Source organism: Variovorax cryoconiti (assembly GCF_051216395.1).
Taxonomy (GTDB): domain Bacteria; phylum Pseudomonadota; class Gammaproteobacteria; order Burkholderiales; family Burkholderiaceae_C; genus Variovorax.
The window spans coordinates 1-55,710 of record NZ_JBPJZI010000012.1 but is presented as its reverse complement, the minus strand read 5'-3'; the positions used below and the strand labels follow the sequence as shown (position 1 = coordinate 55,710).

Here is a 55,710-nt window from a genome sequence, read left to right as displayed (position 1 = left end):
GGCGTGCCGGTGACCGAGAGGAAGCCGGCCTCGCTCTGGATCAGCAGGTCGTAGGCCTTTTTGTCGCGGTACGGCCCGTCGCCGCCGTAGCCCGAGATGTCGCAGACGATGAGCGACGGGTGCCTCGACTGCAACGCGTCATAGCCCAGGCCCATGCGCGCCGCGGCGCCCGGCGCGAGGTTCTGCACCAGCACGTCGGCACCCGCGAGCAGCTCCTGCAGCACGGCCAGCGCCGCCGGTTGCTTGAGATCGAGCGTGAGGCTCTCCTTCGACCGGTTGACCCAGACGAAGTGCGAAGCCTCGCCATCCACCCGCTGGTCGTAGGCGCGCGCGAAGTCGCCGGCGCCGGGGCGCTCGACCTTGATGACACGGGCCCCGAGGTCGGCCAGCTGGCGGGTGCAGAACGGTGCCGCGATGGCGTGTTCGAGCGAGATGACGGTGATGCCGTCGAGCGGTCGGGTCATGGTGTGTTCTCCTCCCGCGTTTCAGAACGAGCGTGGCAGCCCGAGCAGGTGCTCGGCCACGTAGGAATGGATCAGGTTGGTCGAGATCGGCGCCACCTGGTAGAGCCGCGTCTCGCGGAACTTGCGCTCGACGTCGTATTCGCAGGCGAAGCCGAAGCCGCCGTGCGTCTGCAGGCAGGTGTTGGCGGCCTCCCAGCTGGCCTTGGCTGCCAGGTACTTGGCCATGTTGGCTTCGGCGCCGCATGGCTGGCCTGCATCGAACAGCGCGCAGGCTTTCCAGCGCATCAGGTTGGCGGCCTCGGTTTCGATGTAATCCGCCGCGATGGGAAATTGCACGCCCTGGTTCTGGCCGATCGCACGGCCAAAAACCTGGCGGTCAGTGGCATAGCGGCGCGCCTTGTCGACGAACCAGTAGGCGTCGCCGATGCACTCGGCCGCGATCAGCGTGCGCTCTGCGTTGAGGCCGTCTAGGATGTACTTGAAGCCCTTGCCTTCTTCGCCGATCAGGTTCTCCGCCGGGATCTCGAGGTTGTCGAAGAAGACTTCGTTGGTCTCGTGGTTCACCATGTTGAGAATCGGCCGTACCGTCATGCCGTTGCCGATCGCCTGCTTCAGGTCGACGATGAAGATCGACATGCCCTCCGACTTCTTCCGCACTGAGGCCAGCGGCGTGGTGCGCGCCAGCAGGATCATCAGGTCGGAATGCTGGATGCGCGAGATCCACACCTTCTGACCGTTGACGACGTAGCGGTCGCCCTTGCGCACCGCGGTGGTCTTGAGCTGCGTGGTGTCGGTGCCCGTGGTCGGCTCGGTCACCGCCATCGACTGCAGGCGCAACTCGCCGGTCGCGATCTTCGGCAGGTACTGGCGTTTCTGCGCCTCGCTGCCGTGGCGCAGCAGCGTGCCCATGTTGTACATCTGGCCGTGGCAGGAGCCCGCGTTGCCGCCGGAGAAGTTGATCTCTTCCATGATCACCGAGGCCTCGGCAAGCCCGAGGCCGGAGCCGCCGTAGTCGGCCGGGATCAGCGCGGCCAGCCAGCCGGCCTGGGTGAGCGCGTCGACGAAGGCCTCGGGGTAGCCGCGCTCGTGGTCGACCTTCTGCCAGTAGGCGGCGTCGAAGCCGCTGCACAGCGCGCGCAGCGCCTCGCGCATCTCTTGGTGGCCATCGGGGGTGGGGATCTGTGTCTTCATCGGTGGTGTCGATTCGTTGGGCGCGGCGGCCTCAGGCCAGGGTGGCGGTCGCCTGCATGGTCAGCCAGCCGTCGGCGTCTTCGCCCCACAGGCTGAAGCGCTGGCCATCGGCGTCAGGGCGACCGTGCAGCCGGAAAGGAGCGATGTCGAAGGTCGGTCGCACGGCGCGGAACTCGAAGCGCGACAACGTCGCGTCGGGTCGCTCGCGGCGCAGCAGGTCGACCAGCAGCGTCGCGATCAACGGGCCGTGCACGATCAGGCCGGGGTAGCCCTCGACCTCGGTGACGTAGCGGCGGTCGTAGTGGATGCGGTGGCCGTTGAAGGTGAGCGCCGAGTAGCGGAACAGCAGCACGTCGTCCGGGACGAGCGTGCGGCTGAAGGTGGCGTCCGTGGGGGCCGGTGTCGGCGCGGGGGCCGCCTCGCCGGGCGCAGCGGCGGCGCGGTAGACGATGTCATGCTCCTCGGTGAGTGCCAGGCCGCGCGCGTTGTGCACCTCGTGCCGCACCAGCACGAACACCAGTTCGCCGCTGCGGCCGGTCTTGTGCGTGACCGAGGCGATGGTCGACACGCGCTGGCTCGCATCGCCGACGCGCAGCGGGTTGCCCGGCTCCCATTGCAGGCGGCCGCCCGCCCACATGCGGCGTGGCAGTGGCACCGGCGGCAGGAAGCCACCGCGCTTCGCATGGCCGTCCGCGCCGATCTCCGACTGGCGGTGGTGCGGCAGGAAGTAGAGCCAATGCCAGAGCTCGGGCAGCCGCGTGCCGGCCGCGGGCGCCCCATCGTCGCGATCGAGCGTGGCCGACAGCGCGCGCACGGGGGCGGCGGTGATGTCGTCGTGCAGCGTTTCGCTGCGGCCTTGCCACGCCTGCAGCGCGGCGATGTCGTCGGGGGTCAGCTTGGCCATCAGTCCACCGCCGCGCCGGACGACTTGACGATGCGCGCCCATTTCGCGAGGTCGGTCTGCAGCAGCGCCGCGAACTGTTCGGGCGTGGTCGGCGCCGCGATCTCGACGCCCTGCTGTTCCAGCTTCTCGCGCAGCTCCGGCGTGGCGAGCGCCTTGCGCGTGCCGTCCTGCAAGGCGGCCTGCACGTCGGCCGGCAGCCCGGCGGGTGCGAACAGGCCGATCCACAGCGTGCCGTTGTACCCCGGCACCGACTCCGCGATGGCGGGCACGCCGGGCAGCGATGGCGAGCGCTTCTCGCCGCTGACGGCCAGCGCGCGCAGCTTGCCGCTCTTGATGTGCGGCAGCGCCGACGGCAGGCTGGCGAACACGATCGGCAGCTGGCCGCCGAGCACGTCGTTGATGGCCGGTGCCACACCCTTGTAGGGCACGTGCTGCAGCTGGATGCCGGCCATGTTGTTGAGCATCTCGCCCAGCAGGTGGTTGAGCGTGCCGTTGCCGGCCGAGGCGTACTGGTAGTTGGCGTCCTTGCGCTTGGCCAGTGCGAGGAACTCGTTCATCGTCTTCGCCGGGAACGCCGGGTTGACCAGCAGCACGTTGGGCACCGCGCCGATCAGGCCGACCGGCCGGAAGTCCTTCACCGGGTCGAAGCCGGGGTTCTTGTAGAGCGCCGGGTTGATGGCCTGGCTGCTGCTGATCGTCATGAGCAGCGTGTAGCCGTCCTTCGGCGCCTTGGCCACCAGCTGCGTGCCGATGTTGCCGCCCGCACCGGGCCGGTTGTCGACCACCACGCTGGCATTGATCACTTCGCCCAGCTTCTGGCCGACCAGCCGGCCGACGATGTCATTGGTGCCGCCGGCGGCCTGTGGCACGACCAGCGTGACGGGGCGCGACGGGTAGGCGGCCTGGGCCGTTGCCGGGGCGGCTTGCAGCAGGCTGGCGCTGACGGCCAGACCCAGTGCGATGGCGCGAAGTTGCATGGTTCTTGTCTCCTTGTGCTCCGCATGGTGGCCGCTGCGATGGCGTGGCGCAATCTGCGAATTCGGAACCGAGCCTTCGGGGATTCCGAAGGCTCGTCTACGATGCCGCATGCATTTCGACATGAACGACCTGCGCCTGTTCGTGGCCGCCGCCGAGCAGGGCAACCTCACGCGGGCGGCCGAACGCCAGCACTTGTCACTGGCCGCGGCGAGCGCGCGCATCAAGGCGCTGGAGGCGCAGTGCGGCCTGCCGCTGCTCACGCGGGAGGCGCGTGGCGTCAGGCTGCTGCCGCAGGGCGAGGCCTTCCTGCATCACGCGCGGCTGATGCTCAACCAGACCGATCGCCTGCGCGACGAACTGCTGGCCTACGGCGGCGGGTTGCGCGGCCATCTGCGGGTTTTCGCCAACACCACGGCGGTGACCGACTTCCTGCCTGAACTGCTGCCCGCGTTCCTGGCCGCCCATCCGCGCATCAACGTCGACCTTCAGGAGAAACCGAATGCTCAGATCCCGCGCGGCGTGCTGGAGGGACGGGCCGACATCGGCATCGTGGCCGGCGACGTCGACACGCTGGGCCTGGAGGCGATCCACTTCAGTACCGACCGGCTGGTGCTCGCCACCTCACGCCGGCACCGCTTCGCACGGCGTCGGCGCATCGCCTTCGCCGAGACGCTGGACGAAGACGCGGTCGGCATGCAGCCGGGCAGCACGCTGCAGGCCTTCCTGGCGCAGATCACCGAACACCTCGGCCGCCGCCAGAAGCTGCGCATCCAGCTCGCGAGCTTCGACGCCATGTGCCGGATGATCGGCAGCGGCGTCGGCATCGGCGTGGTGCCCGAATCCGCGGTGCGCCGCAACCAGCAGAGCATGCAGCTCGCGCTGATCGAGTTGAGCGACGCATGGAGCGTGCGCGAGCGCTACCTGCTGATGCGCGACCGCGCGAGCCTGCCGATCTATGCGGCTGCGCTGGTCGATGCGCTGTGTGCGCACTATGCGCAGCCGACCGTTCATCCGTGACCGCCTGACGCATCGCGACCGGGGTTGCTCAGCGCATCACCTCCCCGCAGCCGCCGCCACGCCATCGCCCTTGAGCAGCGCCACCTGCCGCGCATAGGTCTGCTCGATGAGCTGGAGCCGCGCCTGCTTCGCGGCGTCATTCACCCAGGCGGCATTCATGGCGCGCTGCCAGGCCAGCTGGTATTCGAGCTCGGCGGCGGGCAGCAGCGCGGTGTCGTCCTCGGCTTCGTAGCCGAGCGTGGCACGCAGCGACTTGAGCACGGCGCGCTCGGCGTCGCCGCGCGGCCCGCTGGCGCGGCCATAGCCGGTCAGGAAGGCCTGGAGTCGCCGATGGAGTTCGGGGGGCGCGTCGCGTCGCAAGACGAGCTGCGCCGGCGGCGTGGGGGCCGATGTCCAGATCACCTGCAACCGTGCCGCCTCCACCGGGAACTGTTCGCGAAAGCGCTCCAGGTCGGTGGTGTTGTTGGTCGCCACGTCGGCGTCGCCATTGGCAACGGCCAGCGCCGTGGCCTGGTGCGTGTCGACCAGTTCGCTGCGGAACGCCGTCTCGATGGCGATCCGGTTCGGCAGGAACAGCTCCACCTGCGGCAGGATGAAGCCCGACACCGATCGGCTGTCGCTGCGGGCCAGTCGCCAGCGGCCGGGGTTGCCCAGCAGGTCGGCCAGGCTGGTGAGCGTGCCGTCCTTGCGCACCAGCAGGACGGCGCGATGGTCCGGCTCGCCCCCGTGCCGCCGCACCTCCGCCAGCACGCGCATGCGCCGCTGCGTGACCGCGTCGAGCGCCATCTTGGCGGTGAGCATGGCGATGTCGACCTCGTCGCGCTGGAGCGCCTGGCCGAGCGATTCGTACGACGTGACCGAGAACCCCGTAACCGGCCGGCCGATGGCACGGCCCATGTCGGCCAGCAGCGGCGCCCACCGGTCGCGCGACTCGACCGCGCCCCCGAAGGGCAGGATGCCAAAGCGCAGCGGGGTCGACGACGACGCCACCGGCCGCGCACCGCCCTGCGCCCACGCGGCGCCGGCCCACGCCAGCGACAGCGACAACGCGCAAGCGCCTCGGCACAGCGCGATGCGCCGGGTCGGCAGGCGACGCGATGCCGGGCGGCTAGCGCTCGGCACGCAGGGCTTCCCGTTGCTCGGCATAGCTGCTCTCGATGCGCTGCAGGCGCGTCTGCCTGGCCGACTCGTTGACCCACTGCGCGGTGTTCGCGTTCTGCTTGGCCAGCTGGTAGGCCAGCGTCGCCGCGGGCAGCAGCGAGCTGTCGTCGGCGGCGACGAAGCCGGCGAGGTCGTGCAGGGCCTTGAGGTAGCCACGTTCGGTGTCGCCGCGCGGCCCGGCGCTGCGCGCGTAGTCGACCAGGAAGGCCTGTACCTTGCGCCGGAACTCGGGTGGGTCGTCGCGCCGCACCACGATCTGCGCATGCGAAATGATGTCCGACTCCCAGATCACCTGCAGCCGGCCGGCCTCGGCCGGGAACTGCAAGCGGAAGCGCTCGAAGTCGGCCGAGTTGTTGGTGGCGACGTCAGCCTCGCCGTTGGCCACGGCCAGCGCGGTGAACTGGTGCGTGCCCACCACCTCGCTCAGGAAGCGGGTTTCCATCGCGATGTGGTTGGGCAGAAAGAGTTGCAGCTGCGGCACGATGAAGCCCGAGACCGAGCGGCTTTCGCCCCGCGCCAGGCGCCAGCGCTCCGGCTCGGCCAGCAGCCCCTTGAGCGTGGTGAAGGGGCCGGTCTTGCGCGTCAGCAGCAGCGCCCGGTAACCCGGCAAACCATCGTGCCGCGTGACCTGCGCCACCACCCGCATGCCGCGCTGGGTGACGGCATCGAGCGCCATGCGCCCCGACAAAAAGGCCATGTCGACCTCGTTGCGCTGGATCGCCTGCTCGAGTGCCTCGTACGAGGTGACCGACAGCACCCTGATCGGCCGCCCGACGGCACGGCTGAGATCGGCCAGCACCGGATCCCAGTCGTTGCGCGATTCGAAGGCGCCGCCCAGCGGCAGGATCCCGAAGCGCAGCGGCACCGGTGCTGCATTGCCGCCCTGCGCCCAGGCGCCGGCCTGACAGGCTACCGCCAGCAGCAGGCCGGCAAGCGCGCGCCACACCGCCTGCGAACCGTCGCGGCGGCCCCCAGAGGTCGTGAAGCGGAGGGAATCTGCAGACATCGGACGGGAAGACAGGTCCGCCAAACGGCGGACTGGTCAATGCAGGGTGTCAGGAACACAATTAGAAACCAACTCTGCGCCAGATTTGTGACCTTTTTCACTGCGTCATGGCCGCCGTTCATCCATTGAACACGGAAACCGCCTCGGGAGGCCCGCACCCGCCGCCCTGGCATTGGCGCGTCCTGCATTGCCTGGCGCACCTGTCGCTGGCGCAGCAACTGATCCTGCTGGCGGTGCTGCCGGCCACCGTCGCGACGCTGGCCGCGATCGCCGTGCTCACGCGCCAGCACCTGGACAACGTGACCGAACTGATGCGCGCCAATGCCCAGACGGTGGCCTTGCAGGTGGCCACCGTGGCCCAGGGGCCCCTGGCGCACATGGACCGCCGGGCGCTGCTGCGCATCGCCCAGTCGGGCACCTACCAGCCCCACGTGCAGCAAGTGCAGATCTGGTCCGACGACGGCGAGATCGTCGCCAATTCCGAAACCACCGACCGCGCCCGCGCCGAGGGGCTGCAGGTGGTGGTGCCGGTCCCGGCCGAAGACGGCCGCCGCGCCGGGCAGGTGATGGTCGAGATCAGCCTCGACGCGGTGGAGCGCGCCCGGCGCTCGGTCGGCATCAACGTGATCCTGGTGCTGGCGGCGGCGCTGTTCGGTGTGGGCCTGTCCGGCTGGTGGGCCGCACGCCGTATCAGCGCCCCCATCGGCGCGTTGGGCGAAGCGGTCGACCGCCTGGGCGCGGGCGAGGAAGCGAGCGTGGCGGTCGAGGGCACGGCCGAGGTGCGGCGCCTGCAGAGCGGCTTCAACCAGGCGGCCGGCGCGCTGGCCGAGAGCCGGCGCCTGCTGGAAAGCCGCATCGCCGACGCCACCGCCGAACTCGCGCACAAGAACCAGCAACTCGAAGTGGCGAGCCAGGCCAAGACACGTCTCCTGGCTGCGGCCAGCCACGACCTGCGCCAGCCGCTGCATGCGCTCACGCTGTTTTCCGACGGCCTGGCCAACGGCGAAACCGACCCGGTGCGGCTGCAGCGCATCGGCCACATCCGCGAATGCGTGGAATCGCTCGACCGGCTCTTCTCCGAGCTGCTCGACCTGTCGCAACTGGACGCCGGCGTGCTGCAGCCGCAGTGGTCGGACTTCCCGCTCGACCGGCTGTTCGACGAGATCAGCCGCAACTTCCGCGCGGTGGCCGAGGCGCAGAACCTGCGGCTGGTGGTACGCAAGACCGACGTGTGGGTGCGCTGCGACTACGTGATGCTCTCGCGCATCCTCAACAACCTGGTGTCGAACTCGCTGCGCCACACCCACGAAGGCGGCGTGCTGATCGGCGCGCGCCTGCGCGGCAACGGCGTGCGCATCGACGTGGTCGACACCGGCGTGGGCATCGCGGCGCAGCACCAGTCGCGGGTGTTCGAGGAGTTCTTCCAGATCGATGCGCACAACCGGTCCGGCGAGCGCGGCGCCCGCGGCATGGGCCTGGGCCTGGCCACGGTGCAGCGGCTCGCCAGCTTGCTCAACACCTGCGTCGAACTCAGTTCGCGGCCGGGTCGCGGCACCTGCGTGCGCGTGCTGGTGCGCCGCATCGCGCCGGTCCTCACACCACCGATGATCGCGACGCCCGGCCTCGTCGACGAGGCCGTGCCGTGCCTCGAGGGCGTGCGCGTGCTGGTCATCGACGACGAGCGCACCATCCTCGAGGGCCTGCAGGTCGCGCTGTCGAGCTGGGGCGCCGAGGTGATGGCCGCGCAGAGCCGGGCCGAGGCGCTGGCGCTGGCCGACACCTGGACGCAACCGCCGGACGTGGTGGTGAGCGACCTGCTGCTGCAAGGCGGCGACAACGGCCTGGACGTGCTGGCCGCGCTGCAGCGTCATCCGCACGGCATCGGTGCCGGCACCGCACGCCTGCTGGTGACCGGCGAAACCAAGCCCGACCGCCTGCGCGAAGTGGCGGCTTCGGGCGTGGCCGTGCTGTACAAGCCGGTCTCGCCCCGGGTGCTGCGCCAGGCGATACACACGCAGCTGGCCCGCGTGCGGCAGAACCTCTAGGGCTGGCGGCCCCCGTCCCCACCGCGCATCACCGGCTAGGCCGTTCGCGCTAGGCCGATCGGCCGGCCACCTGTGCACAGCAGCACAGGGCAGACCGGTGCCGGGGGCCGACATAAGCCCTCTGCCTTATCGCGCCGCAAGAGGCGCTTCCGTACATTGGGCAGTCCCCTCTTCGCTGCTCGTGCAGTCCCCTTCGTGACCCTTCTTCTCCCATGCCTCCGCGCGCTGCGCGTGGCCCTGTGGTGCCTGGGGCCGGCGTGCGCCGCCCTGTTCGGCAGCCACGCGACAGCGGTCGGCCTCACCGTGCTGCTGGCCGACGACTCGGCACCGCACGCCGAGTTCGCGCGCCAGATGCGCGCCACGGTCGATGACGCGCCTCTCACCATCGCCGTCGGCATGGCGGCGGCACGCACGGCCATCGACCGGCCGGGCGCCGAGCCGCTGCTGCTGGCGATGCTGACCCATCTCGACTACGAAAGCCTGCGCGGCGACCCCGGCCTGCTGCGGGCCGACCGCCGTGTCGGCGTGCTGCTGCGCGACCCGGCGATGGCCGACCAGCTGGCGCTGATCGACGCGGTGCTGCCGCAGAAGCGGCGCCTCGGCGTGGTCGCGACCATCGAATCCGAGCCGCTGGTGCGCGAGCTCGAACGCGCCGCCGCGGGCTGGGACCTGAAGGTGCAGTACGCCCCCAACCCGACCGCGCTGGCGGCCGCGCTGCGCCTGGTGGTGGCCCGCAGCGACGCGCTGATGGTGCTGCCCGACCGCATCGGCGACAGCCAGGCCGCCACGCTGGCCGTGCTGCACGCCGGCGCGGGCGCCACGCTGCCGGTGTTCGGTGCGAGCGACGGGCTGGTGCGCTCCGGCGGGCTCGCGGCGGCGGTATCGACGCCGACCCAGCTGGCGGCGCAGGCGCGCGCCATCGTGCTGAAGCTCCACCGCGGAGTCGGGGGCGTCGTGCTGGTGGAGGCGGCCACGCCGGCCACCGTACGGATCAACACCACGGTGGCGCGCGGGCTGGGCCTGCGCCTGCCCGACGAACGCGAACTGACCGAGCGGGTGACGGCGCCGCGATGATGCGCACCAGCAGCCGCCTCCTGCCACCGGTGCGCGTGCCGTTGCACGCGATGGTCGACAGCCCGTCCGAACGCGCCTCGCTGCCCGAAACCGTGCGTCCGCTGCAGGTGCGCGGCAGCCTCCGGCGCGACCTGCTGCGCCTGGGCATCGGCCCCTGCGCCGTGCTGGCCTTGGCACTGACGGCGTGGTTCACGCACGGCCGCCTGGCGACGCTCGACGCCGCCTTCGACGCCGAAGGCCAGGCCGTGGCGCAGCAGGTGGCGGCGATGTCCGACCTGAGCCTCTATGCCGGCGACCTGCCTGCCCTGCAGAACGTGGCCAACGCCGCGCTGCGCGGCAGCCAGGTGGCGCGCATCGAGATCAGCAACAGCGCCGGCGTGTACGTCACGGCCGGTCCACCGGCTGCGGCTGCAGGCGCCGGCACCGCGCTGCGGGTGTTCACCGCGCCGGTCACACTGCGCGAGGCCTCGCGGGCCAGTGCCTTCGCGCCGGCCGGCTCCACCGCCGGCGCCACGCCCATCGGCCTGGTGCAGGCCTTCCGCGACTCGACCGCGCACGCGCGGGAACGCACCCGGTCGCTGTTGGCAGGCATCGGCATCGCGCTGATCGCGCTGCTGGCCGCCTGGGCCGCTGTGCGGCACATGGCCCGCGCCGTGGCCCAGCCGCTGCGCCGCATCTCGCGCACCGTGGCCGCGCTGGAAGCCGGACACTTCGAGGCGCGTTGCGACGTGGTGGGCGAGCCGAGCCCTGCGACGCCTGCTGCGGGCCGGCACGAACTCGCAGCGCTGGCCGGCGACGTCAACCGGCTGGCCGAGCGGCTGCAGCACAACCAGCAGGTCAGCGAAGAACGCGTGCGCGAAGCCACGGCCGTCGCGCTGCAGCGCATGGCCGAAGCCGAGCAGGCCGCGCTGTCGCGCGCCCGCTTCCTCGCCGCCGCCAGCCATGACCTGCGCCAGCCGCTGCATGCGATGGGCCTCTTCATCGACGGCCTGCTGCCGAGCGCGAGCCAGGCGCAGCGCCCGGCCGTGCTGCGGCTGCAGGAAGGCACCGCCTTCATGGGCGTGCTGCTCGACGACCTGCTGGAGATCTCGCGCCTCGACGCGCAGGTGCTCACGCCGGCCATCACCGCGCTGTCGCTCGCCGCGCTGTTCGACCCCGTCGCCGCGCAGCACGCCGCCGCGGCGGCCGAGGCGCAGGTGCGGCTGGTCTGGGACGACCGCGGCCTGGCCGTGCGCAGCGACGCGGCGCTGCTGCAGCGCATCGTCGGCAACCTTGTGAGCAATGCGATCCGCCATGCGCCGCCCGGCGGCACCGTGCTGGTGACGGCGCGCCGACGGGCCGGCGGCGTGCGCATCGAGGTGCGTGACAACGGCGTGGGCATCGCGCCCATCCACCAGGCGCGGATCTTCGAAGAGTTCTACCAGGTGGCCAACACCGAACGCGACCGCCGCCAGGGCTTCGGCCTGGGCCTGGCGATCTGCGCGCGCATCGCGGCCCTGCTGGGCACGCGCATCACGCTGCGCTCGGGGCTGCAGGCCGGCAGCACCTTCGCGCTGCTGTTGCCCGAAGTCCCGCTCGCCCACGTCGCGCCGCCGGTGCCCGAACCGGGAGCGCCGGCCCCCATGGCGGGCCTGCGCTGCCTGGTGGTCGACGACGACCCGGCCATCCTCGACGGCAGCCGCGCGCTGCTCACGCAGTGGGGCTGCCATGTCGACACGGCCGACTCGGTGGCCGCCGCCATCGCCTGCCTCGACATGCCCGGCGTGGCCTACGACGCCGTGCTGTGCGACCTGCAGCTGGCCGACGAGGACGACGGCATGGCCGTCATCGACGCCGCCCGCCGGCTGCAGCCGGACGCGCTGTCGGTGCTGGTCTCGGGCGCCACCGGCCCCGAGGTGCTGCGCCGCATCCGCCACGGCGGCGTGATGCTGCTGACCAAGCCGGTCGCGCCGGCCAAGCTGCGGGCGCTGCTGTCGACCAGGCGGCGGGCGGGGTGACGCCCCACGACAGACGTCACCGTGCTTCCGCACCACGCGATTGCGAACCCTGCTCGAGGATCCAGGCGCGAAAGGCTTCGAAGCCCGGCATCGTCAGCCGATCGGGTCGATAGCACAGATAGTGGCCCTGATCGACCATGACCGGTGACCCGCAGGGAATGACGAGCGAGCCTTCCGCCAGTTCGGCCTGCACCAGGATGCGCGGGACCAGTCCGATGCCCAAACCGTTGACGGCCGCCTGAATCAGCGAGGCGTACTGTGCGAAGCGCGGTCCGGAGAGGATGTGGTTCTCCGCCACGTCGTGCTGCCCCGCCCATTGGCGCCAGGCGGTCGGCGCGCCTTCGTGGTGCAGCAAGGTGTGGCCGCGCAAATCGGCCGGCTGCGCGATGCGGTGAACGTCTTCCACCAGCGCACGTGCGGCGACCAGCACGAACTCGCGACCGGCGATGTACTCGGACACCACGCCGGGCCAGCCGTCGGTCCCGTAACGGATGGCGGCGTCCACGCCCGGCGGAATGCCGTCCGTGGGTTCCAGGTGTCGGCTGAAGCTCAGGGTCACTTGCCGGCTCTTCTGGCTGAAGGCGGGCAGCCGCGGGATCAGCCATTTGGTGAGAAAGGTCGGCACGCTCGCCAACGTCAGCAGGCCCGCACCTGCATTGCCCGAACGGGCCTCGAAGGTGGCAGTCTCGATGGCACGCAGGCCGCCGGCGATCTTCTGCCAGTACACACGGCCCTGCGGCGTGAGTTGCACGCCGCGGCCGTTGCGCTGCACCAGTGCGCGCCCACCGAGAAAGGCCTCCAGCCCTGCGATCTGCTTGCTGACGGCACTCACCGTGATGCACAGCGCACCCGCCGCCAGCGTGATGCTTTCGTGCCGCGCCACGGCATCGAAGGCCAACAGTTCCTGGATGGTCGGGCAGTCGCGTTTCATGCGGGAACCCCGCAGGCCTGCGTGAAAGTGCGATGACAAACACTTTCCAATCGCTCAACAGACGTCATCCAATATTCGCCCATCTTTGGCGCCTCTCTTCCTAGAATTTGCGGGGTCGGTGCTGCCGACACGGCCAACACTGGCGCAGCCGGAAAGTATGCCGGCCTTCCATGTCAGACGGAGACTTTCACTTGATACGCGGCGTCGCCTTGTTCTACGGGCTTTACCTGTTGCTGCCGATCGCCCTCCTGATGGTGGGCAGCGCCGGCGACAGCTGGACCAACACGCTGCTGCCGACCGGGCTCACCGGCCGCTGGTACCTCGATCTGTGGCAGGACCCGTCGTTCCGCAAGGCCTTCGTCAACAGCCTCGTGGTGGCGCTGGCCGCCTGCGTGATCAACACCGTGCTGGCCATGCCGCTGGCCTATGCGCTGTACCACGGGGCGCGCCGCGGCGGCAGCCTCACCGCGCGCATCGTGAGCGCCATGCCGATCGCGGTGCCGACGATCACCCTGGGCTTCGGCTACATCATCGTCTTCAACAGCGAGGGGTTGCCCTGGCTCGGCTCGATGCCGCTGCTGATCGCCGCGCATGCCATCTACACGCTGCCCTACCTCACGAACACGCTGCTGACCGACCTGCGTCACCTGGGCCTCGAACGGGTCGAGCAGGCCGCCGCAACGCTGGGTGCGTCGAACTGGCAGCAGTTCACCAGCGTCGTGCTGCCCAGCCTGCGCCAGAGCCTGATCAGCGGGCTGGTGATGGTCGCGGCGCTGTCAGTGGGTGAGTTCGGTCTGTCGAATCTGCTGACCAGCTTCCAGAACCGGACCTACCCGGTCGTGCTGCTGCAGGCTTTCTACGGCGCGACGGGCTTCGCCTGCGCGGCCACCGTGATCCTGCTGCTGCTCGCCGGGGCCTCGGCCTTTTTGTCTTCCTCTCTCGTCAAACCCCGCGCATGAGCCTTGTTCTCGACCACGTCAGCTACAGCTACCCCGGCACCACGCAGGGCCTGCACGACATCTCGCTGGATGTGCGCACCGGCGAACTGGTCGCGGTGATCGGGCCGAGCGGTTCGGGCAAGTCGACCCTGCTCAAGCTCGTCTCCGGGCTGGAGACCGGCCACAGCGGGCGCATCGCGCTCGACGGCCAAGACCTGTCGCGCAAGCCGGTGCACCAGCGCCACATCGGCATGGTGTTCCAGAGCTATGCGCTCTTTCCGCACCTGAACGTGCTGGACAACGTGGCCTACGGCCTCAGGCTGCGGAAGGTGCCGACGGGCGAGCGCCATCGGCGCGCCCAGGAACTGCTCCACGTGGTGGGCCTCGGCGACTATGCGCGGCGCGCCGTCGCGCAGCTCTCGGGCGGCCAGCAGCAGCGTGTCGCGCTGGCCCGCGCGCTGGCCATCGACCCGCGCGCGCTGCTGCTCGACGAACCGCTGTCGGCCCTCGATGCCAGCGTGCGCGGCCACCTGCGCGATCAGATCCGCGCGATCCAGCAGCGCTTCAATGCCACCACGCTGCTGGTCACGCACGACCAGGAAGAGGCCCTCACCATGGCCGACCGCGTGGCCGTGATGCAGGACGGACGGCTGCTGCAGATCGCCACCCCACGCGATCTCTACGAGCGTCCGGCCAGCCGTGCGGTGGCCCAGTTCGTCGGCCTGTCGACCTTGCTGCCGGGCACCGTGTCCGCCAGCGACCGGGTGAACGTCGGCTTCGCAGAGCTGGCTGCACCGACCGGCGCACGCACGCTGGGCACCGCCGTGCATGTGCTGATCCGCCCCGAGCACATCGAGGCCGACCCGCCGCCGGGCAGCGTCAATCGCCTCGCGGGCCGCACCGGTGCACAGCGCTACCTGGGCGCGCTGACGCGCTACGACTTCGAGGTGGCGGGCGCCAGCGTGCCATTCCTCGCCGAATCCGCCTGGCCGGCGCGCGAGGCGATCGGCGTCGCGCCTGCGCACGTGCGGCTGCTCGACGACTGATCAGCCCACCCATCGATCCTTTTCCCTCTCATCGCACCCAAGGAGTTCCTCCATGCAACGCAGACATCTGATCCAGGCCGCCGGCGCCTTGCCCGCACTGTCGCTGGCCACGCTGGTGGCACGCACCGCCTTCGCCTTCGACGGCCCCGAGCTCTATGCGGGCGAGAAGGCGCTCTATGCCGAAGCGCAGAAGGAAGGCCTCTGCGTCTCCTTCGACACCGGCCCCGAATGGGCCAACTGGAAGTCGCTGTTCCGTGACTTCAAGAAGCGCTACCCGGAGATCGAGCTCACCTACAACGACATCGGTTCCGCGGCGACCGTCGTCGCATTGGACAAGACCCGTCGCCGCCCGCAGGCCGACACGGCCTACTACTTCGCCGCCTCCGCGGTCGATGCGGTGAAGAAGGACGTGGTCGCGCCCTTCAAGCCGGTCAACTTCGACAAGCTGCCGCCGGTGTTCCGCGAGGCCGACGGCCGCTGGTTCACCATCCACACGCTCAACATCGCCTTCCTGGTGAACAAGAAGCTGGTGAAGAACACGCCCACCGGCTGGGCCGACCTGCACAAGCCCGAGTTCAAGAGTTCGGTGGTGTACCTCGACCCGCGCTCTACCGGCATCGGCCAGGTGCTGACCTTCGCCGCGGCGTACGCCAACGGCGGCGACGTCGACAACGTCAAGCCCGGCACCGACTACCTGGGCAAGCTGCATGCGGCCGGCAACGTGCTGCGCGTGGAAGGCACCACGCCCTACGCCAAGTTCCTCAAGGGCGAGATCCCCGTGTGGATCAGCTACGAGAACGACGGCCTCAAGGCCAAGCACGTCGACGGCATGGGCGATGCGGTCGAGGTCGTCATCCCCAAGGAAGCGAGCGTCGCGGCGCCGTACGCCATCAGCCTGGTGAAGAACGGCCCGAACCCGAACGCCGGCAAGCTGTGGCTCAACTTCATCATGAGCGAGGCCGGCCAGTCGCTGTTCGCGCAAGGCTTCGTGCGCCCGGCCGTGCCCGGCATCGCGCTGTCGGCCGACGTGGCCGCCAAGATGCCGCCGGCACCGCAGGTCCGGCCGCTCGACGTGGTGAAGGCGTCCGAACGCAAGGCCGAGCTCGACCAGCTCTGGGCGCAAGCCACGGTGGGCAAGTAGGCCATGCGGCGTTTCGGTGCCTGGCCCGCCTGGGTCTTCATGGCGCTGTTCTTCGCGGCGCCGCTGGCGGCGCTGCTGCCTGAGGCTTTCTCGGACGGCGGCAGCGCCTTCGGGCGGCTGTTCGGCCAGCCGCTGTTCCTCGGCGCGCTGCGCAACACGCTGCTGCTGGGGCTGGCGGCGGGCACGGTGTCGGCCGTCGTGGGGACTTGCATCGCGATCGAACTCGCACGGCAGCCCGCGCACCGGCGCCAGTGGATGATGACGCTGCTCGGCCTGCCGCTGGCCTTCTCTGGCCTGGTGATCGCCTATGGCTTCATCCTCGCGTTCGGGCGTGCCGGCTTCGTGACCCAGCTGCTCGCGGGCCTGGGCGCCGACCCGGCCGTGGTCGGCAGCTGGATCTACAGCGTGACGGGCCTGGGCTTTGCCTATGCCTACTACCTGATCCCGCGGGTGGCGCTGTCGCTGTACCCAGTGTTCGCCAACCTGGACCGGCGTCCGGCGCTAGCGGCACGCACGCTGGGCGCGTCGCGTGCGCGTGCGTTCTGGGACACCGTGGTGCCCGAGGTCGCGCCTTCCGTGCTGGCCAGCGGCTGCGTCGTCGCCGCGCTCGCCATGGGCACCTACGGCACGGCGCTGGCGCTGGTCGGGACGCAGTTGAACATCCTGCCGCTGATGCTGCTCGCGCAGGTGAGCGACGGGGGGTCGGATTTTCCGGTGGCATCGGCGCTGTCGCTGGTGCTCATGGTGGTATGTGTGATCGTGATGGGAGTGGGTGATGTCGTTACCAGAAGGCGTGAACGCGGTGCCCTCGGCGCCGGTCATTGAGGCGCTTGCACGCCTGGCGCAGCGTCAGAAAGGCGTCGATCGCCACCGCCAGCCGGTCGCGATGATCGGGCCGGGCGACGGCGGGGCGCGTGAGTGCGATGCGGCGCGCACCGTCGCCTATCACCTCGCCAGCGCTGGCGTGGCCGTGATCTGCGGCGGCCGGGGCGGCGTGATGGCGGCCGCTTCGCGCGGTGCGACGGAGGCCGGCGGCATCGCCATCGGCATCCTGCCCGAGGACGACGACCGCAACGCCAACGAGTGGCTCAGCGTGGCCGTGCCGACCGGCATGGGCGAGCTGCGCAACGGCATCGTCGCGCGCAGCGGTGTCTGTCTGGTGGCCATCGGCGGCAACATGGGCACGCTGTCGGAGATCGCGATGGGCCTGAAATGGGGCAAGCCTGTCTTTGTGCTCTATGGCGATGTGGCACTTCCCGATGCAGTCGCGGCCACCGACGTGGATGATTTGCTGGAGAGGGTCGTGAATTCGCTGCTGACCTAGCGAATGCGCCGTCGCGCAAGGAGGCCGTGGAACTGGCCTCGGGCCGGGCACACTCCCTGTCTCAATGCCTCTCACCTCCGACGACTTCCTGGCGATGGCCCGGCGCAACCCTGTCAACGTCGCGTTGCTGGCGCGACTTCGCACGCTCGACCTGCCCCAGTGCCACCTTACCGCGGGGTGCCTGTTCCAGGCCGTGTGGAACCTGCGCACGGGTCGTGCGGCAGACGCCGACGTCAAGGACTACGACGTCTTCTACTTCGACGACAGCAACCTGTCGTGGGACGCGGAAGACGCAGCGATCCGGCGCGTGCAGACCGCGACGGCCGACCTGGACGTGACAGTCGAGGTCAAGAACCAGGCACGGGTGCACCGGTGGTATGCGGCGCGTTTCGGTGCGGCCTACCCAGTGCTGCGCTCGGCACGCGACGGCATCGACCGCTACCTCGTGGCCTGCACCTGCGTCGGCATCGACGTGGCCGATGGCGCGCTGTACCTGCCCGACAGCCTGCAGGACCTGGCCGACGGCATCCTGCGGATCAACCCACGTCATGCGCTGCCGGACCTGTTCCGCGCCAAGGCCGCGAGCTACCAGGCGCGCTGGCCGTGGCTCAAGGTCATCGCACCCGGTGCGCCCCCTGCTTGAAAGACGGACGGCAGAATTCACCGTTCCGACCAGCGCATCGCGTTCGACGCCGCACCCCGTTTCCCAAGGACACCGCCATGACCGATCTCTCCGCCTTCCCCATCACCCAGAAGTGGCCCGCGCAGGACCCCGACCGTCTCCAGCTGTATTCGCTGCCCACGCCCAACGGCGTGAAGGTGTCGATCCTGCTGGAAGAACTCGGCCTGCCCTACGAGCCGCACCTGGTGCGCTTCGACAACAACGACCAGATGTCGCCGGCCTTCCTGTCGCTCAACCCGAACAACAAGATCCCGGCCATCCTCGATCCGCACGGGCCAGGTGGGCAGCCGCTGGCCCTGTTCGAATCGGGCGCCATCCTGGTGTACCTGGCCGAGAAGACCGGCCGGTTCATCCCGCAGGACGCGGCCGGCCGCTACGAATGCCTGCAGTGGGTGATGTTCCAGATGGGCGGCATCGGGCCGATGTTCGGCCAGCTCGGCTTCTTCCACAAGTTCGCCGGCAAGGAGTACGACGACAAGCGCCCGCGCGACCGCTACGTGGCCGAATCGAAGCGCCTGCTCGGCGTGCTGGACAAGCACCTGGCCGGACGCGACTGGATGATGGGCGCGGAATATTCGATCGCCGACATCGCGATCTTCCCGTGGGTGCGCAACCTGATCGGCTTCTACGAGGCGCGTGAGCTGGTCGGTTTCGACGAATTCACTCATGTCGATCGCGTGCTCGCTGCCTTTGTCGCCCGCCCGGCGGTGTCACGCGGGCTGCTGATTCCCAAGCGCGACTAGCGTCTGGTCACGCTGTGGCGCCTGCCCCAGTGCGACCGAACTGCGCTGCGGGCCCTTGGCCTACACGGCAAAGCGGGAACAGCTAGCAATTTAGTTCGCATGCGGCGGGCACGCTCGCCGCTTCTGATTGCTTTCGTTGTATGTCCATGCGCCCGTCCCGTCGTTTTCGCCCCGCGCCGATCGCGCGGCCGTTCCCCCTGTGCGCCGCGCTGATCGGCACGGTGCTCGGCCTGAGCGGTTGCGGCGGGGGTGGGGGTGGCGCGGGGGACGGCCAGGAGGCTGCCTCGTCCGGGGCGCCCGCAGTCCAGGCGACCGTCCAGGCGTCGGTCGACGAACTTCCGTCCTCAGGCTATCCCGCCGGTTCCGGTGAGCTGGCGGCCTGGACCTATTTCCAGTCGGCGCGCACGCAATGCGGCTTCGGCGCGCTCGAGCAGAACACACGGCTCGACGCAGCCTCGCGTGCCCACGGCAAGTACCTGCTGTCCGAAGGCAGCGACGGCGCCTATGCCACCGGCCACGACGAAGCCAACGTCAACAACCCTTTCTATACCGGCGCGCTGGCGACCGACCGTGCCCAGTTCGCGGGCTACGGCCCCTACGTCGTCGAGTTGCTGACCGCATCGACCGAGACCTACGTCTCGGCCGCCCCCATGTCCCAGCCCACGGCGGCAGCGCGCGGCGAACGCGACATGCGTTCGCTGCTCAACTCGGTCGCGCACCTGCGCGGCGCGATGGTCGCCGCGCGCGTCGGCGGGCTGGCGGCGGTCACGAAAGAAGACCGGAAGACCGGGTCGGACGGCCTGACGACGCTCGTGGTCAACCAGCGTCTGGGTGTGCTCCTGGGCCGCCAGGAAGCGCTTCCGCTGCTCGGTGCCGGCAAGGTGGCGAGCTACCCCTGCGAGGGCAGCGTCGACATCGACTACGCCTTCGCGCCGGCGACCGAAGAACCCAACCCCTTCCCGCGGATCACCGACCCCACGGTACAGATGGGGCCGCCGATCTACCTGCGCGCCGACGAGGGCGCCGAGTTGCACGTCACCAGCTACACGCTCAAGGACAGTGCCGGCACCGTCGTGCCCGTTCGGACCAATGCGGTGCCGCAGAGCGGCCACGAGTTCTTCATGGTCCCGCGGCGTGAACTGGCGCCCGACGCGCGCTACAGCGTCGACCTCGAGGGCACGGCGAACGGTGTGAACTTTCACCAGCAGTTCGACTTTCGAACCCGCTCCTGAGGCTCGCGGCCCGTCGCGGCGCCGACTGACAACCCCTGTCGGCGTGGGATGCAAAGATCCAGAGTCGTTCACATCCTCTGGAGCACCCATGAAGAAGATTCTTTTCGCCACGATCACCTCGCTCGCGCTGCTGGGCGGCGCTCATGCACAGGTCGGCAAGGCCGCCTCGGAGGCGACCGACGCGGCCAAGCACAAGATCGACGAAAAACGCGCGGACAACGAAGCGAAGAAAAGCGGCCCCGTGGGCAAGGCGGTCAACAACGTGAAGTCCGGCTATCACAAGAACCGCGCGCAGAACTCCGGCGAAAAAGCCAAGAAGGCGCTGAAGAACGCGGGCTGAGCCCGCCCCGATGCGCGCCGCCCGGTGCGCATCGGGAAAACCTCGGACAGAGGCGTCAGGCGGGCACGGCGTCGATGTTCGCGCGGTCCCAGTGCCGATGCTTGGCGATTGCAGCGATGAATGCCGTCGCGATGTCCGTCGCCGCGGTCGTGTCGCCCAGGTTCGTCACCGGCGTCTCGGCAACCACCACACCCGCCGCCGCGGATGCCGGGTCGCGGTTCACGCCCACCAGCGACAACAGTTCCACACCCTCACCGACCGCGCAGATGGCCTTGCAGTGCTTGAAGGCCTCCAGGGCGAAGTGCAGCGCCTCGCCGTTCTGGCGCAGGGCCGTCGCGCCGTCCTTGCCGGCCGGGATCAGCACGGCGTCGAACATGATCGAGGGCATGGCTGCGAAGGTCGCGTCGATCTCGATCTGTCGCTTCGACGCGCTCGCCACGGTGCCCAGGCGCGGCCCGATGACCTTGCATTGCGCACCGGCCGCTTCGAGCGCCTCGCGAATCGGCTTGAGTGAAGCCGAATCGACACCGTCGGCAGCGAGGATCGCGATCTTGCGCGTCTTGACGGAACCATCACCCGTGTCGGCCATGCGCAGTGCGGGCGACTCTTCGATGGCCAGCGCCATGCGGTGGTCACGGAAGCCCGGCCGCCCCGCCGCCGCCTTGGCGTCGGGCGCACCGATGCCCAGCGGCTCGGCCACGCGGCGGGCCAGCTTTTCGTCGACATGCGCCAGGTTGTCGACCATGCGCTGGCGGATCGCCGGCACCTCGAGCTTCGACAGCTCGAAGCGGAAGGCCGCGACGATGTGTTCCTTCTCGGCCATGGTCTGGCTGTTGAAGAACAGGCGCGCCTGCGTGAAGTGGTCGTCGAAGGACGCGCTGCGGCGACGGATCTTCGGCGTCTCGATCTCTTCGGGGAAGGACTGGAAGCCACCGCTTTCGCCGTCGACGCGGAACTCCGAGCCGCTGCCCAGCGTGTTCGGCTCGTAGGCGACCTGCCCACGCGCGATCGTCTGGCGGTGCATGCCGTCGCGCTGGAAGTTGTGGAAGGGGCACACGGCCTTGTTGATCGGCAGCTCGTGGAAGTTGGCGCCACCGAGCCGCGAGATCTGCGTGTCGGTGTACGAGAACAAGCGCCCTTGCAGCAGTGGGTCGTTGCTGAAGTCGATGCCCGGCACCACGTGGCCGGGATGGAAGGCGACCTGCTCCGTCTCGGCGAAGAAGTTGTCGGGGTTGCGGTCGAGCACCAGCTTGCCGATGCGCTGCACCGGCACCAGTTCCTCGGGGATCAGCTTGGTCGGGTCCAGGAGGTCGAAGCCCAGCGAATGCTCCTTGTCCTGCGGGATCATCTGCACGCCCAGCTCCCACTCGGGGAAGTCGCCGTTCTCGATGGCTTCCCACAGGTCGCGGCGGTGGAAGTCGGGGTCTTTGCCGGCGATCTTCTGCGCCTCGTCCCAAGCCAGACCGTGGATGCCCAGCTTGGGCTTCCAATGGAACTTGACGAAGTGCGACTCGCCACGCGCGTTGACGAAGCGGAAGGTGTGGACGCCGAAGCCTTCCATCATCCGGTAGCTGCGCGGGATGGCGCGGTCGCTCATGGCCCACATCAGCATGTGGGTGCTCTCGGGCATCAGCGACGCGAAGTCCCAGAAGGTGTCGTGCGCACTGGCGGCCTGCGGCATCTCGTGGTGCGGCTCGGGCTTGACGGCATGGATCAGGTCGGGGAACTTCATCGCGTCCTGGATGAAGAACACCGGGATGTTGTTGCCCACGAGGTCGTAGTTGCCTTGCTGGGTGTAGAACTTGACGGCGAAGCCGCGCACGTCACGTACCGTGTCGGCCGACCCGCGGGAACCGGCGACGGTCGAGAAGCGCACGAAAACGGGCGTCTTCTGGGCCGGGTCCTGCAGGAAGTCGGCGCAGCTGAACTGCGACATCGACTTGTAGACCTGGAAATAGCCATGCGCCGCTGCACCGCGTGCGTGCACTGCGCGCTCCGGAATGCGCTCGTGGTCGAAATGGGTGATCTTCTCGCGAAGGATGAAGTCCTCGAGCAGCGTCGGCCCGCGCACGCCTGCCTTCAGCGAGTTGTGGTTGTCCGGGATGTGCAGGCCCTGATTCGTGGTCAGTTGCGACGTGGTCTCCTGAGCAAAGCCAGCCAGCTGCAATTGCTTGCTGTTCGGGCCGTCGCTGGCCTTCGGGCGGCGTCCGGCCGCTGCCCTGTTACGTGGGGTCATTCTTGTCCTTGGAATCGAATCGGTAAAACGGTGCCCCACGGGCACCGGGGAAAGCTCAGTTCGTCTCGGTGTCCAGGTACATGTCCAGCGCATTCGCCAGCCCCACGAGGCCGACGACACTCGCCACCGCCGCCACGGTCCAGAGCAGAACCCCGTCCATGAGGGGGCTGTTCAGCAAATTGACCAGGGGGGAAAGATCCATGGTGGCCTTCGGGAAGATGGGATGGGAACGGCATGGCCGATGTAGCCGGCCCGCTGCGCCTGGCTTCTGGGTGCTCAGCGAGGTTAGGGTGTCGCCGAGCCGCACACCGTAGTGGTCCCGCGCTCGCGCTTGTGGGAGCGCGTGGCCGATCCCGGTAGGAGCGGGCCGACGCATCAGCCTCGGCCTACGCACGCTCGCGGCGTGGTGGCGCGCCCGTGTGGCCGGTGGGGGCCTAGGATCAGGGCCTCATCCGCGTGCTCCGCGGCACCGGGCACCGAACCTGCTTTACCTTCTCCACTACCTCACTCTTGCGAAGCGACGCCATGCTCATCCAGATCGGCTATGACATCGAAATCGGCGTCACCGCGCCCACCGCGCTCATCTACATGCTTCGCGTCCACCCGTCACGCAGCGGCGACGTCCAAGGTGGGGAGAACATCACGATCAGCCCGCCGCTGCAAACCGACCACTACCAGGACAGCTTCGACAACGCCTGCGCCCGCGTGCACGTGCCCTTTGGTGTGAACAGCGTTCGGCTGCGCAACAACGCCGTCGTGTACGACTCGGGCTGGCACGACCCGGTCGACTACGGTGCCATCGAGCACACCGCGGCCGATCTGCCGGTTTCCACGCTCCCTTTCGTGCTGCCGAGCCGCTATTGCGAAGTCGACAGCGAACTGCTGGCCTTCGCCTGGTCGCAGTTCGGCAACGTCACGCCGGGCTGGCATCGCGTGCAGGCCATCTGCGATTTCGTGCACAACCACCTGCGTTTCGACTACCAGCAGGCCCGCGCGACGCGCACCGCCCTCGAAGGCTTCCGTGAGCGGGTGGGCGTGTGCCGCGACTTCACGCACCTGGCGATCACGCTGTGCCGCTGCATGAACATCCCGGCACGCTACGTCACCGGCTACCTGGGCGACATCGGCATCCCGGCGGTGCCTTACCCGATGGACTTCAGCGCCTGGTTCGAGGTCTACCTGGGCGACCGCTGGCACACCTTCGACGCGCGCCACAACACGCCGCGCATCGGCCGCATCGTGATCGCCCGCGGGCGCGACGCAGCCGACGTGCCGATCACGATGGTGTTCGGCGCCAACACGCTGAACCACTTCGAGGTGGTGACGGACGAGGTGAAGAACGCCTGAGCGGCGTTCTGAGCGCCTTCAAGCCTGGAGCGGGGAGAAACCGACCAGCTTCATCGACCTGGCCAGGCCCTTGCGACCCTTCTCCCAGTCGCTCCAGGGCTTGTTGCCGACAGCGAAGCGCCCCGGCGCGGTCTGCAAGGTCCAGTGCGCACCCGAGGTGAGCGACGGCAACTCCTCCCACGCCACCGGCACCGACACGCCCAGGCCCGGGCGCGAACGCGCCGACCAGGCGCTGGCCGTGGTGGCGCCGAAGCCGTTGCGCAGGTAGTCCACGAAGATCTTGCCGACGCGGTTGCGCGGCCCGCTCTTGGCGACGAAGCGTTCCGGAATGGTCTGCGCCATGTGCTGCACCACCGCTTGCGAGAAGCCCTTGACGTCGTCCCAGCCGAAGTGGCGGCGGATCGGCACCAGCACGTGCAGGCCCTTGCCGCCGCTGGTCTTGAGGAAGCCGACCAGCCCCAGCTCGTCGAGCAGCGTGCGCATCAGCATCGCGGCTTCCTGCATGTGCGCCCAGTCGACGCCCTCGCCCGGGTCCAGGTCGAAGGTCATGCGGTCGGGCCGGTCGATCGCGCTGGAGGTCGCGTTCCAGGTGTGCAGCTCCACCACGTTCATCTGCGCCGCCGAGGTCAGGCCCTGGGCGCGGTCGATCTGCAGCAGCGGGTCGTGGTCACGGTCGAGCGACGGGTCGAGCAGGGTGATGCCCGGCATGTCCGTGCCCTTCGCATGCTTCTGGAAAAAGAGTTCGCCGCCGATGCCCTCGGGCGCACGCACCAGCGAGACCGGGCGGCCCTTGAGGTGGGGCAGGATGAGTTCGGACGCCTGCACGTAGTACGCGACCAGTTCGCCCTTGGTGACCCCGCTGTCCTGGTCGATCACGCGGTCGGCGTTGGTGATGCGGGGCGTGGACATCGGCTTGGCTTTCTTCGTCGCAGTTTTCTTGGAGATGGCCGAGGGCTTGGCCGTCTCGGCGACAGCCACCGCCTTCTCGCGCGTGACCTGTCGCGCCGGCTTGTCGGTGCGCAGGCCCTGGAAGACGCTGTGACGCACCCGGTGCTCGCGCGTCCATTCGCCGAAGCTGACTTCGGCGACGAGCTGCGGCTTCACCCATTGCGCCTTCACGGTACGTGGCACGCCGGCCTCGCCCTCAACGAAGGGGGAACGATCGGTCGCCAGCTTGTCCAGGCGCGCCTTGATGTCCGCCAGGCGGCCGCCGTCGAAACCGGTGCCCACGTTGCCGCAGTAGTGCAGCGCGCCCTTGGCGTCGTGCACCCCCAGCAGCAGCGCGCCAAAGCCGGCCCGCGAGCCCTTGGGCGCCGTGTAGCCGCCGATCACGAACTCCTGCCGCTGGTGGCTCTTGAGCTTGATCCAGTCCGAAGAGCGGCGTGACACGTAGGCCGACCCCTTGCGCTTGCCGATCAGCCCTTCGAAGCCCAGCGCGGTGACGGAGGCGAGCAGGTCGCGCGGCGGCGCGTCGAAGGTCTCGCTGAAGCGCAGGCGCGGCGCGAGCTCGTCGGTCAGCAAGGCCGCCAGCCGCTCGCGCCGCGCCTCGACCGGCTGCTCGCGCAGATCTTCGCCGTCGACGAAGGGCAGGTCGAAGATCCAGTAGACGATCGACGCGGTGGCTCGCCGCTCGAAGGCGTTCTGCAGGCTTTGGAAGCTCGGTGCATCGTTTTCGCCCTGCACCACGATCTCGCCGTCGAGCCAGGCCGAGGTCACCTCGAGTTGCGCCAGCGCGTGCGCCAGTTCCGGGAGCTTGTCGGTCCAATCGTGGCCATTGCGGGTGAAGCAGCGCACCTTGCCCTTGTCGATGCGCGTGACGAGCCGGTAGCCGTCGAACTTCAGTTCCCAGAGCCAGGCGTCGAGGTCGCCGGGCGGGGCGGTGGCCAGGGTGGCGAGCTGGGGTGCGAGGGTGGCGGGCAGTGGGACGGCGCGCGTGGATAACTTGCGCACCGCAGGTTGTCGTGCCACGGCCTTCGCCGACGGCTTCTTCATCGCTTTCTTCGCCGGCTCGGGCGCTTCCACGGGAGCGCCATTGATCACACTGTTGGGCAGCGCCTCGGTCACGTCGTAGTCGTCGAGCGGGCGCGCCTGCGCATCCCTCTCCTTGATCAGCAGCCACGGCTCCTGCTTCTCACCCTTGCCGCGCATGCGCACCAGCGTCCAGTGACCCTGGAGCTTCTCGCCGCGCAGTTCGAACTTCAGCTTGCCGGCCGCGAGCGCCTTGCGCGCATCGCCGTCGGGTCGCCATTCGCCGCGGTCCCAGACGATCACGGTACCGGCGCCGTACTGGCCGGGCGGGATCGTTCCCTCGAAGCCGCCATAGGAGAGCGGATGGTCCTCGACATGCACCGCCATGCGCTTGACCTGGGGGTCGAGGCACGGCCCCTTGGGTACCGCCCAGCTCACCAGGGTGCCGTCGAGCTCGAGCCGGAAGTCGTAGTGCAGATGGCTCGCGTGGTGCTTCTGGACCACGAAGGCCAGCATGCCCTTGCCCGATTCGCCGCCGCTGCGCGGCTCCGGCGTCTTGGCGAAGTCGCGCTTGCGGTGGTAGGGAGCGAGTGCCTCGCGCGCGCCCATGCTCATTGGAGGCCTCTCAGGCGGCGCGGCGTTTCGTGGCGGTCTTCGCCGGCGCCTTCGCGACCGGCTTGGAAGCAGCGGTCTTGCGCGCCGGTGCCTTGCCCGCCTTGGCGGCAGGCTTGGCCTTCGACCGCGCTGGCGCCTCGCCGTCGTCCTCTTCTGCATCGCCCTTCGACGCCGCCTTGCCGCCCTTGCGCAAGCTGCGCTGCAGCAATTCGGTCAGGTCGAGGATCTTGGCGCCGCTGCTGCCACCGCCCTCTTCCGACGGCTCGGGCTGGGTCACGGATTCGGTGTCGCCGGCCGCGACCTTCTGGTCGACCAGCCGCATGATCTCGTCCTTGAACGAATCCTTGAACTCGTCCGGGTCCCAGTCGGAACTCATGTCCTCGACCAGCTCGCCGGCCATCTTGAGTTCACGCTCCGACAGGCCCGCGGCCTTGGCGCTCTCGGCCGGCAGCGGCAGGTCTTTCCACGACCGGATGTCTGCACCCCAGCGCAGGAGGTTCAGCACCAGGCCCGGGCCGGAGGGCACGAGCACGGCGAGGTGCTGCTTGGTCTGGATCACCACACGGGCCACGCCCACGCGGCCGGTGCGCTGCAGCGTCTCGCGCAGCAACGCATAGACCTTGGCGCCGCGGTTGATCGGTGCCACGTAGTAGGGCCGCTCGAGGTAGACGAACGGAATGCTGTCGGCCGGCACGAAGGTCTCGATCTCGACGGTCTGCGTGGTCTTGGGGTAAGCCGCGGCGATCTCCGCGTCGGTCAGCACCACGTACTGGCCGTCCTCGTAGGCAACGCCCTTGACGATCTGCTCCTTCGCGATTTCCTTGCCGGTCTTCTTGTTGATGCGCTTGTAGCCCACCGGGTCCATCGTTCGCTTGTCGAGCCAGTCGAAGTCGATGCTGTGGTCGGTCGTGGCCGAATAGAGCGCGACCGGGATGTGCACCAGGCCGAAGCTGATGGCGCCCTTCCACAGGACGCGGGGGGCGGGTGAATGAGAAGCGGGCATGCTGGAGTCCTCCAGCCTCGCAACGTACGTCGCCCACCTGCGCAGCGATGTAGGAACGCCGCCTCGCCCGCCGTCGGCCCAGAAGCAGACGCCTAGAGCCGCCGATCGCTCTCCACCGCGAAGTAGAACCACTCCGCACCCGGCTGCGCCTCGGTGTTCGGGAAGATCACGAAGCCGTCGCGCTCGGCGTGCAGCACGCGGCCGTCGGCGCGCACCGCGATCGGCTCGCCCTTCGCCACCGCGTCGAAGGTGGCCCATTCGCGCACGAACTGATCGTCCTCATCGTCGCGGTCGGTCACGCTGACCAGGCGCAGCAGCGCGGGTTGCGGCGGTGCGACGGCTTCGCCCGACACCATGCCCAGCAACCGCAGCGCCGAATGGATGGCCGCGTGCGCCACGTCGGGCGCGGCCGGGTCGGCGTGCTGGCCGCACTCGAGCGTCACGCCGTAGCCGCCTCGGCTGCGCATGTACTCGTTGGTGCCCCAGCCGAAGGCCAGCGCCGCGTCGTCGGCCGGTGCGCCGCCCGCCCGCTGCGCCAGGCCGGCGGCGTAGATGTCGAGCCAGCCCTCGACCACGCGCGGCGTGCCGATGTGCAGCGCCAGCCGGCCCTCCTCGGTGGCGCGCGCAAAGGGCTCGAGCGTGCCGGTGTTGTCGCGCGGCCCGATCATCGCGAAGGCCTCGCCCGCGCTCTGGAAGGAATGCAGGTCGAGCAGCACCTCGTGGCGGTCGAGCAGCGGACACAGCAGATTGGTGATGCGGGCCTCGTAGTCGGCCGGCGCATCGCTCGGTCGGAACGAGCGGTTGAGGTTGCGCTCGCCCTCGCGCTGCATCAGGCGCCGCGCCAGCGGATTGGCCACTGGCACCAGCGTGAGCTGGCCGCGCAGCAGCATCAGCGCGCCGCTGTCGAGTTCGGCGACGGCACGTTCGATGCCGACGGTGCCGCAGGTCTCGTTGCCGTGCACCCCGCCCAGCACGATGAGCCGCGGGCCGGGCTCGGTGGACGCGAAACTGTGGATGCGCAGGGTGTCGTGAAGCGGTGTATCGGCCATCGCCGACGATCCTACAGCGGCCGGCCCGGCGGTCCTACCGTGCTTGTGCGCCCCGCATGCCACAAGAAGAAATTACAGGAGCAAGCCATGGCCACCCCCACACGAAACAAAGACAACCAGCCCCGCGACACCGATGCCGTGCGCCCCGACCAGGACGGCAAGACCAAGGTCGAGCAAGGCGGCGAATCCGCACCGCGGCTGCCGCACGAGCGCGACGAATCGTCGGACAGCCAGCAAAACCAGGACGGCGCGGCCACCGAACTCGGCAAGCGCGCCCACGACGACGTGGAACGCGGCGTGGTCGACACCAGCCGCGGCGAAGAAACCGACCGCGTCTACAACGACAAGGTCAAGCCTTGACGGTGACCGTGTCGAGGTTGGCGCGCATCGCGGAAACCACGCTGGCGTAGTCCTTGGCGTTGAAGATCGCGCTGCCCGCCACGAAGGTGTCGGCGCCGGCGGAGGCCACACGGGCGATGTTGTCGGCCTTGATGCCCCCGTCGACCTCCAGGCGGATGTCGCGGCCGCTCTGCTCGATGCGCTTGCGCGCCTGTTCGATCTTGCGCAGCGCCGAATCGATGAAGCTCTGGCCGCCGAAGCCGGGGTTCACGCTCATGATGAGGATCAGGTCGATGTCGTCGATCGCCCAGTCGAGCGCTTCGAGCCCCGCCCCGGGGTTGAACACCAGCCCCGGCTTGCAGCCCGCGGCACGGATCGCCTGGATGCTGCGATGCACGTGCGGCGACGCGTCAGGGTGAAAGCTGATGTAGTCGGCGCCGGCCTGCGCGAAGGCCGCCGCCAGCGCGTCGACCGGCTGGATCATCAGGTGCACGTCGATCGGCACCGGCGTGCCGTCGGCCCTCTTCGCGTGCGGCTTGAGGGCCTGGCAGACCATCGGGCCGAAAGTGAGGTTGGGCACGTAGTGGTTGTCCATGACGTCGAAATGGATCCAGTCGGCGCCGGCGGCGATCACGTCGGTGACCTCGGCGCCCAGGCGCGCGAAGTCGGCGGACAGGATGGAGGGCGCGATGCGGTAGGTGGGGCTGCTCATGGCGGCAATTGTCGCAGCGTGCCGCCGGGCGCAGCCGTTACCATCCCCGCATGTCCCAGCCCGCCATGCACATCGCCGTCGAGCCGCGATACCTCGCCGACCAGTCCTCCCCCGAGGACCACGTCTACACCTTTGCCTACACCATCACCGTGACCAACACGGGCGCGGTGCCGGCGCAATTGATCGCGCGGCACTGGCTGATCAACGACGTCTCGGGCCATGCGCAGGAGGTCAAGGGCCTGGGCGTGATCGGCCAGCAGCCCCTGCTGGCGCCGGGCGAATCCTTCCGCTACACCAGCGGCTGCCGCCTGCAGGCGGCCAGCGGGACCATGCACGGCAGCTATTTCTTCGTAAGCGAGGCGGGCGATCGCTTCGACGTGCCGGTCCCGATGTTCCTGCTGGAAGCCGACGCCCCGGGCGCCCCGGCTTCGCGCGTGCTGCATTGACGCGCGCGCTGTTGCACCACATCTCTCACGTCTCACACGCCCCCCACGGATGAGCGCCCCGCGCGATCTGTCGACCCTGCTCGCCCGGCTCGACCCGACGGCGGACGTGGCCACGCGCCACGTCTGGCTGATCGAGCTCTTCGACTGGCTGCGCGGCGACCGCAGCACGCCCAACGCCGCGGCGGCGCGCGTCGGCCTGCTGCTCGACGCCATCGACGCCCGCCCCGCCCTGCGCGCCCAGGCGCAGGCCTGGTGGGCGGCCTTCATCCGCGACGTCGACCTGACCACGTTGCTGGCCGACTACGGCTTCGCCCCGCGCACCGCCTTCCTGAGCGAGCTGACCGACCGCCTGCGCCGCAAGCTGCTGCCCGGCACGCCCGAGACGACCGATGCGTCGGAGCTGTTCCGCATGGTGCTGCCGGGCGACTTCGACGCGCGCTGGATCGCGCTGCTCGACGACGCCGCGCTGGCACGCATCGGCGCGGTGCTGGCCGACTCGCCGATCGACGATGCGCCCCGCTGGCGCCACACCGTGATGGACGCCGTGACCTACTGCAGCAGCCAGGTGGTCGCGGCCGGCTTCTCGCCCGAGCTGCGGCTGCGCATGAGCGACGCGGCGCGCGCGGCGCGCCCCTTCCACGCGCTCATGGCCGAGCTCGACGACCTGCGCGACGCGATGTTCCGCCAGTCCGTCGACGAAGCCGAGCTGCAGGCTGCCTTCATCGCCTTCCGCGACCGGCTCGACGCCTGCCGCGCCGGCGCCTCGTCGGTCTACACCCACCTCGAAGACCACGGCATCTCGGTGGGCCTGGTGTTCCGCGTGCGCCAGTTGCGCGAGCGCGTGCTGCGCATCCGCGAACTGCTCGACTGCCTGATGGCGCCCGCGCCGCACGCCAGCGTGGCGCGCCTGGTCGGGCGGCTGGTGGCGGCGGGCGGCGAGCGCAACAGCCTGCGCGCGCTGGTCGCGACCAACTCGTCGATGCTCGCGGCCAAGGTGACCGAGCGCAGCGCCGAAGCCGGCGAGCACTACATCACCCGCGACCGCGGCGCCTACCTGCAGATGGTGCGCAAGGCGGCTGGCGGCGGCGCGCTGACATCGATCACGGTGCTGCTCAAGTTCGGCATCCTGGCGCTGGGCCTGTCGGCCTTCTGGGCTGGCCTGGGCGCGGGGTTGATGTATGCGGCCAGCTTCGTCGCGATCCAGCTGCTGCACCTCACGCTCGCCACCAAGCAGCCGGCCATGACCGCACCGGCGATGGCCGCCAAGCTGCGCGACCTGAAGGCCGACGGCGCCATCGACGACTTCGTCGACGAGGTCACGCACCTGGTGCGCTCGCAGGTGGCGGCGGTGTTCGGCAACGTGGGCACGGTGGTGCCGGTGATGCTGGCCATCGGCGCCGGCACGCAGTGGGCGCTCGGCCGGCCGCTGATCGACGCGGCGCACGCACGGGAGGTGCTGCACGGCCTGTCCCTGGCTGGGCCAACCCTGCTCTATGCCGGCTTCACCGGCCTGTTATTGTTCGCGGCCAGCATCGTGGCGGGCTGGACGGAAAACGCCTTCGTCCTGCACCGCCTGGATTCCGCCATGCGTTACAACCCCCGCATCGGTGCCGTGCTCGGCACCGCACGGGCCCGCCGATGGGCCGACTTCATGCGCACACACATCTCCGGTTTCGCGTCGAACATTTCGCTGGGCCTGATGCTGGGCCTGGTGCCGGCGTTCGCGGCCTTCTTCGGGCTCGGGCTCGACGTGCGCCACGTGACGCTGTCGGCCGGCCAGATCGGCGCGGCCGCCGCCTCGCTCGGCCCGGCCGTGCTGCACGAGCCCGCGCTCTGGTGGGCCGTGGCCGCCGTGCCGGCCATCGGCGCGCTGAACGTCGGCGTGAGCTTCTACTTTGCCTTTCGCCTGGCGCTGCGCGCGCACAGCGTGAGCGGCCTCGACCGGGCCCGCATCCGCCGCGCCATCGGGGCGCGCGTGCGCAGCCGGCCGGCGAGCTTCTTCCTTCCTTCCCGATGACGTCCTTCATTCCCGCCGACCTCCTCGGCTTCTGGGCCGACTGGGTGCGCCCCTCCGCCGGGCTGCCCACCGTGCTGTGGTCGCTGCTGCTGGCGGCCGCGGCCGCGTCCGGCCACCTGGTGCAGCGCTACATGGGCATGCCCAAGGTGGTGGGCTATTCCATCGTCGGCACCGTCGTGGGCCTGGCCGGCTTCGAAGGCGCGCTGTGGCCGCTGCAGGGCATTCCGCTGTTCCTGCTGGAGCTCGGCGTCGCCATCGTGCTGTTCGAGGCCGGCGGCCGGCTGCCGCTGCGCTGGTTCCGCCACAACCCGATGGTGCTGCTGCAGAGCCTGCTCGAATCGGCACTGACCTACTTCGGCGTGTTCTGGACGCTGCACTGGCTGGGCGTGCCGAACCCGGTGGCCAACCCGGTCGCGCTGATGGCCATCGTCGCCTCGCCCGCGGTGCTCAGCCGCGTGGTGATGGACACGCGCGCCTCCGGCCCGGTGACCGAGCGCGCGCTGACGCTGGCCACGCTCAACACCTTCTACGCGCTCGCGCTCGGCTATGCGCAGGCCGGCCTGCTCGAGCGCGGCCCCGCCGGGCTCATGAACAAGCTTTACCCGGTGCTGGTGGTGCTGGGCGTGTCCTTCGTGGTGGGCGCGGTGCTGGCGCTGGCGCTGCGCTCGGCGCTGCGCGTGATGAGCCCGACCAGCGAGAACACCTCGATCCTGCTGCTGGCGCTGATCGGCGTCGGCGCGGCACTTGCCGCGCATTTCGGCGGGGCCGCGCCGCTGGCTGCACTCATCGGCGGCATCCTGCTCAAGCAGCTCAACCCCAAGCCCTGGGCCTGGCCGCGGCAGCTGGGCACCGCCGCCTCGCTGCTGACCATGCTGATGTTCGTGCTGGTGTCGATCGTCGCCGCGCAGGGCGACTGGAGCCTGCCGGTGGCGAGCCTGGTGCTGGCGGTGATCGGCGTGCGGCTGCTGGCCAAGATCGCCGGCGTCGCCATCGCCAACAAGGGCAGCGGCGCGAGCTGGAAGCAGGCCTTCTGGGTCGGCTGCGCGATGTCGCCGCTGTCGTCGATCGCACTGCTGATCGCGTCGAACTTCGCCACCGCCTCGCCGCTGCTCGGCGCGATGATCTCGCAGATCGCGCTGCCGGCCATCCTGGTGATGGAGGTGGTGGGCGCGGTGCTCGCCACCGTCGCCATCCATGCCTCCGGCGAAAGCCTCAAGCCCTGGCTGCCCGATGTGTTCCGCGGCACCGACGACCGGGAGACGCAACGATGAGCATCGCCAACCTGCCGAAGTCGCCGCGCGACCGCACGGTGAAGCTCGAGGCCTTCAACAAGTCCGAGGCGCTGTCGCTCGGCGTCGAGCTCGAGCTGCAGCTGGTCAACACGAACGACTACGACCTCGCGCCCTATGCCGAGGACATGCTGCGCCTGATGGCGCAGACCCCGCTGCCCGGCAGCGTGGTGCCCGAGATGACCTCGAGCATGATCGAGATCTCGACCGACATCTGCCATTCGGCGCAGGACGTGATCGACCAGCTCACGCCGATCCGCGACGCGCTGGTGAAGAACGCCGACAAGCTCAACATCGCGGTGGTCGGCGGCGGCACGCATGCCTTCCAGCAGTGGCACGAACGCCGCATCTACGACAAGCCGCGCTTTCGCGAGCTGTCGGAGCTGTACGGCTACCTCTCCAAGCAGTTCACCATCTTCGGCCAGCACGTGCACATCGGCTGCCCCGATGCCGATGCGGCGCTGCTGATGCTGCACCGCATGTCGCGCTACATCCCGCACTTCATCGCGCTGTCGGCCTCGTCGCCGTACGTGCAGGGGCAGGACACGCAGTTCGACTCGGCCCGGCTCAACTCGGTGTTCGCCTTCCCGCTGTCGGGCCGCGCACCCTTCACGCTGTCATGGCGCGAGTTCGAGGCCTACTTCGCCAAGATGACCCGCACCGGCGTCGTGCGCAGCATGAAGGACTTCTACTGGGACATCCGACCCAAGCCCGAGTTCGGCACCATCGAGATCCGTGTGTTCGACACACCACTCACCGTCGAGCGCGCCGCCGCGCTGGCCGGTTACGTGCAGTCGCTGGGGGCGTGGTTCCTGCAGGAGCAGCCCTTCACCCCCACCGAGGACGACTACCTGGTCTACACCTACAACCGCTTCCAGGCCTGCCGCTTCGGGCTGGACGCGGTGTACGTCGACCCGGCGACCGGCGAGCACATGCCGCTGCGCGAGCACATCCTGATGACGATGACGCAGCTCGAATGGCACAGCGAGGCGATCAACGCCACGTCGTCGATCGCGCAACTGCGTACCGACGTCGAGGCCAGCCGCAACGACGCGCGCTGGCTGCGCGAGAAGCAGGCCAAGGAAAACCTGCTGGCCGAGGTGGTGCGGCAGGCGGCGCTGCGGTTCCGGAACCCCACCAAGTGAGCGCGATGGGCGAATTCGATCTGATCGCGCGCTACTTCGCGCGGCCCGCCAAGCGCTCGCCCTTGGGCACCGGCGACGACTGCGCATTGCTGGCACCGGCACCGGGCATGCAGCTGGCCGTGTCGTCCGACATGCTGGTCGAAGGCCGGCATTTCCTCTCGACGGTCGACCCGGTCCGCCTCGGCCACAAGGCGCTGGCGGTCAACCTCAGCGACCTGGCCGCCTGCGGCGCGAAGCCGCTGGCCTTCACCCTCGCGCTGTCGCTGCCGGTGGTCGATGAAGGCTGGCTCGAAGGCTTCTCGCGCGGGATGTTCGCGCTGGCCGACGCGCACGACTGCGAGCTCGTCGGCGGCGACACCACACGCGGCCCGCTCAACATCTGCATCACCGTGTTCGGCGAAGTGCCGGCGGGTGCCGCCTTGCTGCGCTCGGGCGCGCGGGCGGGCGACGACCTGTGGGTCAGCGGCACGCTGGGCGACGCGCGGATGGCGCTCGAGGTCTTCCGCGGCACGCTGGGGCTGCCGGCCGCGTTGTTCGACATCGCGCGCCAGCGCATGGAAACACCAGCACCACGCACCGCGCTCGGCCAGGCGCTGCAAGGCATCGCGACCGCCGCGGTGGACGTGAGCGACGGCCTGGTCGGCGACCTGGGCCACATCCTGCGGGCCAGTGGCGTCGGCGCGCAGGTCGACGCCGATGCCGCGGTGGCGTGCATGCTGCTGCCGGCCCATCCGCTCGCCGCGACGGCGGGCTTGGCACCCGAGCTGCTGCGCCTGTGCGCGCTGTCGGGCGGTGACGATTACGAGCTGCTCTTCACCGCACCGGCCGATCGGCGCGACGCGGTGACCGCCGCCGCGCAACGGGCCGACACGCCGGTGGCGCGCATCGGACGCATCGAGGCCGAGCGCGGCCTGCGCATCGTCGATGCCGGTGGCGCACCGGTCGCGCAGCGATTCGGCGCCTTCGACCACTTCGCCTGAACTTTTGCCTGACCGAGAGCCTGCCCTTGTCTGCTTCTCCCATCCTCCCCACCGTGGCGCATCCCACGGTCCGCTTCATGCTCTCGCATCCGGCGCACCTGATCGCGCTGGGCTTCGGCTCCGGCCTGCCCCGCATGGCACCCGGCACCGTCGGCACGCTGTGGGCCTGGGCCGCCTTCGTGGTGATGCAGCTGTGGCTGTCGCCGGCCACCATCGGCTGGGTGATCCTCGCGTCGCTGCCGATCGGCTGGTGGGCCTGCACCGTGACCGCCCGCCACATGAACGTGGCCGACCCGGGCCACATCGTGTGGGACGAAGTCGTCGCCTTCTGGCTGATCCTCTGGCTGGTCACGCCCGCCGGGCTGTGGGCGCAGTTCGCCGCCTTCGTGCTGTTCCGCCTCTTCGACGCGGCCAAGCCCGGCCCCATCGCGTGGGCCGACGCCCTGTGCAAGCAGAAGGGCGCCGCGGCCGAGGACATGCGCTGGGCCATCGCCGGCTTCGGCATCCTGTTCGACGACCTGGTCGCGGCCTTCTGCACGCTGGTCGTCATCGCGCTGTGGCGCGCCTGGTGAGCCCGACCGGCGGTCGGTCGCGGCATACTCGCCGGCGATGAACGACGCCAACGATTCCCTCCCCGACCTGGTCGCGCGCGTGGCCGAGTTGCTCGCACAGCGCGGCACCATGCTCGTCACCGCCGAGAGCTGCACCGGCGGGCTGATCGCCGCCGCCTGCACCGAACGCGCCGGCTGCAGCGCCTGGTTCGAGCGCGGCTTCGTGAGCTATTCCAACGAGGCGAAGCACGAAGCGCTCGGCGTCGATGCCGCGCTGATCGCCGCGCATGGCGCCGTCAGCGAGCCGGTCGCGCGCGCGATGGCCGAGGGCGCCCTCACGCATTCGCGTGCCCAGGTGTCGCTCGCGGTCACCGGCATCGCCGGGCCGACCGGCGGCTCGCCCGACAAGCCGGTGGGCACCGTGTGGTTCGGCTGGTCGGTGGGCGGCGCCACGCGCACCGAACGCCGCCGCTTCGACGGCGACCGCGCGACGGTGCGCCAGGCCACCGTGGCCCACGCGCTGCAGACGCTGGCCACGCTGCTCGCCCCCCCCTGACCCTTTCGCAAGGACGAACCATGCACGCCAGCGAACAGACGATCCGCCGCTTCTACGACGCCTTCGCGCGCCTGGACGCCGACACCATGGCCGCCTGCTACGCGCCCGACGCGACCTTCCGCGACGAGGTGTTCGACCTGCGCGGCGCGCGCGAGGTCGGCGGCATGTGGAAGATGCTGTGCGCCGGCACGCAGGCCAAGGGCGCGCACGTGTGGCAGCTGAGCTACCGCGACGTGCAGGCCGATGCCGCCAGCGGCCAGGCGCACTGGGACGCGCATTACCTCTTCAGCGCCACCGGCCGCATCGTCGACAACGCGATCGACGCGCGCTTCACCTTCACGCCCGACGGCCTCATTGCCACGCACCGCGACCGTTTCGCCTTCTGGACCTGGGCGCGCCAGGCGCTCGGCGTGCCGGGTCTGCTGCTGGGCTGGTCGCCGAGCCTGCGGCGCAAGGTGCGCGGAACGGCCGCGTCGAACCTCAAGGCATTCCTCTCCCGCAACCCCTGAACCCACATCACGAGGCCGCCATGCCAGACATCCAGATCACGAACAACGCCGAGAAGCACCGCTACGAGGCCTTCATCGGTACCGAGCTCGCGGGCTACTGCGAATACAACCTGCTGACCGACGCCATCATGTTCACGCACACCGAAGTGCTCGAGGCGCACGAAGGCCAGGGCGTCGGCTCGACCCTCGCGAAGCACGTGCTCGACACCGCGCGCAGCGAAGGCAAGCACGTGATCCCGGTGTGCCAGTTCATCGCCGGCTACATCCGCAAGCACCGCGACTACGCGGACCTGGTGCGGCCGGACATCCAGCGGGCTTTCAAGATCTAGCGTCCGCGTCCGTCACACGACGCCACGCATCGAGCCCCAGGCGGTCCCTGAACATTTGGGCGCCTTCGGGCGAGATCGTCAACGCCCGGCTGCCCGCGGCCCGGGTCAGCCATCCCTTGTCCAGGCAGTGCGTGCAAAGCATCGCGCCGAGCCGGCCGGCCAGGTGCATCTTTCGCTCGCTCCAGTCCAGGCAGGGCCGGCAGTAGGGCCGGGCGCTGCGCGCTGGCGGCGGCGCGGGATCGAGCGCAAGTCCCCAGCGCTGGAGCACGTCACCCAATCGATCGGTGACGTGCCCACCTTCGCCGTCGAACTCGATCGCCTGCTCGATCAACAGTGACTCGGCCATGGCGAGCCCGAGCCGGCCGGCGACATGGTCGTAGCACATGCGGGCCCTGCGCATCGTGTCGTCGCGCGGCCCGACCGCAATGCGGCGTTGCACCGGCGCTTCGCCCGCGATCTGCATCATGCCTTCGAGCATCTTGGCCACCTCGGCGGATGCGAGCCGGTGGTAGCGGTGCCGCCCGCGCTGTTCGACACCCATGAGGCCCGCCTCCACCATTTGCGCCAGATGACGGCTGGCGGTCTGCGGCGACACGTGCCCGGCCCTGGCCAGCTCCGTGGCGGTCAGCAGGCGGCCGTCCATCAGCTGCAGCAGCATCGCTGCGCGCGCGGGTTCTCCGACCAGGGAAGCGATGCGGGCAATGTGGTTGGTGTTCATGGTGTGGCCTCGGGTCCAAGCGTACGGCAGACGGACACGGCAACACTTCGTTCCGCGGCGAAGTGTGCAGCGGGGCCAGCGCCGCAGCATCGAGCGCATCGCGGCACGCCGCCTCTCGAAACGCTCGCACCATGTCACCCTCGTCCCCCGCCCCCCACTTCTACGGGAACACCGTCGTTCGCGCGGCCTTCGTCGTCGCGCTGTTCGGCTGGGGGGTCGGGTTCTACGGCCCGCCGGTCTTCCTGCATGCAGTGCTTGTGCGCACGGGCTGGTCGCTGACGCTGGTGTCCGCCGCCGTCACCTTTCACTTCCTGTTCGGTGCAGGTGTCGTCGCCTTGCTGCCGCGGATCCACCGGCGATTTGGCGTTGCAACCACCACCCTGGCCGGCGCCATCGCGCTGGCCATCGGCGTCCTGGGCTGGGCAGCGGCTGACGAGCCGTGGCAGCTCTTCGTCGCCGCCCTGCTCACCGGCGGGGGCTGGGTGCCGCTGGGTGCGGCGGGCATCAATGCGATCGTCTCGCCCTGGTTCGCCGACCGACGGCCCCTCGCGCTGGCCAAGGCCTACAACGGCGCCAGTGTGGGCGGCATGGTGTTCTCGCCACTGTGGGCCGTCCTGATCGACCGTGTCGGCTTCCCGGCCGCCGCCATGATGGTGGGGCTGGCCATGGTCGCCGTGGTGATGTCCATCGCGACACGTGAACTCGCACGAACGCCCACGAGCGAAGACCAGCCCGCGCGTGCCGGCACTTGCTTGGCGCCGGGTGCCACCACCCATCCGACGCTCTGGCGCGACCGCCGATTCCTGACGCTCGCCGCCGCGATGTCGATGGGCCTCTTTGCCCAGATCGGGCTGATCGCCCAACTCTTCTCGTTGATGGCGCCCGACATGGGACCCCGGCTGGCGGGCGGGGTCATGGCGCTGGCGACCGGCTGCGGCATGGGCGGCCGCTTGATCATGGCGCGGCTGCTGGTGGGGCGCACCGATCGACGCCGCGCCGCAGCGGCCAGCTACGCCATGCAGGCCATCGGCACGCTGCTCCTGTGGATCGCCGGGCCGGAACATCTCGCACTTTTCCTGCTGGGCGTCGTGCTCTTCGGGCTCGGCATCGGCAACGCCACCTCGCTGCCGCCACTCATTGCGCAAGCGGAGTTCGCGCCGGTCAACGTGCCACGCGTGGTGGCGCGGAGCGTGGCGCTTTCGCAAGCGCTCTACGCGTTCGCGCCGGCCGCGCTGGCTGGATTGATGGTCGGCGGCTCTCGCGCAGCGCCGTCGTGGGGCGTCGACACCGGGGGCTACTTCTTCGTGATCGTCGCGCTGCAGGTCTTCGCTGCAGGGTGCGTCTGGGCCGGGAGGCGCCCGGTGTGCCCGCAGAACGGGGCGATCCGGACGAACCGCATCGGCCTCTAGCCCTGGCAGGCCGGGCGCGGTGCCTTGCGGCGCACCGCGAACGGACTGCCCAGGTCGGCCAGCAGCGCGACGACCAGCGCCGCCGCCGCGAGGATGAACAGCAGCCGATGGTTGCCGCCGCTTGCGTTGAACAGCGCCGAGAAGGCATAGCCGGCCGCTGCCTGGAAGGCCGCGAAGACCGTGGTGGCGCGGCTCCAGACCAGGTTCTGCCGCACCGCGCTGTGCGGGGCCGATTCATGCACCCGTGCCAGCACCAGCGGCACGATGCCCGGCGGGAAGGTGCCGATGACGACCGTGAGCACGGCAAGCACAACGAGGTTGCTGGTGCCGTACGCGCAGGCCAGCGCCAGCGCCTGCACGACCAGCGCCAGCCGCACCGCCGGGCGCGGGCCCATGCGGTCGGCCAGCAGGCCATAGAGCGGTGGGCCGACGATCGCGCCCACGCCGTAGAGCACCCAGAACAAGGACCCGAGATGCGCGCCGGCGCCGAGCCCGCGCGCGATGAAGTCCACCAGGAACACCATCGGCGCCACCAGGCCGACGGCCATCAACGCGTACTGCGCGTACAGCACGCGCAAGCCGGGCCCGGTCGGTGCGTGGGTTGCGGCTGCAGGGGCCGGTGCGGCCGTGTCGACGGAGCCGGACCGGCCGGACGCAGGCCACGCGAACCAGCTGGCCGCGGCGAGCAGGCCGGAGACGCCCGCCAGCCCGAGCCAGGTGCCGCGCAGGCCCAGGTGCAGCAGCAGCGGCACCAGCGTGCCGGAAGCCGCCACGCCCAGGCCGACACCGAGGAAGATCGCGCCGCTCGCGAGGCCCTTGCGCGCCGGGGGAACGTGCGGCAGCACCGTGGCCGCCACCAGCACCATGATGGTGCCGCCGGCCACGCCGGACACCAGGCGCCATGCGAAGAACCAGGCCAGCGAGAGCGGGAACGCGCAGCCGACGAAGGCCGCCGTGACCCCAACCATCATCCAGCGCAGCGTGGCGGTGTTGCCGATGCGCCCGGCGATCGGCCGGCCCAGCAGGGCGCCCACCAGGTAGCCCGCGAGATTCGCCGCGCCGAGGGTGACGACATCGGCCGCCGCGAACCAGTGAGCCTCGATCAGCGGCGGAATCAGCGGGGTGTAGCCGAAGCGGGCCAGCCCGATGCCCACGAGGCTGGCGCACAGCCCCGCGAAGATGTGGCGCCAGGCCGCGCGCGGGTCGGTCCGGGCCGGGGCGAGAGAGGTGGTGGACATGGTCCCGATTCCTTCGAGCGCCGCGCGATCGATCGAGAAGGGATCGTTGAATCGTGCGGCGGTACGTCCAGGAAAGTGTAGGCATCGAATCAATGCAAAAGTGCGGCATGATTGCCGCTGAGCAATGCATATTTGCATCACTTCGAGGCGCTTCATGAACTGGGATGACACCCGTATCTTTCTGGCGGTCCAACGCGAACGCACGCTGCGGCGCGCCGCCAAGACGCTGGACCTCGACCAGGCCACGGTGGGCCGGCGCGTCGCCGCGCTGGAGCTGGCGCTGGGCGCCAAGCTCTTCCTGCGCGCGTCGGACGGCTATGCGCTCACGTCCGCTGGCGAAACCGCGCTGAAGTCTGCCGAGAAGATGGAGCAGTTCGCCAACGACCTGGTGCGCCAGTCGCAGGGTGTCGACAACCGGCTCGCGGGCGAGGTGCGCGTGACCACCACCGATTCGATCGCCGTCGAGTTCCTGATCCCCGCCATCGGCCGCCTGCACGCAGAGCACCCCGAGGTGAAGGTGATGCTGAACACGACGACGCAGCTGCTGAGCCTGGCCAAGCGCGAGGCCGACGTCGCGGTGCGCACCGCGAAGCCGGAGAACCCCGACCTGATCGCGCGCCGCCTCGCGCGCTGGCCCATCGGCCTGTTCGCGTCCAAGGCCTACCTGAAGCGGCACGGCGAACCGGTGGCGGGCACCGCCTTCGCCGGCCATGACTTGGTGGTGTACCAGCCGCACCTGAGCGCCAACCGGGCGCACACGCTGGTCGGCGAGCCGCTGCAGGGCGGTCGCATGGTGTCGGGCGTCTATTCGAGCCTGATGCTGCGCGCGATGATCAAGGCCGGGATCGGCATGGGCGAGCTGCCGCTGCCGTTCGGCGAGCGGGACGGCCTCGTGCGCGTGTGGCCCGAGCGCAGCACCACCGTGCCCTACGACGTGTGGCTCGTCACCCACCAGGACCTGCGGCACACGGCGCGCATCCGGGCGCTGATCGACGAGATCGTGGCCGCCTTCAAGCAGAACGCCTGACGCTTGCAGGAAGGCCGCAGTGGCGTCGGTCGCCTGGCACGCCGCGCCGGGATCGATGACGCGGCCAGGGCCTGTCGGGCGCCAGACAGCGACGACGGTCTCACCCGCTGAGCGCCATGAATTGGGGCGGCGAAGCGCCGACAGCTCCTGATTAAGCAATTAGTTAATCGGCGAAGTAATACGAATTACCTCCCGATAGTACTAAATAGCCATTTAATAAATATTTAAATATTTTAAATATCCAAATATTTGCATTTTTGTTGCCGAAATATCAGGTTCGGTTCAGAATCAGCCTGTCTGTAGGACAAGATCCCCGGTGAGGGTAATGCAAATTCCTCTCATTCGGCATGAATATAACTAATTTGGGTTCATGTCACGACAGTGCCTATTTCACGTTTTGTGAAGTAGGAAAAGGGCGCCTTCGGTCGCAGAGGCGCTTTACCCCTTCGGGCACTGCGTCAGGGCTCGCCTGACCTCGCTTCGCCCGCACTTTTTTCCTTCGACCCAGGCGTGACGCCGGGTGTTTCGTAAACGGCTTTAGATCAGCTGTTGGCCGCGTCTTGCGCGCAATTTGTTTAAGACCTTATTTAGGAAATTATTTTGTCAAAAAAATTAATTGACGCACGCTTGGGCACTCTCGTTGCATTTGCCATTAGCATGCCGTTTTCTGCCTCTGCGCAAACACCAGCGTTGGCCGGCCAAAGCGGTTCTTTCACTTTGGCTTCCGCCACTGTGGTGAGCTACGGTGCGAATGGCATGTTCAACAGCAAGACGCTAGGCGCAGGAACTTATGTTTGCGGCGATCAGTTGTTCGGCGACCCGGCAAAGGGCGTACCGAAGGCCTGTTATGTATCGGCATCGCCAAGCTCTGAACCGGCTTCAACTCCCACTTCCAATTCCAATTCCACAGCGCTCACGATGCTGACCGGACAAAGCGGTTCGTTCAAGCTGACTTCAACCTCCGCCGTTGCCTACGGCTGGGGTGTCCTCATGACCCAGAAGTCGCTTGCCAGCGGCACTTATGTCTGTGGTGACCAACTCTTCGGTGATCCCGCACCAGGCAAGCCGAAGGCCTGTTATGCAGTCGCAACCCCAGGTGCTCCGACAACTGGCGCTTCCACCGCGCAGCTGAAGGAGATCACCGGTCAAAGTGGCCGTTTCACGCTGACGACGACAACAGGCGTCGTGTACGGGCGTGGGACCCAGACGGTGACCAAGGTGCTCGCTGCGGGCACCTACACCTGCGGCGACCCGCTGTTCGGCGATCCAGCACCGGGCGTGAGCAAGTCCTGCTACACGGCCGCCACGTCCACCCCCGGCACGCCAGCGCCCGCTCCGGCACCCGCGCCGAGCCCCGCACCCGCTCCGGCCCCTGCCCCTGCCCCTGCGCCTGCCACCCCGAACGTGCTGGGCATTTCCGGCGACGTGATGGTCAACGGCGCGGTGTCGAACGCGGAGTACCAGGCCATGGCGCAGAAGATGGGTACCGACGCGGCCATCGCCTACCGCTACGGCCCGTCCTCGACGGACTACGGCACTGCCACGCAGGGCGGCCTGCCGACCTACGGCAAGCGCCCCGACCAGTCGATGAACATGGTGTCGATCCAGAACCCCAACGGCCGAGGCAACCGCGGTTGTGGCTGGACGAGCTGGTGCGGCAACTGGCAAGTCGGCGGGTCACTTGACTACGAACCGGGCGACTTCAGCTCGAGCATCCTGAACTTCGGCTACATCGCCGACGCCACGCCCGACGCCAGCTTCTACAAGAAGTCCTACGCCCCGGGCCTGGGCTCCGTGCAGGCCATCAACGTGGCGCACAACACGATGTCGGTCGAGCCCGAGCCGAGCTGGACACGCTACGACGGTCCCTCCAACGACGGCGGCGCGCTCGATGCGAGCATCGTCTCCTACCTCAAGAGCTTCCCGCTCGACAAGCCGGTGGCGCTGGGCAAGTGCTATGGCCGCGGCGGCTGGTGCACCAACACCCTGGCGGTCTACGCCGACGGCCGCATCGTGAGCGTCGGCAGCAACACCGCCAGCACGCAGGTCAGCACGCAGTTGCCCTCGGGCAAGGTGCCCACGGCCATCACCATCACCAACAGCGGTGAGTTCGCCCTGGTGACCGTGTGGGACACGGCCGCCATGCGCGGACAGGTCGCCGTGCTGGCGCTGGGTGACGGTTGCCAGAACTGCACCATGGCCAACGAATCCCAATGGAGCGGCAACTGGGGCAACTGGAAGCGTTCCTACCCGGGCCTGCCGGGGCTGGGCAACTACAACTTCATCAAGCTCGTCGGCTTCGTGGACCTGCCCGAGAGCATGCGAGCGCCGACGGAGATCTCCGTGTCCACCGGTTTGGCCAACAACGACTATCAGCTGGTTCGCCGCTACTTCGACACCGACCTCGACAATGCCAGCGTTCGCGCCCGCTACTTCAACGGCGACCTGGCCAACGCCTACGCCCGCACCGGCATGGCGGTGGTGATCTCGAAGTCGGAAAAGCGCGCCGCGTTCGTCGACCTGCGCCCGCTCCTGGCGTACTACAAGCAGCAGTACTTCGGTCAATCGCAGTCGGGCTTCAACAGCATGATCGCCAACCGTGGCACGCAGCCATCGCAGTGGCCGTACACCTTCGACGTGGCGCCGAGCCAGAAGCCGTCGGTGATCAAGGTGATGGACCTGGACAACCGGCCGACGGCCGTGAAGGTGGCGCTGGCCGCACCGTTCCGCGCGTTCATCGCCACGCAAGAAGGCAAGCTGCGCGTGTTCGACCTCGGGTCGGGCTACCTGAACCAGCAGGCCGGCGGCTCGCCGTCGGACATCGTGGAACGCTTCTCCGTGGCCGTCGGGCGCAACCCGACCGGCCTCACCTACGCCAAGGAAAAGGCGTTCGTCGCCGCGACTGACACCTATCCCAACACGGTGGAGCGCGAGGTGATCGTGACGTCACGCGGCGACCGGAAGATCCAGTGGGTTCGCTTCGATGCCAACATCAACGCGGGTTCCGTGGCACGCACGCTGCAGGAAAGCCGGATGGTCGACCCGATCTCGACGGAAGACACCGACAACCACGGCACCGAAAGCTACGTGCTCAGCGTGGCCGACTACGGCGGCAAGGGCATCCACAACTTCCTGTACGGCACGATGGTCTGGCACACCTACGGAGCTTCGTCGGCTTGCTCGAAGGAGAAGGGCGGCTGCAAGCTGCTGAACAACGCGCCGTTCGAATACGGCGGCACGTTCAAGGTCCCGGGCAAGCCGTTCCACGCCATGGGCGCGAACATCAATTGATGTCGACGGGTGGTGCACACACCACCCATCCCCGACGCTGCACAACGCCCTGCCTGCCAGGCGCCTTTCGGCCACCTGGCGGGCTCCCGGCCGGGCGGCGACGGCGGTTGCACGCCCTTCATCCTCATTCAAGAAAGTAAACAACATGCCAGCCAAACTCAACGCGCTCGTGCTCCTGTCCATCGCCGCCCTGATCGGCGGCTGCGGTGGCGGCGGCAGCGACGGAGACGGAAACGATGCGGCGGTGTCCGGCTCCCCGACCGTGACCGAGCCGGTCGGCCAGGCATCGCCTTCATCGGCGCCGGCCAGCGGCAAGGACCAGCTCGAGCAGCGCACCAACTGATCCGCCGTGTGCCGTCGCCCGGCACGTCGGTCTACACAGACCCGTGTCGCCCCTTGTGCCTACAGGGGTGACGTCGAATTGCGGTCTCGCTCGGCGAGCGCGTTGTACGCGCACAGCGAACGTCCGCTTCCTCATGCATTCTGCAGTGCGGTCAACCGGCTGCTTCTGGCCACTTCCCGACGATTGTTCGGCTCAAGCCGCGGGACAGTTCTCTCAGCGCACGCCCTTGAGGTCCGTCTGGAGACGCGCTCGAAGCTCACATATCGCACCGGCGACGACGGCCGGCGGACGGGCGCGGCATCATCGGCGCATGCATCTCCACGACGCCATCGCCTCCCGCCGCTCGGTCCGCGCCTTTCTGCCCGACCCGGTGCCGGCCGACACCATCCGCCGCGTGCTCGAACGCGCCGCGCGCGCGCCGTCCGGCGGCAACCTGCAGCCGTGGCACGTGGATGTGCTCACGCGCGAACCGCTGGCGGCGCTCAAGGCCCGCATGCAGGTGCTGCTCGCGGCGGGCACGCAGGAGACGCCCGCCTATGCGGTGTATCCGCCGGACCTGCCGTCGCCCTGGCGCGAGCGCCGCTTCCAGATCGGCGAGCAGATGTACGCGCGGCTCGGCATTCCGCGCGAGGACAAGGCCGCGCGGCGCCGCTGGTTCGCGCGCAACTTCGCCTTCTTCGACGCGCCGATGGCGCTCTTCTGTTCGGTCGAGCGCTTCATGGGCCCGCCGCAGTGGGCCGACCTCGGCATGTACCTGCAGACGGTGATGCTGCTGCTGCGCGCCGAAGGGCTGGACAGCTGCGCGCAGGAATGCTGGGCGATGTACCCCGAGACGATCGGCCAGGCGATCGCCCTGCCGCCGGGGCGCATGCTCTTCTCGGGCATGGCGATCGGCTTGGCGGATACGGCGCATCCGCTGGACGGCCTGGTGAGCGAGCGCGCCCCGCTCGAGGAAACGGTGCGCTTCCATGGCGTCTGACGACCGCGTGCTCGACCGCCGCGGCTTCCTGCAGGCCGGCGTGGCCGCCACGGTCGCGTTGATGGGCGCGGGCTGCGCGGCGCCGGGCCGCGCCGACCCGGCCCTGCTGGGCTTCGGCGCGGTGCCGTCCACGCTGCACGACGGCATCACGCTGCCGCCCGAGTACCGTGCCCAGGTGCTGTACCCCTGGGGCACGCCGACCGGCATCGCCGGCGCGATGCCGGCCTTCGCGCCCGATGGCAGCAACAGCGCCGACGACCAGGCGGTGCAGGCCGGCATGCACCACGACGGCATGCACTTCTTTCCGCTCGGCAGCGACGGCACGCGCGGCCTGCTGGTGATGAACCACGAGTACACCGACGAGCGGCTGCTCCACACCGACGGCGTCGGCCGCTGGACAGCCGAGAAGGTCCGCAAGTCGCTGCATGCGATGGGCGTGTCGGTGATCGAGATCGAGCGCACGGCCGACGGCTGGCGGCAGGTGCTGCCGTCGCGTTCTGCGCGGCGCATCCACGGCGCCACGCCGATGCGCATCGCCGGGCCAGCCGCCGGCTCGCCCTGGCTGCGCACGGCGGCCGACCCCACGGGCAAGCAGGTGCTCGGCACCTTCGCCAACTGCGCGATGGGCGTCACGCCCTGGGGCACCTACCTCAGCTGCGAGGAGAACTTCCACGGCTACTTCGGCGGCCCGGCGGATGCGGCCGCGCGCATCACGCCAGCGCAGCGCCGCTACGGCACGGTGCCCGGCGCGCAGTGGGTCGAGTACTGGCGCTTCGACGAACGCTTCGACCTGTCGAAGCAGCCGAACGAGGCACACCGCTTCGGCTGGGTGGTCGAGATCGACCCCTTCGACCCGGCCAGCACGCCGGTCAAGCGCACCGCGCTGGGCCGCAAGCGTCAGGAGAGCGCGACCTGCACGCTGACCAAGGACGGCCGCGTGGCGGTCTACATGGGCGACGACGCGGCCTTCGAGTACATCTACAAGTTCGTCAGCCGCGAGAAGGTCCGCCCCGGCGAGGACGCCGCGGCGCGCGCCGCGAACCGCATGCTGCTCGACGACGGCACGCTCCACGTCGCGCGCTTCGATGCCGATGGCCGCGGCCGCTGGCTCGAGCTCGTGCACGGCCGCGGCGGGCTGGACGCCGCACACGGCTTCGCCGGCCCCGACGAAGTGCTGCTGCATGCCCGGCTCGCGGCCGATGTGGTCGGCGCGACGAAGATGGACCGGCCCGAATGGATCGCGGTTCACCCGCGCACCGGCGAGGTCTACGTCACGCTCACCAACAACAGCCAGCGCGGCGCCGCTGGCAAGCCGGCAATCGACGCCGCCAACCCGCGCGGCCCCAACCTCTTCGGCGGCATCCTGCGCTGGCGCGAAGACGGTGGCGACGCGGCCAGCACCGGCTTCGCCTGGGACCACTTCGTGCAGGCCGGCGACCCGGCCCTGCCCGACATCGGCGCACGCTACCCGCGGGCCGACGACGACGCCTTCGGCTCGCCCGACGGGCTGCACTTCGACAGCGGCGGGCTGCTGTGGATCCAGACCGACATGAGCGGCCAGGCGATCGGCACCGGCGCCCATGCCGCGCTGGGCAACAACCAGCTGCTGTGCGCCGACCCGGCGAGCGGACGCATCCGACGCTTTCTCGTCGGGCCGAACGGCTGCGAGATCACGGGCTGCGTCGTGACGCCCGACCGCCGCACGCTGTTCGTCAACGTGCAGCACCCCGGCGAGCGCCGCGACGATGGCACCGGTGCGCTCAGCAGCGCCTGGCCCGACGGCACGCTGCCGGCCAGCACGCGACCGCGCTCGGCCACGGTGGTGGTGCAGCGGCGCGACGGCGGCGTCGTCGGCACCTGAACACGCACCTCAAGGAGACATCCATGGCCATCCGCATCATTCGTCTCGGCAGTCCACGTGCGCCCGGCGAGGGCCTGCGCATCGGCACGGTTCGGCGCCCGCCGCGCGGCGTGCCGAAGACCGCGTTCGCCGCCCAGGACTGGTACGACGTGTGGTACCCGAACCTCGCGCCCTCGGCCGAGACGATGAAGCTCGGCCAGGCCGCCGAAACGCCGGCGCAGTGGGCCGGCTTCACGCGCCTCTACCAGCGCGAGATGGCCGAGCCCGATGCCAGCCGCACCCTCGACCTGCTGGCCGCGCTGTCGCACCACGGCGCGATGGCGGTCGGCTGTTATTGCGAAGACGCGGCGCGTTGCCACCGCTCACTGCTGCGCGACCTCCTGGCGCAACGCGGCGCCGCCATCATCGACTGACCTTGCCATGACCATTCCGGCCTTCGCCCCCCTCGCCGGCACCCGCGTGCTGAGCCTCGCCCTCAACCTCCCCGGCCCCGCGGCGCTGATGCGCTGCCGCGCCATGGGCGCCGACTGCGTCAAGTTCGAGCCGCCCGCTGCGCCGGGCGCGTCGGCGGACCCGATGAGCCTCTACGCACCGGCGGCCTATGCCGAGATGCACGAAGGCATCGCGCACGTGCGGGGCGACCTCAAGACCGCAGAAGGTCGTGCCCAGCTCGGCATCGAGCTCGCGAGGACCGACGTGCTGATCACCTCCTTCCGGCCCTCTGCGCTCGACAAGCTGGGGCTCGGCTGGGAGGCGCTGCACGCCCGACATCCGCGCCTGTCGGTGGTCGCCATCGTCGGCGCCTCGGGTGCCCGCGCCGAAGAACCCGGCCACGACCTGACCTACCTGGCCGAGAGCGGCCTGGTCGCCGGTTGCGCGCTGCCGCCCACGCTCTACGCCGACATGGCGGGCTCGCTGATGGCGAGCGAGGCCGTGTTGCAGGCCCTGCTGCACCGCAGCATGCACGGCAGCGGCACGCGCATCGAGGTGGCGCTGTCGGCCGCCGCGCACTACCTCGCGCTGCCGCGTCAATGGGGACTCACCACGCCCGGCGGCTCGGTCGGCGGCGCGCATGCGGGCTACCGCGTCTACCCGTGCCGCGACGGGCGCGTCGCCCTCGCCGCGCTCGAGCCGCACTTCGCGCAGCGCCTGTGTGCAGCGGCAGGCCTGGGCGCCGAGGCGGGGAACGCGATGTTCCGGTCGTCCACGCATGCAGCGATCGCGGCCTTCCTGCAAAGGCTGGACTGCGACGAGATCGAAGCGATCGCCAGGCAGCACGACCTGCCGCTGCACATCCTGCGCGACGAGGCCGAGCCGGGGTAGGCCCAAAGTGTCGAACCGTCACAAAACTGTCACATGAGAGTTGCGACAATCCCTCGATTCCCGGCCGTCGCAAGCGTCGTCATTCAACCGGACAAACCCGGAGACCACGGCCCCGGGTCTGCCGCCATCCCCCTTTGAAGGATCACTCGTGAACGCCATCAAATCTGCCCGCAAATTCATCGTCGCCAACCCTTCGAGCGAGTCGGCACGCACGCTCGCGCAGCTCGTGCTCGCGCTCGAATCCGAAACCCAATTCAACGTCGCCGATCTCTACAAGCTCGACCTCGAGACCTTCGACATCGCCATCGACATCCTCAAGGAATGGCGCATCGACCGCTACTACGCCGGCAAGGCGAAGCTGTTCGACCTGTCGATGCAGGTGACCGGCCTGCCAAGCTGAGTCGCAGCAGTCCGTACGCCCCGCAAAAGAGCCCGCCCCTTCGGCGGGCTCTTTGCATTTGAGTGGTCAAGGAGACGATTTCGTCGACCGCGGCGTGGCGCCGCAGGTCGGCATGGCGCTGCGCTTCGAGGAGATCCACGTCGGCGGCAAAGGGCCGCGCGCGGTGGCGGTCGAGGCGATCGGGGCGACGCTTCGCCGCCCGGCCAGTTCGCCGCCACCGATGCCGGCCGATGCGCACCGCCGTCGCCCTGCTGCGCCGAAACGCGCCCGCCGGCGCGATGCCGCCCCCGCGCCATCGTCCGCCTGGCCCTTTCTCGTGCTGGCCCTCGGCTACGCGGCGCTGGTGGGCTATGGCGTCTGGGTGTCGCGCATTCCAGCGATCGCCGTGGGCGTGCTGTTGCCGCTCAGCCTTCTCACCTTCTTCGTCTACGGCTTCGACAAGCACGCAGCCGAGACCGGGCGCTGGCGCACGCAGGAAAGCACCCTTCACCTGCTGGCGCTGATCGGCGGCTGGCCCGGTGCCTGGTGCGCGCAGCGCCTGTTCCGCCACAAGGTGCGCAAGGCGAGCTTCATGACGCTCTACTGGGCGACGGCGCTGGCGGACATCGCCGCAGCCGTGGCCTGGCTCGGCCGGTTGCTGCCGGCCGGCCTCACGGCCCTGTAGCCCTCAGGGCGCGACGCCGGGCACCCGCAGCGTCGACAAGGCCGTGTCGAAGCGAAGCATCCAGAAGCGCGTCGGCCGCTCGAGGTCGCTGCCGCGTGCGATGCGCGCGCCGACCACGCCGGCCGGGCAGCCCGAGACGATGGCACCGGCCGCATCGACCGTGCAGTCCTCCATGCTGCCCGCCACGGTCTTGCCGTTGGCATCGAGCAGGATGGTGCTCACGCCGAAGTCGTTGTCGTTGACCAGTGCCAGCGTGTGGTCGTCGACCAGCGCCAGCCCTTCGGCCTTCTCGGCGAGCCAGCCCAGCGCGTTGAGGTCCAGCAGCTCGGTCTTGCGCAGCGTGACGACGCCGGCATAGTCGACGCCGTTCGAGGCGGCCTGCGTGATGCTGCTGATCTCCAGGTTCTGATCCATGGCGGCGATGTTGGTCGCATCGGCGGGCACCTCGACCAGGAACAGCTTGTTCATGACCTTGCCGTCGCTCTTGCGCGCGCCCTGCTCGATCACGATGAAGCGGCCGTTGCCCAGGCTCACCAGGTCGCCGAGCTTGGCGTTGCCGGTGCGGTCCTTGTCGTACAGGCTGCCGTCGATCGGATAGGCGTAGAGCTTCGAAGTCTCGGTGGTCGGATCGAACTCAAGCCAGCGCGCGAACTTCGCAATGTGGCGCACGTCGGTGTTCTTGCCGCCCGGTGGCTTCGCCTGGATCGACTTGCCCGCACTGTCGCGCGGATCGATCGGGCTCTGCAGGTAGCCGTGCAGCTTGCCGCTGGCCACATCGAGCGCCAGGCCTTCCATGCCGCGGTTCGGCCGGCGCAGCGCCAGCACCATCGGCAGGTCGGCCGCGCCGTTGCCGGGGCCATAGCGCTTCTCGACGATGCCGGTGTCGATGGCAATGCGCGCCACGAAGGGGCCGTACTCGTCGCTGGTCCACAGCACCTTGCGCGCCTTGTCGAGCACCATCGTCTCGGGGTCGAGGCCATTGGCGTCGAAGTTGGCCTTGGTGGCGTCGAACACGTACTTGTCGGTCAGCGGCGTCTCGCCGGTGGCGCCGACGCCGGTCTGCGGCGGCAGGCCCGTGAGCTTCCTGTCGGCGTTCAGGCGCAGCGGCGTGCTCGACTGCAGCACCGCGCCGTTCGCACCCACCCGCACCACGCCGAAGCTCGGCGCGAAGGACGGCGCCGGGAACACCTTGCTGATGTTGAGCGTACCGGCCGCCGCACCCGGCACCGGTGCGTTCGGGCCGTCGCCGTTCGGGCCGCGGTCGGTGATGGCGTAGAACTCCAGCGCCCCATCGGCCGCCGTGCCCTTGAAGGCCAGGCCGGAACCGTAGGCCGGCAGGAAACCGTTCGGGAAGTCGGCGCGCGTCTTGGCGTTGTCGCCTTCGTACGGCACGTAGTACTTGGCATCGGCCTGCAGCTGGTAGCGCGAGACTTTCAGCGCCAGCGTGCCGAGCGCGTTGGTCTGCGTGGCCGATTCCTGGATGACGGTGTTGAGCTGCGCGGCGAGCGTGTTCTGGAAATGCTCGAGCGCCAGCGCGCGGCGGTTGGCATCCACCGTGCGGTCCGCATAGCTGGCGGGCAACGCGGCCAGCAGACCGTTGAGGGCGGTGTCGAACGACGCAGCAGGCGCGGTGAAGTCCAGGGCACCGGCCTTCAGCGCGGCGCGGAGTTCGGCCGTCAGACGGATCCCGTTGGAGGGGTCGCGGTCTTCGTCGAAGCTCTGCAACGCGAGCAGGCGATTGACCACGGCGTCGGCCTTCAGGTCGGTGCCGGCCGTCAGGGTCAGCGGCGTCACGGTCGTGCCGCAGGTCGCACTGCCGAGCACCAGGGCGCCGACGCTGAACTGCACGGTCTGGCCTTCTTCGCAGACGAAGTCGCCCTTGGCGCCGGTCTGAGCCTTCGCGCCGTTGCCTGCCACGTAGTCCAGTCCCTCGACGGCGGCATCGAGGAAGACGCCGTTGACGGTCTTGGCGACCGGCGCTGTGCCGGGGCCACCGCCGCTGCCCGCGGTGGCGGTTCCTCCGCCGTCTCCGCCACCGCAGGCCGCGACCAGAAGGGCCGTGGCGATGGACGCCAGCAGAGGCCGTCCCGAGATCGATTGTTGTTGTGTCATGTGCAGTTCCTGGGCAAGGGTGCCGCGCACCCGCGCGGCTGCGGGGATTAACCCCGAGCCTTGTGACAGGAAGGTGACGCTGCCCAGCGGCGGCGTGGGATGCACCGTGTGTTGAGCCCGCAGGATCGGAATCGCGGAGCCTTTCCCGCTAGAGCGCCTCTGGCCAACAACGGACATTCGAGCGCAGCACAATTCAGGCAGGGCATCCGATTCAAGGAACAGGAGCAAGCGAGATGAAGGCAGAACAACGCGAAGTGTTCATCGGTACGTTGAAACTGCGCTTCGAGCAACACAGGCACCGACACCCAGGCATCGACTGGGCCGACGTTCATGTTCGCTTGCAAGGCAGCCCGCAGAAGCTGAAGTCGCTCCATGCGATGGAGACGACCGGAGGCGAACCGGATGTCATCGGGGCTGCGGACGATGACGGCACCTACCTTTTCTGCGATTGCGCGGCCGAAAGTCCGCAGGGGCGCAGGAGCCTTTGCTTTGACGAAGAAGCGTTGCATTCCCGGAAACAGAACAAGCCGAAAGGCAGCGCCATCGACGTGGCTGCCGTCATGGGCGTGTCGCTGCTGACGGAGGTGCAATATCGCGCCCTTCAACAGTTCGGTGAGTTCGACTTGAAGACATCCAGCTGGGTGGCAACCCCGCCTGACGTCAGAAAGCTGGGCGGCGCGCTGTTTTGCGACAGACGGTACGGCAAGGTTTTCGTGTATCACAACGGCGCTGAGTCGTACTACGCCGCGCGAGGGTTTAGAGGCTCGATCAGTATCTGAGGCGAAGGGCTGGAGACGGCCAGGGGCGGCCCCTTAGAGTCGTCTGCTTCAGACTGATTGCAGAAGCTTAGGATGGACGACTGCTACCCGCGCTCACTTCGCTTCGTCCTCGATCATTCGTTGAAGCTTCTCCGCAATATCCGGCATGTCGAACCACTTAGATGCTGCCAGCGCAGCCCTTACTGCGGCCTCGAACAGCTCTGAGAGTGCTAACTGCTCACCATCGGCTTGAGGGACCGGGCCGATCTGTCCAGGAAGGCCGTCAGTGTGCTGGTTGGGACGGGTTGTTGGAGTCGGGTGGACATATTTCTCGCAAAACTCTGCGTACCAGTCCACGCCAACAAAGTCCGCCGACATTCCTTTCGCGAGAAGTGCCTTGCGAACGGCGGCGGGGCCAAAGCCATTGAGCCGCTCCTTCTTGGTGGCATTGAGCCACTTCGAGATAAGTGACTGATCTATTGTGAGTAGCAAAACAAGATTGTTGATTTCGCTCAGACCGCGAATAAGGTTAAGTGCCTCGTCGTACTGGCAGACACAGATCAATGTCCAGGAACTGACTCCGAGGTTGTAGGCACGACCAAACAGGGCTTCGAGGACGTGCGGGCCGCCATGGCACTGTCGATGGCAGGTTGCGGCTTGGTACAGGCAGGAAAGAGCCACGCTCAACGCCTTGGTCGGCGTGTCTGCGGGGTCTACCTGAGCGTACGCTCGCTTCAACAAATGGCTTTGTGGATGAGCAAGGCTGCTGAGGTGTTCCTCATCGGTGGGGATGGCAACTTGACTTGTCATAGCGAGCAGCTTAGCTCGCGCTGTGAGGCTCATCACCCCTCCATCATCCGGACTGCTGGCGCGTCACCGCAACGCCCGCCGGCATCGCTTACCGCCGCGCGGTGCTTGTAGTTCGTGCCCTCGTTCTGAACTTCGGCTTTCAGGCAGGCACTCTGGAGATTGTTCTGACGGCTGTGGGCGGCGGATTCAACCGGTCGATGCAACGGTCTGGCTGAACATCTCAGCCGGCGTTTGAAAGCCGAGGGTCTTTCTCGGCCTCTCATTCAATTGTCTCGCCAACGCATTGAGCTTGGCTTGTGAGTAGATCGAGATGTCGATACCCTTTGGCAGGTACTGCCTGAGCAAGCCGTTCGTGTTCTCGTTGCTGCCGCGTTGCCAAGGGCTTCGTGGATCACAGAAGTAGACCTGAATGTCAGTGGCGAGCGTGAAGCGCTTGTGGCCAGCCATCTCTTTGCCTCGATCCCACGTCAGCGATTTGTAGAGCTCTTGAGGGAGTTTTCGAGCGTTCTTGATCAGGGCGTTGACGACCGTTTCGGTGTCCTTGCCGTCCACTTTTACGAGCATGACGTACCGCGTCTGGCGCTCAACCAGCGTAGCGATCTGGCTGTTGTGGCTACCAAAGACCAGGTCTCCCTCCCAGTGACCTGGCACTGCGCGATCCTCTACCGACGCGGGCCGTTCGCTGATCGAGACGGCATCAACGATCTGCCCATGAATATCGGTCTTCTGCGTGTGATGCCGGGATCGGCGCATGCCGCGTGTGCGCCGCAAATGCTGCAGCAGTTCCTTCTTCAAGGCGCCACGCGCTTGGATGAAGACGCTGCGGTAGATGGTCTCGTGTGACACGTGGTGGCTCTCGTCGCACGGATAAGTATGCTTGAGCCACCCGGCGATCTGTTCCGGCGACCACAGCGCCCGAAGCTTGTCGGCCACGACACGCGCCAACGCTCTGTTCTCGACGAGCTTGCATTGCTTGGGACGCAGTGCACGATCCCAGGCAGCGCAATCTGCGTCTGTGGCCCGGTAGTCCAATCGCCCACCGTTGCGCTTGATCTCGCGACTGATCGTCGACGGCGCGCGCCCCAGCAAGGCAGAAATTGAGCGGATCGAGAAGCCAGCCACCACAGCGCGCGAGATCTCTTCGCGCTCAGCCAGCGTCAGTACCGTCGCACAGCGGCTGCGTGGCGGCGGCCGAAAGCCGCCAGTTCGCGAAAGGATTCCCTGCACTGACGTGTGGGATCGATTGAACAACTGGGCAATCTGATGGAGCGTCCAGCCTTGCTTCCATCGCTCCCACATCAATGCCTTCTGGGCGTCCGTATAGTAGGTTCGCGTCCGGTACTTCATCTGCAACATGAATCGCCCCGGGTTTTCTAGACACCTCTGAGCCTCAAACCTGAGGCCCAATAGGAGGTGCCATGAGCAAGCAGAGATACCCCGAAGAATTCAAGATCGAAGCGGTCAAGCAGATC

Annotated in this window: 53 protein-coding genes (1 of these 53 only partly in view); 35 read left to right on the top strand and 18 right to left on the bottom strand. The window is 68.9% G+C overall.

Features of this window, described 5'->3' with window-relative positions; all coding sequences use genetic code 11:
* The 4 genes in view from ACSFA2_RS22805 to ACSFA2_RS22790 are tightly spaced (at most 31 nt apart) and all read right to left on the bottom strand, a layout consistent with a single transcriptional unit that may run on beyond the window.
* Positions 1–464, bottom strand: partial view of a CaiB/BaiF CoA transferase family protein gene (locus ACSFA2_RS22805; protein WP_435457606.1) — the beginning only. It extends 718 nt beyond the left edge of the window; the window shows 464 of its 1,182 coding nt (coding positions 1–464); it begins with the start codon at positions 462–464; the stop codon falls past the left edge of the window.
* A 21-nt stretch (positions 465–485) separates the two neighbouring features.
* Positions 486–1,655: an acyl-CoA dehydrogenase family protein gene (locus ACSFA2_RS22800; protein WP_435457605.1), complete on the bottom strand. Its 1,170-nt coding sequence runs from the start codon at positions 1,653–1,655 to the stop codon at positions 486–488.
* Between the two features lie 31 nt (positions 1,656–1,686).
* Positions 1,687–2,559, bottom strand: a complete 873-nt coding sequence (locus ACSFA2_RS22795; protein WP_435457604.1) for an HTD2 family dehydratase — start codon at positions 2,557–2,559, stop codon at positions 1,687–1,689.
* Positions 2,559–3,536: a tripartite tricarboxylate transporter substrate binding protein gene (locus ACSFA2_RS22790; protein ID WP_435457603.1), complete on the bottom strand. Its 978-nt coding sequence runs from the start codon at positions 3,534–3,536 to the stop codon at positions 2,559–2,561. The genes ACSFA2_RS22795 and ACSFA2_RS22790 overlap by 1 nt, the downstream gene beginning before the upstream one ends.
* A 109-nt stretch (positions 3,537–3,645) precedes the next feature.
* On the opposite strand from ACSFA2_RS22790, the gene ACSFA2_RS22785 reads away from it, so the two are divergent.
* The gene (locus ACSFA2_RS22785) at positions 3,646–4,554 is read left to right on the top strand and encodes a LysR substrate-binding domain-containing protein (protein ID WP_435457602.1); all 909 of its coding nucleotides are present in this window, start codon (positions 3,646–3,648) and stop codon (positions 4,552–4,554) included.
* Positions 4,555–4,590: 36 nt separating this feature from the next.
* Here ACSFA2_RS22785 and ACSFA2_RS22780 read toward each other — a convergent pair whose 3' ends face one another.
* Both ACSFA2_RS22780 and phnD read right to left on the bottom strand, forming a co-directional pair.
* Positions 4,591–5,676: a phosphate/phosphite/phosphonate ABC transporter substrate-binding protein gene (locus ACSFA2_RS22780; protein ID WP_435457601.1), complete on the bottom strand. Its 1,086-nt coding sequence runs from the start codon at positions 5,674–5,676 to the stop codon at positions 4,591–4,593.
* Entirely contained in the window at positions 5,663–6,721 is a 1,059-nt protein-coding gene (gene phnD / locus ACSFA2_RS22775) for a phosphate/phosphite/phosphonate ABC transporter substrate-binding protein (RefSeq protein ID WP_435457600.1), read from the bottom strand. Before phnD ends, ACSFA2_RS22780 begins: the two co-directional genes overlap by 14 nt.
* Positions 6,722–6,828: 107 nt before the next feature.
* Here phnD and ACSFA2_RS22770 point away from each other — a divergent pair, with 107 nt between their 5' ends.
* From ACSFA2_RS22770 to ACSFA2_RS22760, 3 genes are all read left to right on the top strand, one after another.
* Entirely contained in the window at positions 6,829–8,766 is a 1,938-nt protein-coding gene (locus ACSFA2_RS22770; protein WP_435457599.1) for an ATP-binding response regulator, read from the top strand.
* Between the two features lie 195 nt (positions 8,767–8,961).
* Entirely contained in the window at positions 8,962–9,840 is an 879-nt protein-coding gene (locus ACSFA2_RS22765; protein ID WP_435457598.1) for an ABC transporter substrate-binding protein, read from the top strand.
* Positions 9,840–11,837 (top strand): sensor histidine kinase, encoded by a 1,998-nt coding sequence (locus tag ACSFA2_RS22760; protein ID WP_435457597.1) that lies wholly within the window; start codon positions 9,840–9,842, stop codon positions 11,835–11,837. The genes ACSFA2_RS22765 and ACSFA2_RS22760 overlap by 1 nt, the downstream gene beginning before the upstream one ends.
* Positions 11,838–11,853: 16 nt before the next feature.
* Here ACSFA2_RS22760 and ACSFA2_RS22755 read toward each other — a convergent pair whose 3' ends face one another.
* Positions 11,854–12,768 (bottom strand): LysR substrate-binding domain-containing protein, encoded by a 915-nt coding sequence (locus ACSFA2_RS22755; protein WP_435457596.1) that lies wholly within the window; start codon positions 12,766–12,768, stop codon positions 11,854–11,856.
* A 170-nt stretch (positions 12,769–12,938) separates the two neighbouring features.
* Between ACSFA2_RS22755 and ACSFA2_RS22750 the strand changes: the two genes are divergently transcribed.
* The 9 genes from ACSFA2_RS22750 (at position 12,939) to ACSFA2_RS22710 (ending at position 20,214) form a co-directional block, all read left to right on the top strand.
* The gene (locus ACSFA2_RS22750) at positions 12,939–13,727 is read left to right on the top strand and encodes an ABC transporter permease (RefSeq protein ID WP_435457595.1); all 789 of its coding nucleotides are present in this window, start codon (positions 12,939–12,941) and stop codon (positions 13,725–13,727) included.
* Positions 13,724–14,752 carry an ABC transporter ATP-binding protein gene (locus tag ACSFA2_RS22745; protein WP_435457594.1) on the top strand — a complete coding sequence of 343 codons (1,029 nt, stop codon included), beginning with the start codon at positions 13,724–13,726 and terminating at the stop codon, positions 14,750–14,752. Before ACSFA2_RS22750 ends, ACSFA2_RS22745 begins: the two co-directional genes overlap by 4 nt.
* Positions 14,753–14,804: 52 nt before the next feature.
* A complete protein-coding gene (locus ACSFA2_RS22740) occupies positions 14,805–15,893 on the top strand; it encodes an extracellular solute-binding protein (protein WP_435457593.1) in 1,089 nt (362 codons plus the stop codon).
* A 3-nt stretch (positions 15,894–15,896) separates the two neighbouring features.
* Positions 15,897–16,718, top strand: coding sequence for an ABC transporter permease (locus ACSFA2_RS22735; RefSeq protein ID WP_435457592.1), 822 nt, complete (start codon positions 15,897–15,899; stop codon positions 16,716–16,718).
* Complete coding sequence (locus ACSFA2_RS22730) at positions 16,669–17,217, top strand: TIGR00725 family protein (RefSeq protein ID WP_435457591.1); 549 nt, start codon at positions 16,669–16,671, stop codon at positions 17,215–17,217. Before ACSFA2_RS22735 ends, ACSFA2_RS22730 begins: the two co-directional genes overlap by 50 nt.
* 64 nt (positions 17,218–17,281) lie before the next feature.
* Positions 17,282–17,860, top strand: a complete 579-nt coding sequence (locus ACSFA2_RS22725) for a nucleotidyltransferase family protein (RefSeq protein ID WP_435457590.1) — start codon at positions 17,282–17,284, stop codon at positions 17,858–17,860.
* 77 nt (positions 17,861–17,937) lie between these two features.
* A complete protein-coding gene (locus ACSFA2_RS22720) occupies positions 17,938–18,642 on the top strand; it encodes a glutathione S-transferase N-terminal domain-containing protein (protein ID WP_435457589.1) in 705 nt (234 codons plus the stop codon).
* 146 nt (positions 18,643–18,788) lie between these two features.
* Positions 18,789–19,874 (top strand): hypothetical protein, encoded by a 1,086-nt coding sequence (locus ACSFA2_RS22715; RefSeq protein ID WP_435457588.1) that lies wholly within the window; start codon positions 18,789–18,791, stop codon positions 19,872–19,874.
* Between the two features lie 88 nt (positions 19,875–19,962).
* Positions 19,963–20,214, top strand: a complete 252-nt coding sequence (locus tag ACSFA2_RS22710) for a hypothetical protein (protein ID WP_286645030.1) — start codon at positions 19,963–19,965, stop codon at positions 20,212–20,214.
* Between the two features lie 55 nt (positions 20,215–20,269).
* On the opposite strand, the gene katE is transcribed toward ACSFA2_RS22710, so the two are convergent.
* Both katE and ACSFA2_RS22700 read right to left on the bottom strand, forming a co-directional pair.
* Entirely contained in the window at positions 20,270–22,450 is a 2,181-nt protein-coding gene (katE, locus tag ACSFA2_RS22705) for a catalase HPII (protein WP_435457587.1), read from the bottom strand.
* A gap of 55 nt (positions 22,451–22,505) precedes the next feature.
* A complete protein-coding gene (locus ACSFA2_RS22700) occupies positions 22,506–22,652 on the bottom strand; it encodes a hypothetical protein (RefSeq protein ID WP_435457586.1) in 147 nt (48 codons plus the stop codon).
* Between the two features lie 323 nt (positions 22,653–22,975).
* Here ACSFA2_RS22700 and ACSFA2_RS22695 point away from each other — a divergent pair, with 323 nt between their 5' ends.
* On the top strand, positions 22,976–23,797 hold the full coding sequence (locus tag ACSFA2_RS22695) for a transglutaminase-like domain-containing protein (protein WP_435457585.1): 822 nt from the start codon (positions 22,976–22,978) through the stop codon (positions 23,795–23,797).
* Positions 23,798–23,815: 18 nt separating this feature from the next.
* On the opposite strand, the gene ligD is transcribed toward ACSFA2_RS22695, so the two are convergent.
* From ligD to ACSFA2_RS22680, 3 genes are all read right to left on the bottom strand, one after another.
* Complete coding sequence (ligD, locus tag ACSFA2_RS22690) at positions 23,816–26,374, bottom strand: DNA ligase D (RefSeq protein ID WP_435457684.1); 2,559 nt, start codon at positions 26,372–26,374, stop codon at positions 23,816–23,818.
* Positions 26,375–26,390: 16 nt separating this feature from the next.
* Positions 26,391–27,383 carry a non-homologous end joining protein Ku gene (gene ku / locus ACSFA2_RS22685; RefSeq protein ID WP_435457584.1) on the bottom strand — a complete coding sequence of 331 codons (993 nt, stop codon included), beginning with the start codon at positions 27,381–27,383 and terminating at the stop codon, positions 26,391–26,393.
* Between the two features lie 92 nt (positions 27,384–27,475).
* Positions 27,476–28,432 carry a succinylglutamate desuccinylase/aspartoacylase family protein gene (locus tag ACSFA2_RS22680; RefSeq protein ID WP_435457583.1) on the bottom strand — a complete coding sequence of 319 codons (957 nt, stop codon included), beginning with the start codon at positions 28,430–28,432 and terminating at the stop codon, positions 27,476–27,478.
* A gap of 87 nt (positions 28,433–28,519) precedes the next feature.
* Between ACSFA2_RS22680 and ACSFA2_RS22675 the strand changes: the two genes are divergently transcribed.
* Positions 28,520–28,792 (top strand): hypothetical protein, encoded by a 273-nt coding sequence (locus ACSFA2_RS22675; RefSeq protein WP_435457582.1) that lies wholly within the window; start codon positions 28,520–28,522, stop codon positions 28,790–28,792.
* On the opposite strand, the gene rpe is transcribed toward ACSFA2_RS22675, so the two are convergent.
* Positions 28,782–29,483 (bottom strand): ribulose-phosphate 3-epimerase, encoded by a 702-nt coding sequence (gene rpe, locus ACSFA2_RS22670; RefSeq protein ID WP_435457581.1) that lies wholly within the window; start codon positions 29,481–29,483, stop codon positions 28,782–28,784. The genes ACSFA2_RS22675 and rpe overlap by 11 nt on opposite strands.
* A gap of 50 nt (positions 29,484–29,533) precedes the next feature.
* Between rpe and apaG the strand changes: the two genes are divergently transcribed.
* From apaG to ACSFA2_RS22625, 9 genes are all read left to right on the top strand, one after another.
* Positions 29,534–29,929 carry a Co2+/Mg2+ efflux protein ApaG gene (apaG, locus tag ACSFA2_RS22665; RefSeq protein WP_435457580.1) on the top strand — a complete coding sequence of 132 codons (396 nt, stop codon included), beginning with the start codon at positions 29,534–29,536 and terminating at the stop codon, positions 29,927–29,929.
* 49 nt (positions 29,930–29,978) lie between these two features.
* The gene (locus ACSFA2_RS22660; protein ID WP_435457579.1) at positions 29,979–31,946 is read left to right on the top strand and encodes a site-specific recombinase; all 1,968 of its coding nucleotides are present in this window, start codon (positions 29,979–29,981) and stop codon (positions 31,944–31,946) included.
* Positions 31,943–33,217, top strand: coding sequence for a cation:proton antiporter (locus tag ACSFA2_RS22655; RefSeq protein WP_435457578.1), 1,275 nt, complete (start codon positions 31,943–31,945; stop codon positions 33,215–33,217). Before ACSFA2_RS22660 ends, ACSFA2_RS22655 begins: the two co-directional genes overlap by 4 nt.
* 38 nt (positions 33,218–33,255) lie before the next feature.
* Positions 33,256–34,380: a YbdK family carboxylate-amine ligase gene (locus ACSFA2_RS22650; RefSeq protein WP_435457683.1), complete on the top strand. Its 1,125-nt coding sequence runs from the start codon at positions 33,256–33,258 to the stop codon at positions 34,378–34,380.
* A gap of 5 nt (positions 34,381–34,385) precedes the next feature.
* Positions 34,386–35,360, top strand: coding sequence for a thiamine-phosphate kinase (thiL, locus tag ACSFA2_RS22645; protein WP_435457577.1), 975 nt, complete (start codon positions 34,386–34,388; stop codon positions 35,358–35,360).
* A gap of 77 nt (positions 35,361–35,437) precedes the next feature.
* Entirely contained in the window at positions 35,438–35,932 is a 495-nt protein-coding gene (locus ACSFA2_RS22640; RefSeq protein WP_435457682.1) for a phosphatidylglycerophosphatase A family protein, read from the top strand.
* A 37-nt stretch (positions 35,933–35,969) separates the two neighbouring features.
* Positions 35,970–36,467, top strand: coding sequence for a CinA family protein (locus ACSFA2_RS22635; protein WP_435457576.1), 498 nt, complete (start codon positions 35,970–35,972; stop codon positions 36,465–36,467).
* A gap of 20 nt (positions 36,468–36,487) precedes the next feature.
* A complete protein-coding gene (locus ACSFA2_RS22630) occupies positions 36,488–36,976 on the top strand; it encodes a nuclear transport factor 2 family protein (RefSeq protein WP_435457575.1) in 489 nt (162 codons plus the stop codon).
* Positions 36,898–37,305: a GNAT family N-acetyltransferase gene (locus ACSFA2_RS22625; protein WP_435457681.1), complete on the top strand. Its 408-nt coding sequence runs from the start codon at positions 36,898–36,900 to the stop codon at positions 37,303–37,305. Before ACSFA2_RS22630 ends, ACSFA2_RS22625 begins: the two co-directional genes overlap by 79 nt.
* Here the strand turns inward: ACSFA2_RS22625 and ACSFA2_RS22620 are convergent.
* Positions 37,295–38,023: an ArsR/SmtB family transcription factor gene (locus tag ACSFA2_RS22620; RefSeq protein WP_435457574.1), complete on the bottom strand. Its 729-nt coding sequence runs from the start codon at positions 38,021–38,023 to the stop codon at positions 37,295–37,297. The two genes, ACSFA2_RS22625 and ACSFA2_RS22620, sit on opposite strands and share 11 nt — an antisense overlap.
* A 131-nt stretch (positions 38,024–38,154) precedes the next feature.
* On the opposite strand from ACSFA2_RS22620, the gene ACSFA2_RS22615 reads away from it, so the two are divergent.
* A complete protein-coding gene (locus ACSFA2_RS22615; RefSeq protein ID WP_435457573.1) occupies positions 38,155–39,432 on the top strand; it encodes an MFS transporter in 1,278 nt (425 codons plus the stop codon).
* Here ACSFA2_RS22615 and ACSFA2_RS22610 read toward each other — a convergent pair.
* A complete protein-coding gene (locus tag ACSFA2_RS22610; protein WP_435457572.1) occupies positions 39,429–40,670 on the bottom strand; it encodes a YbfB/YjiJ family MFS transporter in 1,242 nt (413 codons plus the stop codon). The two genes, ACSFA2_RS22615 and ACSFA2_RS22610, sit on opposite strands and share 4 nt — an antisense overlap.
* A gap of 154 nt (positions 40,671–40,824) precedes the next feature.
* On the opposite strand from ACSFA2_RS22610, the gene ACSFA2_RS22605 reads away from it, so the two are divergent.
* The 9 genes from ACSFA2_RS22605 (at position 40,825) to ACSFA2_RS22565 (ending at position 50,558) form a co-directional block, all read left to right on the top strand.
* Positions 40,825–41,697: a LysR family transcriptional regulator gene (locus tag ACSFA2_RS22605; protein ID WP_435457571.1), complete on the top strand. Its 873-nt coding sequence runs from the start codon at positions 40,825–40,827 to the stop codon at positions 41,695–41,697.
* A 1,209-nt stretch (positions 41,698–42,906) separates the two neighbouring features.
* Positions 42,907–44,988 carry a hypothetical protein gene (locus ACSFA2_RS22600; protein WP_435457570.1) on the top strand — a complete coding sequence of 694 codons (2,082 nt, stop codon included), beginning with the start codon at positions 42,907–42,909 and terminating at the stop codon, positions 44,986–44,988.
* A gap of 145 nt (positions 44,989–45,133) precedes the next feature.
* A complete protein-coding gene (locus tag ACSFA2_RS22595; RefSeq protein WP_435457569.1) occupies positions 45,134–45,331 on the top strand; it encodes a hypothetical protein in 198 nt (65 codons plus the stop codon).
* Positions 45,332–45,641: 310 nt separating this feature from the next.
* A complete protein-coding gene (locus tag ACSFA2_RS22590) occupies positions 45,642–46,310 on the top strand; it encodes a nitroreductase (protein WP_435457568.1) in 669 nt (222 codons plus the stop codon).
* Positions 46,300–48,171, top strand: coding sequence for a PhoX family protein (locus ACSFA2_RS22585; RefSeq protein ID WP_435457567.1), 1,872 nt, complete (start codon positions 46,300–46,302; stop codon positions 48,169–48,171). The genes ACSFA2_RS22590 and ACSFA2_RS22585 overlap by 11 nt, the downstream gene beginning before the upstream one ends.
* Positions 48,172–48,194: 23 nt before the next feature.
* Positions 48,195–48,584 carry a DUF488 domain-containing protein gene (locus ACSFA2_RS22580; protein WP_435457566.1) on the top strand — a complete coding sequence of 130 codons (390 nt, stop codon included), beginning with the start codon at positions 48,195–48,197 and terminating at the stop codon, positions 48,582–48,584.
* A gap of 7 nt (positions 48,585–48,591) precedes the next feature.
* A complete protein-coding gene (locus ACSFA2_RS22575) occupies positions 48,592–49,494 on the top strand; it encodes a CoA transferase (protein WP_435457565.1) in 903 nt (300 codons plus the stop codon).
* A 148-nt stretch (positions 49,495–49,642) separates the two neighbouring features.
* Positions 49,643–49,894 (top strand): hypothetical protein, encoded by a 252-nt coding sequence (locus ACSFA2_RS22570; RefSeq protein WP_140837985.1) that lies wholly within the window; start codon positions 49,643–49,645, stop codon positions 49,892–49,894.
* A 58-nt stretch (positions 49,895–49,952) separates the two neighbouring features.
* Positions 49,953–50,558 carry a DUF1294 domain-containing protein gene (locus ACSFA2_RS22565; protein WP_435457564.1) on the top strand — a complete coding sequence of 202 codons (606 nt, stop codon included), beginning with the start codon at positions 49,953–49,955 and terminating at the stop codon, positions 50,556–50,558.
* A 3-nt stretch (positions 50,559–50,561) separates the two neighbouring features.
* Here ACSFA2_RS22565 and ACSFA2_RS22560 read toward each other — a convergent pair whose 3' ends face one another.
* Positions 50,562–52,670 (bottom strand): esterase-like activity of phytase family protein, encoded by a 2,109-nt coding sequence (locus ACSFA2_RS22560; RefSeq protein WP_435457563.1) that lies wholly within the window; start codon positions 52,668–52,670, stop codon positions 50,562–50,564.
* 233 nt (positions 52,671–52,903) lie between these two features.
* Here ACSFA2_RS22560 and ACSFA2_RS22555 point away from each other — a divergent pair, with 233 nt between their 5' ends.
* Positions 52,904–53,449 (top strand): DUF4256 domain-containing protein, encoded by a 546-nt coding sequence (locus ACSFA2_RS22555; protein WP_435457562.1) that lies wholly within the window; start codon positions 52,904–52,906, stop codon positions 53,447–53,449.
* Positions 53,450–53,542: 93 nt separating this feature from the next.
* Here the strand turns inward: ACSFA2_RS22555 and ACSFA2_RS22550 are convergent, their stop codons facing one another.
* Positions 53,543–54,271: a hypothetical protein gene (locus tag ACSFA2_RS22550; RefSeq protein WP_435457561.1), complete on the bottom strand. Its 729-nt coding sequence runs from the start codon at positions 54,269–54,271 to the stop codon at positions 53,543–53,545.
* A 153-nt stretch (positions 54,272–54,424) separates the two neighbouring features.
* Complete coding sequence (locus ACSFA2_RS22545; protein ID WP_435457680.1) at positions 54,425–55,585, bottom strand: IS30 family transposase; 1,161 nt, start codon at positions 55,583–55,585, stop codon at positions 54,425–54,427.
* Positions 55,586–55,710 lie beyond the last annotated feature (125 nt).

Excerpts from the sequence above, each read along its gene's own strand:
- ACSFA2_RS22755 (WP_435457596.1), bottom strand. The coding sequence starts at position 12,768 with ATGAAACGCGACTGCCCGACCATCCAGGAACTGTTGGCCTTCGATGCC.
- ACSFA2_RS22610 (WP_435457572.1), bottom strand. The coding sequence starts at position 40,670 with ATGTCCACCACCTCTCTCGCCCCGGCCCGGACCGACCCGCGCGCGGCC.
- phnD (WP_435457600.1), bottom strand. The coding sequence starts at position 6,721 with ATGTCTGCAGATTCCCTCCGCTTCACGACCTCTGGGGGCCGCCGCGAC.
- ACSFA2_RS22640 (WP_435457682.1), top strand. The coding sequence starts at position 35,438 with ATGCTCTCGCATCCGGCGCACCTGATCGCGCTGGGCTTCGGCTCCGGC.
- ACSFA2_RS22635 (WP_435457576.1), top strand. The coding sequence starts at position 35,970 with ATGAACGACGCCAACGATTCCCTCCCCGACCTGGTCGCGCGCGTGGCC.
- ACSFA2_RS22560 (WP_435457563.1), bottom strand. The coding sequence starts at position 52,670 with ATGACACAACAACAATCGATCTCGGGACGGCCTCTGCTGGCGTCCATC.
- ACSFA2_RS22790 (WP_435457603.1), bottom strand. The coding sequence starts at position 3,536 with ATGCAACTTCGCGCCATCGCACTGGGTCTGGCCGTCAGCGCCAGCCTG.
- katE (WP_435457587.1), bottom strand. The coding sequence starts at position 22,450 with ATGACCCCACGTAACAGGGCAGCGGCCGGACGCCGCCCGAAGGCCAGC.
- ACSFA2_RS22745 (WP_435457594.1), top strand. The coding sequence starts at position 13,724 with ATGAGCCTTGTTCTCGACCACGTCAGCTACAGCTACCCCGGCACCACG.
- ACSFA2_RS22575 (WP_435457565.1), top strand. The coding sequence starts at position 48,592 with ATGACCATTCCGGCCTTCGCCCCCCTCGCCGGCACCCGCGTGCTGAGC.
- rpe (WP_435457581.1), bottom strand. The coding sequence starts at position 29,483 with ATGAGCAGCCCCACCTACCGCATCGCGCCCTCCATCCTGTCCGCCGAC.
- ku (WP_435457584.1), bottom strand. The coding sequence starts at position 27,383 with ATGCCCGCTTCTCATTCACCCGCCCCCCGCGTCCTGTGGAAGGGCGCC.
- ACSFA2_RS22750 (WP_435457595.1), top strand. The coding sequence starts at position 12,939 with ATGTCAGACGGAGACTTTCACTTGATACGCGGCGTCGCCTTGTTCTAC.
- ACSFA2_RS22545 (WP_435457680.1), bottom strand. The coding sequence starts at position 55,585 with ATGAAGTACCGGACGCGAACCTACTATACGGACGCCCAGAAGGCATTG.
- ACSFA2_RS22710 (WP_286645030.1), top strand. The coding sequence starts at position 19,963 with ATGAAGAAGATTCTTTTCGCCACGATCACCTCGCTCGCGCTGCTGGGC.
- ACSFA2_RS22550 (WP_435457561.1), bottom strand. The coding sequence starts at position 54,271 with ATGAGCCTCACAGCGCGAGCTAAGCTGCTCGCTATGACAAGTCAAGTT.
- ACSFA2_RS22675 (WP_435457582.1), top strand. The coding sequence starts at position 28,520 with ATGGCCACCCCCACACGAAACAAAGACAACCAGCCCCGCGACACCGAT.
- ACSFA2_RS22555 (WP_435457562.1), top strand. The coding sequence starts at position 52,904 with ATGAAGGCAGAACAACGCGAAGTGTTCATCGGTACGTTGAAACTGCGC.
- ACSFA2_RS22590 (WP_435457568.1), top strand. The coding sequence starts at position 45,642 with ATGCATCTCCACGACGCCATCGCCTCCCGCCGCTCGGTCCGCGCCTTT.
- ACSFA2_RS22660 (WP_435457579.1), top strand. The coding sequence starts at position 29,979 with ATGAGCGCCCCGCGCGATCTGTCGACCCTGCTCGCCCGGCTCGACCCG.
- ACSFA2_RS22720 (WP_435457589.1), top strand. The coding sequence starts at position 17,938 with ATGACCGATCTCTCCGCCTTCCCCATCACCCAGAAGTGGCCCGCGCAG.
- ACSFA2_RS22730 (WP_435457591.1), top strand. The coding sequence starts at position 16,669 with ATGTCGTTACCAGAAGGCGTGAACGCGGTGCCCTCGGCGCCGGTCATT.
- ACSFA2_RS22770 (WP_435457599.1), top strand. The coding sequence starts at position 6,829 with ATGGCCGCCGTTCATCCATTGAACACGGAAACCGCCTCGGGAGGCCCG.
- ACSFA2_RS22630 (WP_435457575.1), top strand. The coding sequence starts at position 36,488 with ATGCACGCCAGCGAACAGACGATCCGCCGCTTCTACGACGCCTTCGCG.
- ACSFA2_RS22655 (WP_435457578.1), top strand. The coding sequence starts at position 31,943 with ATGACGTCCTTCATTCCCGCCGACCTCCTCGGCTTCTGGGCCGACTGG.
- ACSFA2_RS22595 (WP_435457569.1), top strand. The coding sequence starts at position 45,134 with ATGCCAGCCAAACTCAACGCGCTCGTGCTCCTGTCCATCGCCGCCCTG.
- ACSFA2_RS22585 (WP_435457567.1), top strand. The coding sequence starts at position 46,300 with ATGGCGTCTGACGACCGCGTGCTCGACCGCCGCGGCTTCCTGCAGGCC.
- apaG (WP_435457580.1), top strand. The coding sequence starts at position 29,534 with ATGTCCCAGCCCGCCATGCACATCGCCGTCGAGCCGCGATACCTCGCC.
- ACSFA2_RS22800 (WP_435457605.1), bottom strand. The coding sequence starts at position 1,655 with ATGAAGACACAGATCCCCACCCCCGATGGCCACCAAGAGATGCGCGAG.
- ACSFA2_RS22695 (WP_435457585.1), top strand. The coding sequence starts at position 22,976 with ATGCTCATCCAGATCGGCTATGACATCGAAATCGGCGTCACCGCGCCC.
- ACSFA2_RS22740 (WP_435457593.1), top strand. The coding sequence starts at position 14,805 with ATGCAACGCAGACATCTGATCCAGGCCGCCGGCGCCTTGCCCGCACTG.
- ACSFA2_RS22785 (WP_435457602.1), top strand. The coding sequence starts at position 3,646 with ATGCATTTCGACATGAACGACCTGCGCCTGTTCGTGGCCGCCGCCGAG.
- ACSFA2_RS22680 (WP_435457583.1), bottom strand. The coding sequence starts at position 28,432 with ATGGCCGATACACCGCTTCACGACACCCTGCGCATCCACAGTTTCGCG.
- ACSFA2_RS22715 (WP_435457588.1), top strand. The coding sequence starts at position 18,789 with ATGCGCCCGTCCCGTCGTTTTCGCCCCGCGCCGATCGCGCGGCCGTTC.
- ACSFA2_RS22580 (WP_435457566.1), top strand. The coding sequence starts at position 48,195 with ATGGCCATCCGCATCATTCGTCTCGGCAGTCCACGTGCGCCCGGCGAG.
- ACSFA2_RS22735 (WP_435457592.1), top strand. The coding sequence starts at position 15,897 with ATGCGGCGTTTCGGTGCCTGGCCCGCCTGGGTCTTCATGGCGCTGTTC.
- ACSFA2_RS22725 (WP_435457590.1), top strand. The coding sequence starts at position 17,282 with ATGCCTCTCACCTCCGACGACTTCCTGGCGATGGCCCGGCGCAACCCT.
- thiL (WP_435457577.1), top strand. The coding sequence starts at position 34,386 with ATGGGCGAATTCGATCTGATCGCGCGCTACTTCGCGCGGCCCGCCAAG.
- ACSFA2_RS22795 (WP_435457604.1), bottom strand. The coding sequence starts at position 2,559 with ATGGCCAAGCTGACCCCCGACGACATCGCCGCGCTGCAGGCGTGGCAA.
- ligD (WP_435457684.1), bottom strand. The coding sequence starts at position 26,374 with ATGGGCGCGCGCGAGGCACTCGCTCCCTACCACCGCAAGCGCGACTTC.
- ACSFA2_RS22615 (WP_435457573.1), top strand. The coding sequence starts at position 38,155 with ATGTCACCCTCGTCCCCCGCCCCCCACTTCTACGGGAACACCGTCGTT.
- ACSFA2_RS22605 (WP_435457571.1), top strand. The coding sequence starts at position 40,825 with ATGAACTGGGATGACACCCGTATCTTTCTGGCGGTCCAACGCGAACGC.
- ACSFA2_RS22700 (WP_435457586.1), bottom strand. The coding sequence starts at position 22,652 with ATGGATCTTTCCCCCCTGGTCAATTTGCTGAACAGCCCCCTCATGGAC.
- ACSFA2_RS22760 (WP_435457597.1), top strand. The coding sequence starts at position 9,840 with ATGCGCACCAGCAGCCGCCTCCTGCCACCGGTGCGCGTGCCGTTGCAC.
- ACSFA2_RS22620 (WP_435457574.1), bottom strand. The coding sequence starts at position 38,023 with ATGAACACCAACCACATTGCCCGCATCGCTTCCCTGGTCGGAGAACCC.